This is a genomic window from Bradyrhizobium sp. i1.15.2, assembly GCF_040548425.1.
Lineage (GTDB): Bacteria > Pseudomonadota > Alphaproteobacteria > Rhizobiales > Xanthobacteraceae > Bradyrhizobium > Bradyrhizobium canariense.
Genome location: NZ_JBEPRQ010000033.1, coordinates 1 through 57,671, shown reverse-complemented (window position 1 = coordinate 57,671; position 57,671 = coordinate 1). Strand labels below are relative to the sequence as shown.

Here is a 57,671-nt window from a genome sequence, read left to right as displayed (position 1 = left end):
GCCGCCAAAGCTCGAGATCGAGATCACAGAGTCGGTCGCGATGCGCAATCCTGACGTCGTGCGCGAGAGAATAAGCCTGCTCAGGCAATTGGGCATACGGTTCGCAATGGACGATTTCGGAGCCGGCTATTCGAATCTTTCGACCATGGCGAGGCTCCCCTTCGACGCCGTGAAGCTCGATCGTACGCTCGTAACAGGTGTCGCCGACGACCGCGAAAAGCAGACGATCCTTCGTCTGGCGCTCGGACTTGCGGACGAATTGGGGTTCGAAACGGTCGTCGAAGGCGTTGAAACGGCCGAAGACCTTCAGTTCGCGGCCGAAAACGGCGCGACCATGGCGCAAGGTTATCTTTTTTCTCGGCCCTTACCGCTCGAAGAGTTCGCTGTCCTGCTCCAGCCGCGCCGTTTGGCTTCGGCGTTCGAAGTGGTACCCAGGCGAGACGGAGCGGAGCGGAAGACCATGATCCGCTGAGGCGTCGGCGACGATGCCGGCCCAAACGGCCCGCTCACGAGGTGCCGCGTTGCGTTCACGCGACCGGCTGGAGTAAAGTCCCCGCACGACGAACTTCCAAGTCGGTCGCGACAACCTCCGATCCGCCTACGAAGCCCGACATCGATCCGCGCTAGAGCGCTCAGCGCGATATTCAGCTAGCTTACGCAGGAGTTGCCGGCCGCGAGGTGATCGTCACCGTAACTGCCGCCTTGACGCATCGGCTTAGCGTAGTGTCTCCAACTGATAAGCTTTGCGCCCAAAGCTTATCAGTGCCGACAAAATTACCCCTGCAGCAACCCTGAGGTTGTCGGCAAAGCGCTGGACGCCTCGGCGCGTTCGGGACCAGGGGTGTCTTGTCAACCTTGCTGAAATCGCTCGTTTTTTTTCGTTCCCGTCGCGGGCAATCTACGGTCCTAGCCACGATCAGTTTCGCAGCCTCTCGACCGTAGTTTTCCGCCATCTCGCGCAATGCGCCGGCCTCTCTGGGCACCCTGCTCTCCTCCGCCAAATCCAGGCAGATGCGCTCCATGCGCGCGAGATCGTTGATGTCGTGCTGATGTCGCCCCATGCCGGTGATCAGACTCCGGCCTGCACCAAGCCGTCAAGGGTTGCCACCCGGAAATTTCCCAATATCGATTTCGTCGAGCCAGCCGGATGATCTCGAAATGAAATCATCCAAGCCAAAGCAGTGGACCGAGAGCGAAAGAGGCTTGCCGCGATGGCACGTCGGCGCGCCGCGTCGGAAATTGCGGCAGTCCTCGGGCGGCATACCGGATCGGTGAAGCGGATGGCGCGAGAGATGGGATTGCTCCTAAAAAAATAGAAGCGGCTCCTTTCCTCTACATGCTCAAGAGAAGCGGCACAGAGTTCGGTGCCGGCATCAAGTATGCCGTCGAACGCGGCTGGCTCGACCTGCACGAGAGCGGTACCTACGTGCGGCTGCTGACACCTGGCGATGATTTGCTCGGTCAATAGAGCAGCGTGAAGGACAACCACGCCGCGAGTGACGCGCAAAGACAAATCCCGAGATAAGGCAAAACAAGGCGCATCGGGCTTTCCCTCCGAAACGCAAATATGGATCATCATGTCATGCCTGGACGACGACTGCTAGGAATTTGGGTTGCACCGCGCTCCTTAGAAGCCCCCGCACGGGATGTTGCTTGAAGATTTGCTGGCTCGCCGCCCTGAGCTGGCGGCTCGGCCCCGGCCGACCCAAAAGCCCCCTGAAGCCGGGGCCGTCTCTCGCGCCGTCCCGCAGATAGTCGGCCCCGTGCCTAGGAGATCCGCACCTGAATCCGCAGCACGAGGACCGAGCGTCGGCACTGCCGCCGACCGCCGGCCCATCGTGCATGCGCATCCGTGCGACGCGACAAGCTATATCGGGGGCGGCCTGACCAATGCCGGTTTGAACGACAGCGAGCCCGCTCTGCAGCGAACACCGGACGTATCGCCCCAGGGGGAGCCATTGTCGATGTAGAAGGTCTCCGGCAGGCCGTTGCGGCGAAAGGTATCGGTCAGATGCCCCCGCACGGCGGAACGCTGCTCGTTGACGCATGCCTTCAGACACACAGCATAGCGCGAGTGATCGTCGACCATGGTCAGTGGATGACAACGCCTCCCGCTGGCAAGGGGCATGTGGCCCTTGAACTCCATCTGCCACAGCTGATCGGGCGCGTCCTCTCAGTGAGCCGACTGCATCTGTCGTTATTGGATCCACAGCGAAGGTTGCGGCCGGTTGCCGCCGCTCATAGCGCAGGGCGTCACCTCTCCTGCGGAGTAGGGCGAAGGCGAGACCTTCGGTGCAGCCTTCCTGGCGGGCTACACGGGACGAAATTCGCCTCAAAGCCGCTCTGATGTTGGCTGCCATATCACAATAAATCGGGCTGCTGAGACGGGCCGATGAGCATCTAGAATTTCTCTTCTCGATCTTTTGCCTCTTCATCCGTCGGCAAAAGAGAATCCGCCGGCAGAAAGGCGCAACTGAGGGGCACCTTCCTTATATCTCTCTCTCAATGCTTAGCTGCGAGGAGTCTTGTCTTCTCGGCTGAGCAGGCCAAGCCGTCGCTCCAGCTCTTGCTTCTTGGCCACGAGCCTCACGGCAAGAATGTCATTAACGACTGTGTGGAGTTGCCACAGCTCTTCAACCGACATGCTCTCAAACGGCTTCCGTTCCATGAATCCCCCGACTCACGTGTTCCCATAGCCTGGGCTTACAAGCGGGAGCCGGCAACTCTTTGTCGGTTGAGCGCGGAAGGTTATCTACCGTGACGGCGAGTGTGCGATTTTTCGGAAGCTCGCCGGCTCGACCTTAACCGGTAGCGTCGCAACTCAGCTTGCATTAATCGGTGTCGCAACACGCCCAATTCTGCAATCTGATGTTCTAGAAAGGCGACACGTTGATGCAAGGCGATAGCGGCATAGGGGATACGATCAGAAATACTCATCACGACCTCAAAATAATAAGACCGCAAAAACATCTCGACAATCTGAGCATTACACCAGACGATCGGCACAATTGCAAGGCGAAGCCCTTTCGCGCCATTGCACACAGCCGGCAGAGACGTGAGCCACGGGTTGACGCTTTGAAGGAACAGAAAGGCGCGCGGATATTTAATTCGCGCTAGCTCGCCCAAGCTGGCGGAGCGGCCCCGGCGTACCCAAACTCCCTCAAGCCGGGGCCCTCACTCCGATGACGCGTGGAGACGCCGCGTCACAGCTCAGCAGGTGGCGCACGAGCCATCAGGAAACGGTAGCAGAGGCCATTCGCCCGCGGTGTCATTTGCGGCCTCGGGCTCGGCGTCGATTGGCCCTCTTGCCGAAGGACGCCACGCAGGAGGCGCGCCCGGCTCGCGATCATAGGGGTGCTGGTCGGAAGGCCCTGTGCTGCTGAAGTGCATAGACTCTATCGAGGGCATCGTGCACCCCGCGCTCTTAATATTTCACAATTAAATAGTTAATGCATATATTAAATAAATTAAATATTTGACTTCTTCAATCACGAAATGGTTGAATAGGTTTGTCCTACCGGCGCCCGTGAGCGCTTTTTGAGGCCAGCGACCATGTCCTTGGCATTCCCGCACTGGCTGATGATCGCAGGGGCCCTGCTGCTGGGCGCCGGCTATATTGGTGTCCTCGCCAGCGGAAAGAAAGCGAACAGAGTTGATCGACCTCCAGGCGAGCCGATCGATCTGCCGGCTTTGCCGCTCCTCAACTCTCATGACCCGCAGTAGCTCACGCGCGTTCCCCCAAGAGCGAGGGTTAGCAATGGCTGTCAGAATTGAATGGGGTCCGCTTGAGGCGATAACGAACGTCCGCAACGAAGCGTGCAAGGCCCGAGACTTCATCATCCACTCCCATGATGGACACGTGCAGGGGCAGATTGTCGTGCCTGACGACGCCGATCAGTTCGTCATGGGGGCATGTGAAATCCGGCTTCTCGAACTGCTAAAGGACGCCATCAAGGAACTGGAGCGGTGAAAGCGCCGAAGATCGCAGCACCAAAGCGTGTACTCAATTTCGATACACGTGATCAACGCGCCCGGCCCGCCGGCGCGAACCGGCGGGCCCTGTCCCAGCCACGCCTACAGTCTCAGATTACCTGCGGACTGCTTGCCCCGATCGCTCACGATCTCGTAGCTCACCTTTGCACCTTCTGCCAAACCACTGAAGCCAGCCTTCTACACTGCTGATATGTGGACAAAGACGTCCTTCCCGCCGTCGTCGGGCTGAATGAAGCCATAGCCTTTGGTCGCGTTGAACCACTTCACAATACCTGTTGCCACGCGCGTCTCTCCTGAAAAATGACCGTGGCAACATGACAGAAGCTGATAAAAACGAAAAGCCCGCCAACTTAGGACTTAGTTTAAAAATGACCGCTTATACTGGGACAGGCGTCATGTTGCCCACATGAGGAAGGCAGCCAACGTGAACCGGCGCCTCCCGTGAATTTCCAACGATGGACCAGCAGGGAACGAACACCTCAATAGGGAGCTTGAGAATCTTGCCGGCTCCCCGCGGAGCTGGCGGAGCGGCTCCGGCCACCCAAAAGTCCCCCTTGAAGCCGGGGCAATCTCACTGCTGGGCGCGTACACAGTCGGGACGAACTCGTCGGCTTGGAAATGGCCGTCAGTGTGAACCGGCGAATTTTGTTGCAATCAAATGCGACGCGCTAACGCACTGAGCGCAGATAATGGTCTTGTCGGTTGGCGCGGTTCATCTCAGCGAAGGCCTTCCCCAACTCTTCCGCCGTATGCTTCGCCTTGAAATTCTCCCATGCGACCATGAATCGCCCCTTCGCTTCATCGAGCGAGCCAGCTTCCCCGAACGGCGGACCGGGAAGCGTCACGATGCACGTCCACAACCAGAACCCCGGGGAGCGTTCGTTGGCGTAGCGGATGCGCCCGACTAGCTGCCGGTCCTCGTGAACCGTGTAATCATCCAGGCCGATCATCCGCAGTGTCAGAGGCATTGTGGCTTGCCGCAGGGTAGAAACGAAAATAAAGCGCGGCGGATTACATTGTGCCAATTAAACCTCGCCTGACCTGCGCGGCGAGGAACCCGTGTCCTCACGGCGCCGTTGCTGTCTCGCTAGCTCGCCCAAGCTGGCGGTGCGGCCCCGGCGTACCTCAAGAGCCAACCCTGAAGCCGGGGCCGTCTCTCCGCCATCGGTCTTTTCGGAGCATATGTTGTTGCGCGGCGCACAACGCAGGTCCTGCCGCCGTAACTCCAGCTTGCGTCACGACCGCGTGCACGAAACCGTTTCGAGCCTCACACGGAATGACGCTGAAACAACGCCCTCCAAAACTGAACGGCATTGACGTCCTCTCGAGGAGGGTAATATGCGGAAACTATTTTCGGTGCGGCCTTACTGCCGATCGCATTCGTGAGGTGTTCAACGATTATCTCGGCGGCCCTTTCTGCAGCCCGGGATGGCAAGGCCGCAACATTCTCCGAACGCTTTGCACCCGCGCTGAAGTCCGCCTCGAGCGGCTAAATGCATTCACAGCCCTTGTGAACCTGATCTGGCGACGGCTTGCTTACATGAAACTGGCGGGCATGCGGCCAAAGCTCGTGAGCAATGACGAAAAGGCCGGTGTGACCAGCGGGTCATTTTTCCACTTCCACAACATAAAAACCCGCCGACCGTACGACGGGCGGCGAGCTGACTGAGACGATCATGCGCGATCGCGTGCCGCTTCTCATCTACTTTCAGTTTCTCGCGTCAGTTAAAGCATCACGAGAACAATAAAAATTGCGATTTCAACCAGTAACACCGCTGCTGTCATAGGACGAGAAACAAGTCAGCCATGCGTAGCATGATCCGCCTCAGCATCGGCCAAGAAACGGCCCCTCACACCTCATGGCGTAAGCAGGGGCGGGATGCGGGAGCCGTTTCTCGGTAGCCAGACGCGTTCGTCCGGCGCCAGGCACTCTCACATTATTCAATTTCAAATATTTATCAACATTTAATTTCTTTTTCGTTTCTATATTTTAATTAATAGCGACCCTATGCTTTAAAATCGCCAGCTTGCGTTAGAGCGAGCGCATCCGCCGTTCCCCATCCTTTGCTGCCTCGCAAGAGAGCAGGACGTATCCGCGGACAAACGCGTGCCGGCTGCTATCGCGCATGGCACGGATTGGACCGAGCGTTAGGCTTAATCGCCTCAATGAAAGTCAATTTGGATGTGCCGTCTACGCCACTACTTCTAGTGATCTGCGTCTCTCCGGCCAATGTTTGGCCACCTCTCTGAACCAATTGAACATCTCGTTCAAAATTCCAGCGGTCTGAAGCGCCACGAGCATCCATCGCGGTCCCTTCCGCCTGAGGCCGCGCAAATCCGCTCGCAGCAGCAGCGCCAGCGCGGCTGGAAGCTTTACTCCTTCCATGCCCCGGCATTGGGGCTTAACCCAGTTTGGAGTTTGCCGATCTGGTCTTCGGTCTGTCCGTTGGACCAGGACGTCGGTAATCGCTGCGCTGACGGGGGCCTTGTCCTTGATGACGCCGTTGGCGAAAGACACGACTAGGCTTGCGCATGCTCGTTCCAACGATGATTCAAGCTCTCCGTGAGCCTTCTTGCGGATCATCGCACGGAAACCGGCTATGATTTCTCGAGCTTCCACCAGGAGAGGAATGCCTTGCATAGCGTATCGCGGCCATTGGTCATCAGCGCGCGATAGGTCTCGCGGACGGTACGCGCTGCAGGCTCTGAGCATTGGACATTTCGGCACGCCAACGGCGTGTCCCCATTCGGCAACGATTCGCACCGGGCTAAATCCCTGCGCCTTGAGGCAACCCCACAGGTCGGCGCCATTATAGTGACCAGCGGCCCACTGAACATCGAGCCATGGCAGGCAACGTACGGAGCGTCTTAGGTGGGTCGCGGCCTCTCGCCCCACCAAACTGTGGCGGTCCGTTCAATGTCCTCCTCGTGTCTATAATCAGGGCGAAGACATTCACGCCACTGATTGAATCCCTGCACGTACAGGCGGTGTTGACGCTCGCTTCGCCAGAGAGCTCTAGAACTGATGCCGTTAACGTGGTGCGTTGCAGCGAGCTATCTGCTTGCTGCGCTGCGTCTACGTTCCGCCATGGGTAGTACATCACCTTTCTACATATGAATCGGGGATGTGCCGGAACGTGCGTTATGAGTTTGCATTGTTTCTCTGTTTTGTGATTTGTAGCGAGGTCGATCATGCGTCCGCTTTCTGGAATGATAATGATTGCAGCGGTCTCAACTTGGACGGGGCTTCACGCAACCCCTGCCGTCGGGCAAACATTCAATGACAGATGGTCCATCGTTCCAAAGGCTCACGCGGAGCCCGCTCCTGAAGGACTCGATCAGACAAAGAAGGAGGAGCCGCAAGCGCGGTCTCCGAACGGACAAGAGCCCTTGAAAGATCGTTCAGGGGCTCAATCCTTCAATCGATTCATTTCCGGAAAAGCCTCCTACTATTCCTATTCCAAAGGCAAGACAGCGAGCGGTTCATCGTTTGATCGGAATCTACTAACCGCGGCGCACCGCCGTCTGCCGTTCGGCACGAGAGTCCGCGTCACTGATCTTGAGACGAATAAGTCGGTGGTCGTTCGTATCACCGACCGCGGACCATGGGTCCGTGGCCGCGTCCTCGACCTCTCGCTGGCGGCCGCGCGCAGCTTGGGGATTACAAATCGTGGCGTTGCTCAAGTTCGTGCTGAGGTGTTGTAGCAGACGTGCATTGCCCTGCGAAAGCACGCAACCGCCGCCCACGCGCCCGTACGTCAATAGTCCGGCTTTTGGCCTGAAACGAATTTGCCGTGTCTCTAAAGAACCCTGACGCTATCGCGGCCCTCATATCGGCCCTTAGGCTCGTCCACGGAGACGAAGTCGCGCGAACCATGCTCCAGGAAGGTATGAGCCTCGCCACGCTGATCGACACGATGTTCTCCGCGCCGATAGCACATCGCGATGCCGTTCGATACGTCGCGAGTGCCTTAGATGACTTCGCCATTACACCAGAACTTGGCCCGGTCTGGCATCTTCGTTACCTGCATGATGATCAGCCCGGCTCATTTCGCGTCGTCGATTTGGAGATAGCCACGCCGGCCGGTATGCTGTCTAGCAACGACCTTTGGCTTCGGCTGCCCGTCTAACTAGCTCCCAAGCTCTGCAAGGCCGGACCGTGCTTCTACGATTAGCCGGAACCCCCTGCCCTACGTGCCGGCCTTGTAGGTCTTGATCGTGCCGGCCGGTATGTCACAGCATGAGAGGGCGCCGCTGCAGCTCATCGATGCCCTTTCTCCGCAGGGCTGCGTCTTTACATGCCATGGCCTGAGCCCAGCTGGCCGCGATGATCCAACTGCTCCCCCGCCCGTTCACGTCGGCGAAATTGCGAGATCGGTGACGCCGAGCGAGGCCTGAAATCTTGATTGCACTTGCATCCTGCGTGCAGGATGGCAGCTCTCTTAAATCCGCGAGGGATCGACCTTCCGAGCACGAACGCGACGAAGAGCGACTGCAAGGACGATTTTAGAAGCTAGCAATTGAAACCGGCGTGTGCAGAAAGTATTCGCAGTTGAGCGGCGCGAGGCGTGCGAAAAGGACACTATGCCTGTCGAAGTCGCGAGAGCCCAGCAGGACGAAGAGGTTCACATCCTTGCCGGCGGATGCCCATAGTGGCATCACGTATTGCGATTTGGCCGAGTTACCGTAGTTCATTACCGTAGCTTATTTCTAGAACCGTCCAAGGCTTGCGAAAAGTGAACATCTTCGCGAGGGTTTAGCGCCCACAGTTTGGAGGAGTGGATATCCTCTAACTTCCGAAGTTTGGGGATTATCGACAGAAGCACTCGAGAACGCTCCGCGAGCCTCCTCCTGGGCGCAACAAAGCGTCCGCCACGTCCAGGTTAAATGTGCTCCATGCCGCGAGTTCCTCGAAGTCGCTAATGTGGTGTGCCGCGCGACAAGTTCGTTGCTCGCTTGATGCTTGCATCTGGAGGGAACGTTGGATGTTGCACCCGCATTAAGAGGCGTCGGCACTCTTGCCGGCATACAAGAGGAGATTCCATCAATGAGGAAGATTTATCTAGGAGTGCCGATCAGCGCCGCATTGTTGGCTATCGGTGCATTCGCAAACGCTCAAGGAACTTCGACGGGTGGGTCGAGTGGTCACGATCTCAAACAATGCTGGGACGTGGCTAATAAGGTGGTTCGGGACGTAAGCGGCGCCACCGCAACTGGACCATCCGGAAATACCACTATCGGCTCAACAACATCACCCGGGTCAAGCTCTGGCACTTCTTCCGCTGCTTCTTCCGGTACGAGCGCCAATGCCAATGCTTCCTCGCGCCCAGCAGGAATGCCCGACTGCTAGCGATCCAATCGCGCCGGTAAAAGTGCTGACCTGGTACTCCCCCGCTCAACGGGGGTTTTTTTCGCCGAGGCGGCTCCCCAGCCGCAAGACAGGGTAGACTTCGGTAAGAGGCGCTGACATTCACTAGCCGTGCCGCGTGGGAATTCCATCGTTGCACAAGACGTGATCCCGCGTACTCTGCGAGTGGGTTGGTGCACCAGAGCCAGTGCGGTCAGCGTAGCTACTTGTGAGAAGAGCGAGAGGAAGTGTGCGGCACCTGATATGTGGTGGCGAAGAAGCGCCGCTTTGAACGGCGAAACTCCTCGGAGGCGGCTACTCAGTCCACAAATGTAAAAACGCGGGAGGAACTCTACATGAAGAAGCAGTGGCGTTATTCTTGTTTCCCTGTTGTTGTTATTGGTGTGACGCTCATGGCGTCAGGGGCGTTTGCGCAATCCGTGGACACGGCCCGGATTGAATCCGCCGGTCAGAACGATTGGCTGACCTATCATGGCTCATACAAGTCGTATCACTACAGCCCGCTAGCACAGATCAATCCCAGTAACGTAAGCAATCTGGGCGTTGCCTGGATCCATATTCCGGGACGTTCCACGCGAGGGCTGCAATCGATGCCTCTCGCGGCCGACGGGGTACTCTACTACACTGGGTCCTACAGCCGCACGTTTGCACTGAACGGCGCTACCGGTGAGGTGATCTGGTCTTACTTCCCCGAGTTGGACGAGGCCCTGATCGCGCGGCAGACCCACTCCCCCTATAATCGCGGTGCCGCCATCGGCGAGGGGAAGGTCTATGTCGGAACCATGGATGGCCGCCTCATCGCGCTCGACATGAAGACCGGAAAGGTCATGTGGGACACCAAGCTGATCGATTCCCAAAAGCTGACCGTTGGTTTCACCGGAGCGCCGCTTTACGCCAAGGGCACAGTGGTGATCGGCGCGCAAGGCGGCGAATGGCCGGGCCGGGGTCCGATCTTCGGTGTTGATGCAGCAACCGGCAAGAAGAAATGGGAATTCCTGACGGTTGCCGGCACCGACGACGCCATAAAGACCTGGGGCAATGACTCGTGGCGGACCGGCGGCGGCGGCGGCTGGATGCCTGGCACCTACGACGGCGAGACAAACACAATTCTGTGGGGGACTGCAAACCCGGCTCCGCTCTACGACTGGTCGGGAGCCGATTACAAGACGCAAGGGGCGCGTCCCGGAGACAATCTCTACACCACCTCAGTGCTTGCGCTCGATATCGACACCGGCAAGCTGAAGTCCTATCATCAGGAGCTACCTCACGACGCCTGGGACTTTGATAGCGCGGTCGGCGAGTTTGTGATGCTCGATCGCGATGGCCAGAAGTACATCGTCCATCCGAACAAGAGCGGATATATCTTCGTTTACGACCGCAACCTCGCCGTCAAAAACGTATGGCGGATCACGCAGAACAGCAATTTCGTCAAGGATATCGATCCCAAGACGGGTGAGCTAATCGGTCGCCGCGACTTCTCCGCCGGGAAGGCTTCCGAACCATTGTGCCCTCACATATCTGGTGGGGTGAGCTGGAATTCCGGATCGTATAACCCGAAGACAGGCCTCTATTACAAGCTCGGCCAGGAATGGTGCATGACGCTCGAAGTTCAGAAGACGACTCCGATCGTTGCTCCTCAGGCCCAACTCAACATCGGAGCCGACTTCAAGATCGCTCCGCCGCCCGGCGGTGAGATCTATGGCCATCTGGATGCGCGCGATCCCATCACCGGCGCCAAGAAGTGGGAAGTGCGCTTCCCCGAGCCGCCGCTCGGAAGCGTATTGTCCACTGGAGGCAATCTGGTATTCGTCCCGGACTCGCGCGGCACGGTCCATGCTTACGATGCCGATTCCGGTGCCGAATTGTGGAGCCACGGCGACGGCACCGGCCACCAAGGCGGCATCATCAGCTACGCCGTCAATGGTAAGCAGTACATCGCGGTCGTCGCCGGCTTCGGAGGCATGGCGTCGGATGACTACGCGCCGACCTTCGGCGGCGTCTACAAGAGCATGCCTCGCGACGACGGCGCGCTCATCGTTTACAGTCTGAAATAATGCTCGTGACGCCGGGAGGGAGCGGCGTGACGCCGCTCCCTTTGTCAAAGCGGAGCTAACGAAGCTCGGCGCAAATTGGATCCCTGAGCGGTAGGGTTGGCCGGTATGCGATTGGCTTGGAAGATCATGACGTTGTCGACCTCGACACTGGCCGCGCTCCTTACGATTGCCAGCTTGCCCTCTCGCGCGCAGCAACCTACTCCGGGCGCTCCGGATAACCAACAACTCGATGTCGGGCAGTTGTTCGCGACCACCTGTGGTTGGTGTCACTCCGACGGCGGTCGCGCTGCCGGCAAGGGGCCGCAGCTCATGGATAGCAAGCGAGATGACGACTTCATCCGCAACCGCATCAAGAACGGCAAGGAAGGCGCGATGCCGGCTTTCGGCGTGACGTTCAGCGATGCGCAAATCGACGAAATCATGAAATACATCCGCGCCCTGAAGCCACATGAAGGCTAGGCGACATTGATCTACACAGGGGTTTCATGAAAACTTATTTAGCCCTCGTGGTCGGCGCCCTGCTGGAACTAATCAGTATTGCGCAGGCTCGTTCTCTCGACGCGATCCGCAACTCCGGTGTGCTTGGACTATGCGCCCACCCCAACTCGCTTCCTTTCGCCAACAAGGCCGGTGACCCTCCCGGATTTCAGATCGAGTTGGGCAACGCGTTCGCGCGCGAGCTTGGTGTCTCACTGAGGTCAGACTGGATCATCACTCAATACCAGATGCGGAGCGCGGGCTGCGACATCGTGCTCGACATCATCGCCGACCGCGAGGCGCAGGGCGAGACCAATCTGAGGATATCTAAGGCGTATTATCGCACAGGTGTTGCGCTGGCAGTTCCTCATGGAAGCAAACTCACCTCCTTCAAGAGTCTCGATGAGCACTCGAAAGTTGGTGTCCTGGTCGGATCTATGGCGGCCATGACCCTCGGTCAGCGCCACGTGCCCACGTCGACGTTTGGTTTCGAGGTCGACAGCCTAGAGGCTCTTGCCAATCATGAGATTGATGCGGCAGCGGTCACCCCGACGACGGCCAGCTATTTCAATGTGACGCATCCGGACAAGGCGGTACGCATTCTCGAACTCGATGAGAACGAGGCGAACCTTAACTGGAATGTTGCTGTTGGCATGGTGCGCCCGGATGACCAGTTGCGTGAAGCTATCGACGGAGCCCTGGACCGGCTGCGAACCGACGGTACGATCAATCGGATATACGAGCGCTACGGTGTCGTCCTACAAGCGCCAAGATAGCCCAGTATGCCGGCGGAACTCAGCAGGCGAGCTGTTTTAGGATTCATCGCGGCTGGGGCGATGATGACAATCGATTCGAAATTCGGTGGAGAGGTGCGGAAAATTGGCCTGCAGCTCTACACAGTTCGTGACCTGCTGAAGGTCGATTTTGAGGGGACCCTGAGGAGAGTTGCCATTCTCGGCTACAGCGAGGTGGAGTTTGCCGGCATTCTCGGCTCAGACGTCAGCCACACCCGTAAGCTCCTGCTAGGCCTGGGTCTCACTGCCCCATCACTGCATATCGACTACCCCAGTCTGCGGGACAATGCCCAACCATCGTTCGAGATCGCTCATTTGCTCGGCAGTCGGTTTGTCGTTTGTCCATGGTTGGATCCGTCGGTACGGAAGACCACCGATGATTGGAAGCGGATCTGCGATAATCTGAATACGATTGGTCAATTAGCGTCGCGGTCGAACTTGACCCTCGCCTATCATAATCACGACTTCGAGTTTGCTGCCCTGCCCGGTGGCATCCAGCCGTATGATGTTTTGCTGAGGCGCACGGACGAGCGCTTGGTCAAGTTCGAGCTCGATGTTTATTGGGCAACCAAAGGAAATCTCGATTCTGCGCGCGTCTTGAGGGCAAATCCATCGCGGTTTCCACTGGTTCATCTCAAGGACATGGCAAAAGATGGTTCGACCACCGAACTAGGTCGCGGCACGATCGACTTTGCCAGCATACTCGAAGCTGCGCGCCAGAGCGGCGTGAGACATGTTCTCGTCGAACAGGATGTTTCAACTGATCCGCTGCGGAGCATAGAGACAAGCATCGCATTTCTTCGGAACCAGCCATATCTTTCGCGCGGGTTCATTCGGCCACGCACACCGTAATGCTTGTGATCAACCACACCTGATCGTGACTCCCCTGGAGCCCCTGGAGGAACTAGCATGTCGGTGCCGGCGGTCCCCTTGCCGGCCGAAGCGAGAGGCTAGACCCCAGTTTCCCCGACCCGGGAGCTGGGGCTTTTTTTGAACCCGTTTGGCTCATCTCATCCCTACGCGATCGATCTCGGGGCGGGTGCGCACAGCGAGATGCGCCCCATTCGCCAAGGATTGCCTTCTTCACGCTCAGCGCACTGCTCGACTTCTTGGCCCATCTTTCTCGTGCTACAATTTGCGATGTCCGAACGACAGCACTGCTTGGCAAGCAGTTCGGATCGCCGATCAGCGTCTCGCAAAAATTGTCAATGCAACAGGGAGGTGATGATGAACAGACGCGCGTTTCTCACCACAACAGCAGCCGCGACAATGGCAGCAACCGTGAAAATGGCTTCGGCTGCGAGCGTAGCGCCATTCGGTCAAACGGGCGCTCCAACCAGGTCGACCGAGCCGTTGCCATTGGGGCCGCTATCGGGAAGCCGCTACCCGGATGCTCACCTGGAATCCATGAAGAAGGGCAAGGCCACGTTCGGGCCGGCTGACTTTCCGGCGTTCGCCGGAACGATGGCGGTAGAACGCGTCGCAACGGGATTTCGATGGGCCGAGGGGCCGGTCTACTTCCCGGCTGGCCGCTATGTCCTGTTCAGCGATATTCCAAACAACCGCATCATGCGCCTCTCGGAAGACGACGGTCACGTCAGCGTGTTCCGCCAACCATCCATGAACTCGAACGGTAACACCATCGATCGCGAGGGCCGTTTGATCACCTGCGAGCATTCTGGCCGACGCGTTACCAGGACTGAATTGGACGGTTCGATCACAATCATTGCTGACAAGTACAATGGCAAGAGGTTGAACTCGCCAAACGACGCGGTTGTCACGTCCGATGGTGCGATCTGGTTCACCGATCCGGCCTACGGCATCGGCGGCTTCTATGAGGGCATCAAGGCCGAGCCCGAGCAGGAAAAGCACAACGTGTACCGCGTCAATCCTAAATCAGGGGACATCAAGGTGATCGCCGATGATTTCGTCGAGCCGAACGGGATTACCGTTCGCGCCCGACGAGAAGAAGCTCTATGTGATCGACACCGGTTTCACCGACGGGCCCGACAATCCCTCTCACATCCGGGTGTTCGACCTTGATGTCGCCGCTGGAAAGGCGTCGAACAGCAAGGTCTTTGCGGAAATGCCCAAGCCCAGCATTACCGACGGCTTACGCTGTGACACCGAGGGTCGTGTCTGGTGCTCCGCCGGTTGGGGCGATCCGACCGAGGACGGGGTGCGCTGCTATACGCCAGGGGGCGAACTGCTAGGTAAGATCCACATTCCGGAAACCGTCGCCAATCTTTGCTTCGGCGGCCAGCAACGAAATAGACTTTACATCTGCGGTTCGACGTCTCTGTACGCAGTCTACACAAGCGCGCAGGGCGCAATGAAGCCATGACGGTCCGACGGTCAGCATGACTTGATCCGGTAAAAAGGCGGCCTTTCGGAATCTGACGCGGGCTGCGCCTCACGCGGCCCGCGTGAGTGGACCTGTCTGCGATGTCAGGTTCGGCGCGCTCTTCAACACGCCTCATTGGGCAAGGGATCCTTCAGCGGGCGGATACAAACGTAGCTTACAACCGTGGTTTTGATGTGAGGCAGCCGACGATCATTGGAAAAGCGTTTGAAAAACAATCCTGTAACCATATTGGTTTGGAGGAGCAGGAGGGATCGAAACCTCCGCCTGCCAAGGCAGTAACCTATTGAAAAGACGCGCTGTTCACGTCTCTTGCCTGAGTGAGTGCTACACGCCTGTGATACAACGCGCAAGCGGATCATCAGAGCCTTCGCACCACCTGGCGAGGGGCTATTGGCGGGCGTCGCCGACCAATCGCGAGCCGCGGCGGCGATAACCGCAGGAGCCGCTTTCGCGCCGTCGGCCTTGCCCTTCTCGAAGGCGTCTTCCGTCCGCGCCATAGCATTCCTGGCATATCCTCTGCTCGCAGCGTCTCGCAAGATGCTTACTGCCCACAGCTACGAGTGCTGAAAGCGCCTATTTCAGAATCGTGCCGCCGACGTGATTGTTACCGCGCAAAGGATCGCACTCGTCACGAAGGATCCCACGCCGCGATTTCCGCATTGATTGGCGATCACGAGGCGCTCAAGAAGCACCTAGATTTACTCCGCAGCGATAGCATTACAAACCGCGTTCGTGCCCTGCTGGCAATGGAGCCACGGACACGCGATCCCGTATTCTCGACCGCCGCGCAGGCGCTTCAGTGGTGCGACGATCCGCGGCCACAACGCCTCTCGAACTTAAGCACGTTCAATTTCGAAGATTTCTGCCGTGACCAGGCCAATTATTCCTCTCCTTGCTAACGGAATCACTCGAGACGCTCGCACCTTTTATGCGATGGTTCCTGACAGACCTTTTTGCGACCGTTCGCAGAACAGCGCCGATCGAACGTGCCATAATATTCGTTGATGAGGCTCGCGGCTGGGCCGGTAAATTGGCGCCCAGCCTTCGCAGCTGGACTGACACCGACTAATAAGCGGCCTTCGAAAGAAAAACGGCCCCGCTCTTTGGGCGGAGAAAGCAAGGCCGCGCATTCCTAGGATTGCGGCAGGCGTCCTCGGATTTCCGCTTGATCTCGGTGATGATCCGGACCGCCTTATGAAAGACATCCGCACGCCCCGCTGTGGCTGAACTAGAAGCGGACCGGGGCGGCAGCGTCATGCTGCGCCTCCGATGCTTCCATTTTTGAGTGAAGCTTGCGCGCCCTCGTCGCGCTGTATGCAGGCTATCGTGCAAGTAGTTCAGTCCTGAGACTCCAACGAGAGATAGGGCTCTCGTCGTACAGACCGACCTGATCCCGATCCCAATCCGGACTTTCGGAGAGCCTATCTTCGTCGTACGATGCGTCCCCCCAAAGCTCGGGAGCACGAGACGACGCGAATTCGGGGGCGCAACGTCCCACTGGTTCTGAGGCAATTCGCGGGATTTAACAGCAAGTCGGCCAAATGCTCCATCGCACGCGCCGTCTCTTAGTCCGCCAGCAGACCGCGATGATCAATTCGATCGGAGCGCATCTGCCGTATTGACCTTGTGATCTTTGATCTCCGACCAGCGATCAAAAGTCAGTCTCGATGGACGAGCCAATTGCCTGGTCCAGGCGCCGACAATGTCCGATCCACGATCATTAGCTCTCAGGACAAATTCTAGCCGAGCTATCAGCTACGTCATCGATCTGGTCGCAATTGGAGCCATCTATCTCGTCTTGGCAAAAGGCGGGCTTACTCTCGCCTCCATTCATCCCAGTGCAACGCCAATTTGGCCACCGACGGGTGTCGCGCTAGCGGCGGTGCTGTTGCGGGGATATCGGATCTGGCCAGCAATTTTTGCGGCCGCGATGATCGCTAATGTTACGACGGCAGGCTCCGTTGCCACCGCAATTGCGATTGCGGCCGGTAACTCTCTCGAAGCAGTTACTGGCGCTTATTTTATTAATCGATGGTCGGGTGGGTGTAACACGTTTTCAAAGCCCGACTCTGTCGCAAAGTTTGCTGTGATTTGCGTCGTGATCGCGACACCGATCAGTGCCAGCATTGGACTGACCAGTCTGGCAATGTTCGGGTACATCGAACAGCAGAATTTCGCGGACGCGTGGATCACCTGGTGGCTGGGCGACGTGACTGGCGCGCTGGTCATTGCCCCCGCGGTCGTGCTTTGGACATCAAGCCGCTATCATCCGTTCAATTCCCGTGAACTTCTGGAGACGGCCGGCGTCCTCACGACAGCGTCGGTTGTTGGACTGATTGCATTCAGCCCCCTGATCGAGCAGACGCCCGGCCGAGATCCGCTCGGCTTTCTCGCCATCCTGCCCATGTTATGGGCGGCGCTGCGTCGCGGGCCACGCGATACCGCAACGGTTGCCCTCGTGCTTGCGGGCATCACGATTTGGGGAACGCACACGGGCGGCGGCCCCTTCGCGACGCCAGATCCCAATGCGTCATTCCTGCTCGTGTTGATGTTCTTGATCAGTATTACCGTTCCAAGCTTGCTGCTGAGCGCTGATGTCGAGGTCCGCAAGAAAGCGGAACGAAGCCTGCGCCGCGCGCACGTCGAACTCGAGCAGAAAGTCGCAGAGCGTACGCAGGAACTGGAGCTCGCCAACGCAGCGAAATCGCGCTTTCTCGCCATGGCAAGCCATGATTTGCGGCAGCCCTTACATGCGTTGGGGTTGTTCGTCGCCCAGCTGCGCACGCCGCTCAAACCGGAAGAAAGGACAAAAACGGTCGAGCGAATCGACGCCACCCGCAAGGAAATGGATGAAATGTTCAATTCGCTCCTGGACATTTCCAGGCTGGATGCCGGGATGCTTATCCCCCAAATCACCGAGTTCCCGATCGGGCGCCTGTTGCAAAAAATCGAGACGGCGTTTGACCAGGCGACGCAAAAAAAGGGTCTGCGGCTACGCGTCAGGCCAAGTGACGCATGGGTGCGAAGCGACGCGATGCTGCTCGAACGCATCATGCTGAATCTCGTATCGAATGCGGTGCGCTATACCTTGCGGGGCGGTATCGTGGTCGGATGTCGCCGGCGTGGTGAAATGTTGCGTATCGAAGTATGGGATACCGGTCCTGGCATTCCCGAGGATCAAAAGCACAATATCTTCGGTGAGTTTTTTCAGATTCCCACCGCCGAACAGAACCGGTCCGTCGGACTGGGCCTCGGCCTCGCTATCGTCGACAAGCTTCGCGTGCTTCTCCACCATCAAATCGACCTGGCTTCGACTATGGGCCGAGGTTCGCGATTTGCAATCCTGGTTCCGAAAATCGATCAATGCGTCAGGTCCGCGGCGCCCGCCGACTTACCATACCCCGGTGCCTTCGCAATCGACGGCAAGGCAATTCTCGTTATTGCCGATACTCCGATCGTGCAGGAGGGAACGGGCGGACTGCTTAGCAAATGGGGATACTCGGTTCTTGCCTCCGGATCCGACGAACCTGCACTTGTCCAACTTGCCGAGCGCGAACAGCGCCCAGATCTCATAATCTCGGACTATCATCTCGCAAGCGGGAAGACCGGCATCCGGGCAATTGAACAAATCAATGCGGCGTTTGGCTCGTCAATTCCCGCCATTCTCATCAGCGGCGATACCGCAGCTGAACCTCTGCGGGACGCTAGGGACAGAGGCTACATTTTGCTGCACAAGCCGGTCGACCCGATGCGGCTCCGCGCTGTCATGCATGAGCTCCTCAGAGATCATGATGGTGGAGGAGGCACCCGGGCAGTCTCATGATTCAGACTTCGGCGGCCATTCCCAGCCCATTTTTCCGACTTTTATGATGGCTTCAGTGCGGGTCGCTACCCCGAGCGCCTTGAGAACGACCGTCATGTGATTCTTCACTGTCGGCACTGCCATATTGAGCGTCCTGGCAATGACCTTGTTGCTTTTTCCCTTCATCAGGAGCGCAAGTACGTCGATCTGACGATCGGTCAATCCTCGCCCCTTGAGTGAGTCGCGAGCCAATGGTTTATCCGCAAACCGCGGACCTGCCGTTTCCTCCAGAATCTCCGAGGGAATGTAAACTCCGCCGGAGAACACCAACTCAATAGCATTGAGCATCACTTCACGTTCCGTGGTTTTCGGAATGAAACCCAGCGCGCCAAGTTTGAAAGCGCGCCTGACCGTGTCCTGATCATCGGAGGACGAGAGAATGATGATAGCAATCGCCGTATAGCGATGGCGCAGTTCGCAAAGGACAGAGAAGCCGTCGCGGTCAGGCAAATTGATATCGAGCAAAATGAGGCTGATATCGGGATGCTCCTCGACGATGCGCATGGCCTCTCGACTGCTCGAAGCCTCGAATATCACGGCCTCTCGCTTCAATTGCTTCAGGACGCCGTGCAACGCCTCGCGGATTAATGTGTGATCGTCAACAACAAGAACCTTCATAAAACTGCTCTCCGTCCAATGACCGCCCGGAGATCAATGAAAAAATCATACACCCACCTTGGAAACCGTTCACCTTCTATCTCTGGTCCAGTGGTTCGCCGTCAGGCACTCAAAGTAGGAGCCGAGTGCTGCTGTGCGTTATGGTTGCAACCGGCACACAATCGTAATGAGCAAGGACTACATGAAGCGCGGTCCTCGCCGCCCTACCGTCCACGCGAGCGATGAATTGCTCATCGCGTGGTTGAGGTATCAAATAGATGCCGCCGCCCCGACGGTACCTTCGTCATAGGACCTAGGCACCTCTTCATACCGACCTGCGGCCAATTTACACACTGCGCAACTTAAACGATGATGTCGACGGTCACCCTCTACACCAGCGTTTTACTCAAGCGCGGCCATATGATCATTGTCGCGATTGGTGTCGTGGCCAGGTCGACGTGAAGCAACGCTGGACTGCGGCGCTGTCACGACCGGAGCAGGGCCGCGCTTTTGGTCAAATCGGTCGCTTTCGATCGTTCCTCTTTAAGCGTGCGCGCACGCTAGACGAGGCAAGCCAATGCTAACCGCCACCCCGAAGCCATCAGCGGCCGCACTGCCGGAGCTGAAAGCCAACGGCCGCGACCTGCGGATTGACGCCTGCCGCGGCATCGCGCTCTGGTGCATCTTTCTTGATCATGTCCCCAATAACATTGGAAGCTGGCTGACGCCGCGAAACTACGGCTTCAGCGATGCGGCGGAACTGTTCATGTTCGTCTCGGGCGTCACCTGCGCACTGGCCTACGGTAAGGTATGGAGGTGCGAGGGATGGACCCGCGTGATCCGCCGAACGCTGCGGCGAAGCTGGGACATCTATGTCGCATTTTTGCTGCTCACGCTCGCCTGCGCCCTTCTAGTCCGCATCGCTGGCGTGGAACGCCTCGCTGACGAGAGCAATACGCGCATTCTGTTGGATCAGCCCGGCGCGACGCTCGCGCACGCGGCGATCCTGCAGTATCGTCCGGTCAATACCGACGTATTGCCGATCTTCGTGCTTCTCCACCTCTTGTTCGCGCCGTTGCTGTGGTTGCTGCTGCGACTGCCGAACGTGACGCTTGGCGCTTCGCTGGCGCTTTATACGCTGGTGCATATATTCGGCTGGTCCTTGCCGGCGTGGCCGAACGGCCACTGGGCTTTCAATCCACTGGCCTGGCAACTGCTCGTGGTCCTTGGCGCGTGGGTGATAATCGAGGGCGAAAGAGTACGCCCCTGGCTAACGTCGCGCATGGTGCTTGTGCCTGCCGTTCTTTATCTGGTCTTCAGCCTCGCCATCGTATTGAGCTGGAGAATCAAGCCGCTGGAAGCGTTGATACCGAAGGGGCTGACGAACTTGGCTTACCCGATGGACAAATCGAATCTCGATCCGTTGCGTCTGTTGCATTTCTTCGCTCTTGCGGTTGTAGCGGTATGGTTCGTGCCACCCAATCGACAAGCATTGACGACTGCGGTGATGCGCGGCGCCATCCTCTGTGGCAAGCACTCGTTGCCAATCTTCTGCCTCGGCGTTCTGCTCACGCTCGTCAGCCTCCTGGCGCTGCTCGACATATCTGAGGGGCTTGCGATGCAGATCACGCTCAGCGTTGGTGGCGTCCTAACGATGATCGTGGCGGCGACGCTGCTGAACTTGATCAAGATCAAACCCAGGCCGCAGCCGACCGCTGTCCTGCCTATGGGTGTGCGCGACACCCTTGGCTGGCGCCCCCTGGAAGCGTTTCGACGAGGACCGCGCGAGCTCGCAGGGGCCGCCGGCCAGAATGTCATCATCGATTGCCGGTTCGGGGAGAGGCAATCCCACGGGGTGCTTCGCGTCGCCGACGAATTGGTAGCGCTCAAGGCAGATGTCATCGCAGCGTCGCCGGCGACTGCAACCATGGTGGCCAACAATGCAACGCACGGTTCTATAGTCGTAATATAGCTATTGACACGTCGGTGCGGACACTTCCCAAAGACCAGAGCTGCTCCCGACATGTCGTCGCTTCCAGCTCGGCCAGCCTGTAGCCCTGCGCCAACGGCCGCACCCTTGCACCAGAAGGGACCTCAACAAATCTCACCCTTGCCGAAACCGCATTAGATTCAAAGAAACCGATCGTTCTTCTGCCGCTCATAACGGCCTAGTTGCCAGTCCGATTTCAGGCTGAACTAGCCACCAAATCAATAGCTGGTCAGGGTTCTATTGGTGGCGGTCTCGAAGTCTCGTCCCAAGAGCCGTGCGCTTTGTCACTAGGGAGAAACAGTTGGCGAAGTACGCTTACGTCACCCTCGCAACGTGGCTGGGCCGTTCCGTTGTCGTTAAGGTGGCACACATCTTTGAAAGGACTGGACTGGCCATGGTTGGCGCCGCAGGCGGCCTGTACGTGGGCGTAGGACTGATGCGCATGGAAACCGAGTTGTTTCGAAATGAATGGATGGTCCTCTTGATGGTGCTTTACGGGGCTTTTGGTTTCTATATGGGCATCGATCTGCCAAGCCGTGTTGCACACACAATAAGATTCCAACGGCCGGAAGAATGGAGCTTCGGTGCCGACGCGGCGGCGCTCGCCAGCGCGGCTGGAACTTTCTTTGCGGCGCTCGCTTTTTTTCTGTCCGTCAGCATGATTGTCCTCGATGAGACCGTAGGCGATGGATTCAGAGTTCTGGTGGGATGCTGTTGGGCGACTGGCACTTCGTTTCAAAATTGCTGCCGGTGCGATAGGCCGCAGCACACTCGGAGGACTTGGGCATGAGTAAAGATAAATCAATGTCGCTTTGGACGCCCGAGGATTTAAGCAGAAAGGCCAAAGAAGACGCTGAGAACGACAACTACAATCCACCGCATTCATGGTGGCCCGGCCGATACAGCGTAGGTACCGAAGCCCGCGACAGGTACGATCGAGCTTTTGATCTTCATCACAGCGACGGGAACGAGTACTAGGCGCTTCAGGCGGCCTCTTCTTTCAGCGATCTTTGTTTGCATCAGATTTGCTCGGACCAGAGAACGCAATGACAGCGTCTTCCTTCATTTCGAAATGCTTGTTGCCTGTTGACGCCTGAGTTGACAGCGCACGGCGATCGAGATGTCGGTTTACGGAGGGCGACCCTCGCTGATGGACGTCCTCACCTGAGCTTTTGAACCCTACGGCACATTCGGCGCGACGATCCGCGGCCCGCGCCGGGTGGCCGCTCTTAAAATAGGAACTGAAAGCACCGGCAGCCTTTAGCCAGGGTCATCCTCTGCTGTTATCGGTGACCGAGAGCCCGTGTGCTCCCGCCTCAAGTTGAGCGGGTGAGCCAATGTGCGACGCTTGCAAAGAGCTAGACGAGATAATCTCCCACTACCAACGGCTCTCGGCCTTCCCCTTCGATCCGCTCACCGCAAAGCGTATTATAGGAGTGGTCGCCGACCTACAGCAGAAACGGGACGCGATGCATCCCATTGTTCTGCCCTCGCTAAAGTTAAGCCGCTGATTCGCCGCGTTCGGGCGTGCTTTTTAGGTATCGCTGCGCGTTGTTTAAGCCCAGGGATGTCATCCATCACCGCCCCGATCAGTGGTCGGCGACTGAGAGCATTGCGCTCCCGCCTCCACCTGAAAGAAGGCGGTCAGATGCCCGATCCCGGCAAGTTCGACATTCGTGAGTGGCTCGTATCACCATTATTGGTGCCGATCTTCCTCTACTGGTGATCGCGGTGGCGGCCGTTCGATAGCGGCAGGTCCCCTGATACCTTCTCCGGCCGCAAACCTGGCACCGAAAGCATCTTGAGTACACCCTCGGGAAACTTCTTGCGCAGCTTTTCAAGGCTCGGATGAGAGCCCGTCTTGTGAAGCTTGACGATAATGTCGGCGATCGCCTCGCCGACGCCGGGGATTTCCGTGAGCCGGTCTTCGGCGATGAGCACGTCCAGAGGGACGGCAAGGGCCGCCAGGCTGTCTGCGGCGCGCGCATAGGCTTTCGCCCTGTACGGGTTGCCGCCACGCAACGCCGCTCGCTGTGCGTATTCTCGCAGGAGACTTACTACGGTGCGACCATCGACGGAAGCCACTCAACGAGCCTCCCGTTCCGCGCCCGGCCTCACCGGAGCAAAGGCTCCTTTAGTGGGTGGGCCGTCATCGCGCCGGCCATCGAGAGATTCCTCAATTTTGTGCGCTGCCCGGAAGTCCTCAAGGTGCTGCGTGTTCGGGCTATAAGCGGCCTCCTTCTTGAGGAGATTGTAAATTCGTCCCGCAACCAGCTGCAGATGCTTCATCCTGCCCTGCGGCATGGATCAGGCCTTGCAAAGAGCCCGGACAGCGTAGGCGCGGAAGTAGTCAAAAGCGTCCGACATGATGTCGGTAAACGCCTTAGTTCTGTCGGCATCGTCAGCCCGCAGGTCCGTTATGGGCGACATTTGGCGTGCACCTATAATCGTCAGCAGCCCACAGCTCAGCGCGTGGCGAGAGCAATGAAGGCAGGGGCGATGAAAGCGCCGCTGCGACCTTCGTTTGCGGCAGGGCCTGTTCGAAACGTTCGGACGTTACGTTTTCGGACTTGGCTGCGGAGTGGGGTAGCTTGGGAAGGCTGAGAAGGAGTGGGATTATTCTGCTGCTGAGGTGCTACGGCGTCGCCGCCCGCATGAGGAACGCACGTACCGATGTTGCTGAGCAGGCGTTTGGCCTGGAGGTCGCGGGCCTTAGAGTATTCGCGGCGTCGCTCGATATTGGCCGGAGCCCATCTGTCCCAAGCCTCGAAAGCGTCCGTATAGTGCTTTCGCATCTGCTCCTCGGCGGCGAGGCAATCGGCGAACTTGTCGAAGACCAGGTCGGTGTCCACCGGGGTCATCCTCCTACCAGAGCAACGAGCATCCATTTCATCTTGCCGATCGCCTTTCGCGCGGGGCGAATTCTCCGCAAACGCGAAGGATACCCTTCACGGTGGTTAGATGGCCCGGCGGCTGCGACCGGCCACAAAACCGTAGACGAAAAGCACGATGATGGCGCCTACCACTGCCCCCACTAGCCCCGCGCCTTCTCCTGGCCGGTACCAGCCGAGAGATTGGCCAAGATAGGTCGCAACGAACGCGCCCACTATTCCCAGGATCGTGGTCAGGATGAAACCCGAGGGCTCGTTGTCGCCGGGCATGATGAACTTCGCGATGACGCCTGCGATGAAACCGATGATGATCGTCCAGATGATGCCCATGTCTCTCTCTCTCGATCGCTGTGATTATCCCGCCGATGGAGCCGGAAGACGTCCATCAGGTGTGTATTTGTCCACGGCTGTCGGAAGCTCTCGGGACAAGCGGTCGAGAATCTCCTGCTGCGACAGGCCGGTCTGCTGCTCCAGCTTTTGAAGGACGTCCGGACCGATAGCCTGCTGGAGTTCGGGCGGGGTAACTTCGCGGTTTGGCCCTTGATTGATCCAGGATTGGGCTGCATCGCCCTGCCCGTTCTGCTTGAAGTGCTGGAGCAGTTCGCCGATCCCGCCGTTCAGGAGCGAACCCACGCCGCCGCCTCCCACAAGGCCGCCAAGGTTGCCGAGCATGCCGCTCAGGGAATCCTTGGCACCCGCCGACTGACCGGAGTTAGCATTGCGAAACATGTCCGCCAGCTTGTCACGATTCTGGTAACCGGCGATCGCGAGCATACCCAGGAGGGCGGTCATCGATGGCATTCCACGACTCATATTCGGCTCCTAAGTTCGACGATCGGCAACCAACCTACGCTGGGCTGAGAAGTTCCAGATTTTCCCGGTCGGTGGGTTCGGAACGGAGGATCTAAAAAAGCATCTGCAAGAAAACGGGAGCGGGCTCCGGGCGCGTACTTGAAGCTCCGGAGCGTTCGGAGCTGGCCAACTCGGGCGACGTGCGCCAAAGGGCCGCTGTGCTCATGCGGTGCGACGAAGCCTTCGTGCAGGCGGTCGAGCAAACGAAAATGGAAAGGCCAACAAAGGTGGAGCAGAGATGCTGCCGGCGCTCGTTCGGCTTCGGCCCGCAACAGCTTCTTTGAGGGAACCCCGCGATTCCTTGAAGCGTTGCACTGGCCATCAGTTTCGCAGACGGAGGAGCAGATGGCCGCGAAGAAGAAAACCCCACGGGGACGCAAACAAGATCGCGCCCGCGTGGCTAAAGACCAGGACTACGAAGTGCGATACGAAGCAAAGAAGACTGGCCGCTCGGCCTCGGCAGTGAAGAAGGCCGTGAAGAAGGTCGGCAACAGCCGCAAGCGGGTCGAGAAACGTCTCGGCCGCTGAGGGCCAGGTTCGCCGCGTATTCGGCATGGCGGTTGGCGGCCATCAGATCCTGCAGGAGAAGCGGGTGAAGGCGGTCAGCGTCTGCAGGCGCGGCTCCACGTCGCGCAGGTAGATCTCGGTCCGGAGAAACGCGAGCTCGGTGTCCAGCGCGGACTCGCAGACGTCGACGTACCAGGATTTTGGCCGGCCGTCTGTGCCGTCGCTCCACCGATAGCCGCGCCGCTTCAGCGAATCCTTGAGTTCGAACGGCGACTGTTCGGCCCAGATCCGGATGGTCTTCTGTCGTGCGGTCTCGAGCAGGACGGCGAGCGCGGGCGCGCCGGTCGTTGGTAGGTCGAAGTCCAAGATCTCGAGCAGCGCGTGACAGTCGTCAACCGCGCGGTGCGCCTGGTGGAAATAGCCGGCGCCATTCAGAAGGTAGCCGAGCTTCGCTCCATCGAAGCCGTGCTGCCGCCACTGGACCTCGGTCGCGGAGCATGCCCACGCCTTCCGCTCGAAGATGGGCCAGTAGCGTTCGGAAAACTTCCGATCGAATCCACTGTTATGCGCGATGACCAGGACCACGGAATCATCAACGAAGGCGTTCACGGCGGCCTCGTCGATCCTGTGGCCGGCCACCATTTCGTCGGTGATGCCGGTAAGCGCCGTGATCTCGGCCGGGATCGGCTCGGACGGCTCATTGAAGGCGGAGAACGTGTCCCTGACATCAATGATGCGCCCGTCCGGCGTGTAGCCGAACTTGACCATGCCGAGCTCGATGAGTTCGTCCTTGCGGTGGTCGAGGCCGGTGGTCTCGGTGTCGAGCAGGATGCCGATCCTCAATTCCTGTCCGGAGCCCGCCACCGACCTCGGCCGCGGCACCAGGCGCCGGAGCACCCGGTAGTCACTCGATCGGCCTAGCTCCTCGGCCATCGCGGCCAGATCCGATGCGTTTTGAAACATCTCTTCTCGTCGTGAGCCGGTGACGTAGTCCCGTGAGGCGCCACCATAGCGGGGGTGCCGGTCACGAGAAATCTGAAAGACGAGCAATTCACGGGCTTTTGGGGAGTGTCGGTGCAGTTGGATCCCCTTGCGGGACGCTCGCGCAGGGCCTCGATCGCGAGCGCACCGGAGAGGTCCGCGCCTGTGAATGGGGCGGATCGGGCGGGCATCTCCGGGCGGCTAGGCAGGATCCGCGTATGGTTGTCGACCCCGGATTGCTACGGTCACGCTGGTGCGTGATCGTTTACGATCTGCAACTATATTTGTATCCATGGATCTCGAGTACGACCCCAAGCGCGAGGCCGTCGCGGCGATGAAGCTTGCCGCCCAAGCCAATGGAGCAGAGCGGCATAGATGGATCACCGCCGCGCTGGCGTGGTCGGAGCTCACCCGCCTAGGCGGGGCTGCCGAGGACAACCTGCGGGAAGAGCGCCCTACGCGGCAGTTCGTTACCGGTGTGCAAGGCGCAGCGCCTGCCCCACCGCCTTCCAAGCCGCTAGGATCGCGTTCAGGGGGAAACGCGATGCCGCACCCGCTGACGCGTGATGAGATCCGCCCTTAGCGCTCAACATTACCACACGGCACGGCTTTGTCAGAGGTCCGTCATTGGACAGGAAGGCTGAAGATTCGTGAGCGGCCGAATGGCTCATTTCCACGTTGAGTCATTCGCGTCGATTTGCCCACCTCTTCTCGATGTCCGCTCTGACCCCGACTGCGGACGTGCCGGACACGATGGCGATCTTCGTCTTCGGGTCAAAAACGTAAGTCACCACCTCATTCGATCGTGTTGTTGGCACAGGAGATCAACCCAGGCGGCATTTCGAGACCGAGCGCTTTTGCAGTTCTAAGATTGACGATCAATTCAAATTAAGTCGGCTGCTCAACGGGCACATCAACCACTTTGGCGCCTCGCAAAAGCTTCGCGACCTGATGGGCGCAGTGACGAAAAATGACGCTGAGACGCGACAACCTCCGAACCGAAGGGAAAGTCTGAAATTGGCCACTTCCGGACACCGGCATCACAACAAGACAGCCTATGCGGTCCTCACCGGCGCGGTGAGCGCCAGCGCCGCCACGGCATCCGCTATTCCCGCAGCATCTGCATAGGTAACCATGTGACCGGCATCCTCGACCAGATGTAGCACCGAGCTAGGCAACACCTCGTGCAGGCGGCGCGACTGGTCGGCCTCGATGAGCCGGTCACCCTTTCCATGCAGGATCCTAACGGGAGACCGGATGCCCTGATACTGAAGCTGCAACTGCGCAGCCGCTGGAATAAGGAACGCGCTCTCCTCGGCGGCCGCCCTCAACTGCTTGGGCCGGAGAGCCAACGAGATCGGAAATTCATTCTTGAATTTCGGCGGAATGGCACGCGGCGCGAACAGCGTGCGCATCAGCTTCGGCGTAATAGCCCACGATATGATCGGCGAGATAGTGTAGCGCATCAGATCCCCGAGCAGCGGCAGTGCCGGACCTGACATGAGCCAAAAATCCATCCGAAAGGTTGGAAAATAGTAGCCGGACACAAGCACGAGCCCACTCACGGCATAACCGCTTCGCAGCGCCAGCGCGATTGCCACCAGCGTTCCCCAGGAGTGGCCGAGCACCACGGGATTGCGCACTCCAAGCTGATCAAGAGCCTTCGCGAACAAGGAAGCTTGCGTTGTGGCCGTCCAGATGCGCGTGCGCGGACGGTCGCTGTAGCCAAATCCTGGCCGGTCGAAGCAAACGACGCGATAGTCTTGGGCCAGGCGGTCGACCAAGCCGCTTAGGACGAGATCCTGAATCATGGTGCCGTTCCCGTGAAACAGGACCACGCAAGGGGCGGCGGTATCGCCCCGTTCAATATAGTGAAGGCGCACTCCGTCGCACTCGGTAAAGACGCCGATCGGGGGATTCTTTCGCTCCGCTGCCACCTGAAACGCGATGTTGCCGAGGATCAAAACGACAAGTCCTGCCAAAACGATCATCAGCACGGCTTCTGTTGTGGACATGGTGTCAACCTATATGCGCGATGGCGGGTACCTCGGATTGGGCGCACCGAGGCCGCTTAGGGCCGATGCTGATTCGGCTCCCTCGTTGTGAGCCGCGCGCCCCAGCCGAAAGCAAGCAACCGCGCGTGCGTGATCCGCGTTCGCTTCCATCCTTTGCCGCAGCGGATACGGCTTGCAGTTATCGTCCCGACAGAGCGGTGAGCTCTTGGGGCGGATTGATGCGCCAGACCGGATAAGCCGCCAGTTCTTTCGAATGCTGCCCGACCATATCGAGCCGTCTGTTTGTAAACTCCGTAATGACGCCAAAAAATTCAGTCGGTGACTTGATCGTCGCAAGTCTGAGGCCGAATTCAAAAGCAAATTGCGCGTTGGCCGCGGCTATCTCAAGAAGCTTCGCTTGATACGCCTGCATGTTTGCCGTCGCTAAAGCAACGCCTTTCGTTGGATCGCTATCCGTGATTCTCGGACTGAGGTCATCCGGTAAGGCATCCACCCGAGGCTCAATGAGAGGAACCTCGTGTTTAGAGTCATCATAAAGCCCAAGGGGCGGTTCAATCGAGACTGCCGCAACAGAGCGAAGTAAATCCTGTTTCGGGCTTCGAACAATGGCCTGCTTGTTCTGTTGGGCCCGCGCGGCCATTTTCGGATTGCGGGCGCGCTTCGGCGCTGTCGCCGGCTTGCGTTTGCTCATCTGACACTCCAAGAAAATGGGGGGGCGACCACAACGGTCATTTCTGAAAGGACAACAGGCTTTGTGACGTGGCGTTCCAAGCCCTTGCATTGTTGGAGTCCTGCATGAACTGAGATCAATCGGACGTTCTGCGCTGTCGAGGATGATTTTAGGTAGCAACTCCAACCAACAAACGTCTAGCTGGCGATCTTCCAGACCTATGCTCAACGGCGTCAGTCTGAGAACGATCGGGCCTCCGCACGTGGCGCTCTCCAAAGGACCGCTTTATCGCGGACGTTCTCATCACGGACGTCAAGCCGCCCGGAGACATCGACGGATGGCACATACCGAACGTTGCCGAGAGGATTATCCCAAAGTCCCGGTGATCTATGCGACCTGTTTCTCGCCCGTCGCGCCCAGCGCTGGCGGATAGAGGCCGGCTTCGGCGGCGACGCCAAGCGGTCCGGACGCTCGGCGACGTGCTCGAGGACAACCTGAGCGCCCTGTGAAGCCATACTACCCACCCAGCGAATGCTCGAGGAAGAAGCGCAGCATTTCCCTCGTCGCATCCGGCCCTTGCGGATCAGTGTAGGACCCGGCGGGGCTACCTCCTGACCACGCGTGTCCGGCGCCATCGATGTTCCAGTGTTCGGAAATGGTCCGACCGGCCCCGTCGATCAGGACGGTGCGAGTATAGGCATGGCCGTGGGGTACGCGTCCGCGAAGTACCGTCGTCGTCGGCCTCGTTGCCCTGGCGGACTGCTCGATAATCTGGTCGCCATTCTTTGGATGCACCGTAGTGTCGCGATCGCCATGGAAAACGATGGTCGGCACGGAAATTTTGCTATCCGCAATTGCCTTGAAGCCGCCTCCCTGCCGCATGGCTACGAACGCGGAGGGAAGATCGCTCGCGGCGCCGCACGCGAGGCCTGAATGAATTCCGACGGCCGCGTACAGGTCGCTATACGTTGCGCCCATGATCGCGGCGGCGGCCCCGCCGGCGGACAGCCCCCCGACGTATACGCGTTTCGGATCGATCGCATGGTCGCGCATGATCTCGCGGGTAATGCCGGCGATGATCGAGGGCTCGCCCCCGCTGCGGCGCTGGTCGCCGGTGCGAAACCAGTTCCAGCACTTCGACTGGTTGGCTCCGCTCGGCTGCTCAGGATAGACCACGAAGCAATTCTGCTCTTCCGCCAGGAAGTTCATCCGGGTGCCGGCCGCGAAATCGTCCGGCGACTGGGTGCAGCCGTGAAGCATTACGATCAGGGGAAGCTGTTGTCCCTGACATCGGCTTGGGATGAATAGCTTGTGGGTCCGGCTTCCCGCGGCGTTACTGAAGGTACCGGCGATAAATCGTGTGTTCTCGGGCACGATGTCCGATGGGGACAGAGGAACGCGCGTGATCGGACTTCGCAGGCCGAGCCCGGAAAAATCCCGCATGCCGTCGACCGGTAATGAGCGTCTGCGTCCCTGAGCAGAGCGGGTCGGCGCAATCTGCGGAGCTTCCCGCTCCTCGACAACTTCGGCCGTGGCGTCGATGGTGAGCGGATCGAGCCGCGGGAGCCGAGCCTGAGAGGCGCTGCGAGACTCCGGTCTTGGAGCGCTACCGCCCTGGAGCATGCGCTGCAGCAGCGCGGTGGCCTCGACCAATTGGCCGGCACGCGTGAGGCAGGTTGCTTCGCGGACTATGTCTTGATTCAGCATCGTTCACCTCGTTCTGTCGGCGAGAGCGGCCTTGACCGCGGGAGTGGCGTGAAGGGCACCCAGCACCGAGACCGACGCGATTGTGGCGCGAGCCAACTCGGGAGTGACGTCCTGGGCGATGGTGGCTAAGCCCAGAACATTAATCTGCAGCATTTCGCCGGCGCGCCGCGCCGCTTCGAGATCCTCGCGAGTGTAGTTGCGCAGCCCAAGGTCCAGGTTCTTCCGGGCCGTGGATTGTCTGACGACCTCCACGTGGCGCGCGAGCTGGTTCCGGATTGCTGTCCGGATGAAATCGGTCCGGTTCGAATAGAACCCTTCCTGCACCATAAGATCGACATGACCGAGGTCGACGTAGCCAAGGTTGATCGTGATCTTCTCAGTGTCGGGGGCTTTGGGTCGCAACTCGCGGACATTGTCGGCCATAGCGCTAAACACCTCAATCACCATCCCACTGGATGGCGTGTGGCTGATATTTAGATGTCCCTAGGGGACTTTCAAGGGATGAGCGGATATACCGCGCCCAAGAGCGCGAGATCTGAGAATGGGAGCGTCACCCGTTTGGACTTTGGCGTCCATCCGGCGAGCACGCCGCTTGCGCTCCCCGGCCACTGGGAATGCATCCAATGACCTTCGAACAATTCGCAGGCGCGCCGTCACGTCGAGAGCGGTCGCCGCATCGTCGCGCGCCAGGCAAATTCCTGGCGAAACTCGCCTCGATCATCGCAAGCCCAAGGGCCAGCTCGTTCAAGGGCTTCAAGCGGAAACAGGTTCGGCGTGCTCCCACGCCGGGCGCACACCAAAATCGAGAACACCGTCCGGTACCTGGGAATTGAAGTCGACGATGCACTCGCAATAGCAGGGCAGGTCGACGTCTGAATTGGCTGAGCAGAGCGGACCTGCTCTGCCCCTCATTACCAGCGACGTCGGACATCACGGCGGCTGAACCGCTCTTCGGCTTAGGGCCAGACTCGGTCCTGCAGGGCTGTCCTTGCTGCAGCCCGGTCTTCACTCAGAAGCTGTTGTTCGGTCCGATCAAGGAGCCGCGCCGCCCCGTCATTTTCGAGAGGCGAGGCCCCTTGATCTCACGCAGCGGATGCGAGTCGGCTTCCGTGGCCGAAAGACCCACGTTTCAGTTGCTGCCTCCGCCCGTTTGGGCGCGAAAGCCGGTTACGACGAACTACTCTCGGGTGGGCACTATTTTCCACTCGGCGCGTTCCCCGTTGTAGTCGCCGTGGCCCCCGCTTGCTGCGGCTGCGGCGGCGCTGCCTTAGGAGCCGACGTCAGCATACGAATCTTCCATTGCCCATTCTCACGAACATCAAGAGCAGTCCAAATAGCGTTTATTTCTAGGGCATCGCCTTTCTCACTCTTACCAGTAATGTGAGCTTCGCCAGTTGATAGAGCCATGTTTTCTGACAATGGCTGAACTTCGGTCACCTTCACCTCGAGGCGATCAAGTCCAGCTTTGAAACCGTCCTCGTAAAACTTGGTATTGTCGGGCTCAATTCCATTCTGAGAAACACGCAGGTAGTTCTTCGTATAGAGTGACGTAATCCCGGCAGCATCTTGTTTGTTGAAGTGCTGCTCGTATGCTGAAGCTATCTTCCCAATTTCCTCCTTGAGATCTGCCGCAGTCGCAGGAACAGCCGACAGTAATAGTGAGAAACATACAGCTCCAAATGCGCGCATGATGTTAACTCCCTGCTGTTGATGCCTCCCTAGAATAGAGGATGGAGACGAGGCTTACCTCCGTCCTCCTAAGCAACGTCGATCGCGCGGTCGCCCGGTTTCGAGGAACAGGTCCTGTCAGTACTACGGTTGGTACACCTCGGGCGCACTAGCGCCGACCTGCCACTTTCTTGCTGATTCATCGGATGATCGCGAAGTGACGTTGGCTCCTGCTCCAATATAGCTCAACACCGCGATGTCGGCCATGGGTCAAAGACTGCCTCGGCCAAGCCGAATTGCGCTGTTCGGCTCGCCTTTCGAAAGCTGCCCCCCTCAGTTTTCTGAGCGAAGGGCAGCCACGGGCCAACAGCGGAAGTCGCGATGTTAGCAAGCATATCGCACCACGCCCTTTGGCGTAGCTGCGCGTCACGTTGGAGAACTCCCCTTCGAAGGTTGCGGCCGTCGGCCAGCCGTTGATCCATTTCATTTCGGCGGACCGGTCAGCAACCGTCTGCCGTGCGCCGTTGACCACAAAGCTCGTCCCCCGCAGAGTCTGAAACTGGCGTTTATGAGACGCGGATAGAATAGCGTCTATTCCGCGGTGGGATCAAACGACCGTGTCACCTTTAGTTCACTGCCCGCCTTCCGCCTTGCGGCGCTAAATCCCTGATCAGTGAGCTGCTTAAATCGCCGTTCAGCCTCGGCGAGCCCCTTCGGATCAGTTTGTTCAAAGAAATGTCTGCTGTCGCCCGCGAGGTTTCCTTCCTCATCAGAGGCCTAGCATTGCGGAGTTCTCTTCCATGGGTCCATCACAATCTGGGTACCGCGACGCTCGAACTCCACAAATACCTGATCCGCCGCCACTAACGCCGGCACGGATCGGCGCGGTCGATCCGCCGCGACCCGACCCGCGCCAACGCGTAAGGCGCCGATCTCGACCGTTTCACGACGTCGCGTACCAACCGTCAGGAAATGGAATGAGCGGCCAGTGCGTGTTTTCGGCGTTGTCTTTCGCGGCGGCGGGTTTACTCGCAGTTGTAATATCGGAGGGGCAGTCCTCCACCTCAGCATCCCTCGCCGGGCTGCGCTCGGCGGACCTCAAATCGATTTGCATGAACAAAGCTCCCCACCGGAAGCGCGGTTAAATTTGCAGGGTTCAAAAGTCGATCAAAACTTAATCACCCAGAGAAGATATCGGGTCGCCTTGGTTAGCGATGGGAGCGCGAACCTGACTTAGTTGGTGGGCAGCGCTATCGGGCGTTGCCGCGCGGCCAACACTCATCCCTCGACCGAAAGAGACGGCGCGTCACAGTCGGCATGGTTGAGCAGGCAAACGCCGAAGCCAAGGCGCTGCTCCCTCCGGGGTCTCCATCCGGTGACTTTGTTGGTAGGGCCGTTGGTATCGCGCCGAAAGCGTGTTGGTAGAGCGGACGGGATCGTCACATCGACAACTTTCTTCCGCGCTCGTGAACCCGCTTTGTTACCCTTGGATGAGGGCCTCTACATCCTGAGCATAACGCCCGTGAGTGATGTGTCGGCATTGCCGCCCCCGGCTTGGGCGCCGGTGTTAATGCCGGGGCCGCTCCGCCGGCTCAATCGCTCCTTGGGCTCATCCTCGGCATATTGCTGGGCATCGTGCTCCGCGAGCTTTGGGCGCGGTGTCTCCACAGGAAAAACTGGAGCGCGTAAAGTAAGCGGATGCGATGACGGCGCAATCGATCTAATATTCTGTTGTTGCACTGGCCGCGGGGTGCTGGAGCAAAGAAAGCATGTGTTACCAGTAACCCTCGACGACCTCTCGAGGCTCGTCGGGATTATTGGCTCGTTGGTCGCACTCGCCATCGCCATTCGCGGCGAAATGCGAGCCTCCCGAAGAGGCAAGCGACCGGCCAAGCCGAAGCCGCAGAGCCGAAGACACAAGAATTGAAAGAAGGCCGCCGCACGGGCGGCCTTCTCTTTTCCACACCCACGACACTCAGTAGCTCTCGCGGGCGTGGAGCTACTAGGAATCGATATTTTGCGCGCTACTTACGATGCCGTTTTGATGGCGGCATGCGCACTCGCCGATTTATGAAATGGGCCGGTCATTATCCGCCCCGCAGCCCCGCTGAATGGCTGGCTGAGGGCCACGTGACCTGCAACATCCAATGCCTGAACGGCCGCTGCCATCGTAGGGTCGACGTGCGGCTCGATACACTCCCGCAGGATCAACCGTGGTCGCGCGTCGGGTTGCGCCTGGTCTGTTCAGCATGCGGCGCCGCAGGATCTGTGCATATCGTTCCGAACTGGCATGACAGTCGCGGGCAAGTCAGGCCAAGCATGGACGCTTGAGGTTTTGATTCCAGCGATGAAGCACGTCACCGAACGCCCTTTTGCCGATCCGGAAGTCGCCGCGCGTCAGCTCGTTCAGCTGGCTTCGGGCATCGAGGCAGTACAGGACGGCAGAATCCATATCGAGAAGATCAACTACCCCTTCCTTTACACGCTCAAGGCAAGCGGCGCAGAGTTCGGTGCCGGCATTAGGTGCGCTGTCGAAAAGGGCTGGCTGGAGCTACATGAGAGCGGCACCTATGTGCGGCTGGTGACAGCCGTAGGAACCTAGCATCACTGCCCGGCTTGCTGTCTTGCTAGCTCCTCTCCTGAGCTGGCGGAGCGGCCCCGGCCCATCCTTCCAGCCCCCCTGAAGCCGGGGCCGTCTCTAAGCCGCGCGGCCTTGCCTTACTCGGCGGGGCTTCCTTGGGGAACATAAAGCTGCGTCCAGAGTCTGCCCACGTAGTGGCGAGACGTTCCTATGACATCAAGACAAGATTCCGTCCGATGTCCCAAGTGCGGCCGACCGACACGGGTGATAGAGCGCATTTGGAATTCAAGGCCACCCGGCTTCCTCCGGATCTTCGAATGCGAATGCGGCGAGTTGGTCTGGGAAGAACAGCCACATGAGGACGTGGAGGCAGGCCTTGAACAGGGCGCCCGCCCTACGCACGCCGATGGCCGGCAGATTTGAACCGCAGTTTATCTGCCAAGGCTGCGGTAGTCGCGGCGCTGACGTTCGGCCTGTCTTTGCCACTCCAAAGATGGGAACCAACGTATAAGGCCCGCCAGCGTGAACCCGGCGCATACGGACCATGCCGCCAACTGAGACGACCTTACTTCTGGGCGTTCCGCTTATAAATACACGCGGTGCGAACAAACGAAGATTATAATTATCACAATCTGTTCTCGCCCGGAGAACAGCGGGGCCGCCAGCGTGACCGGTGGGCCTCGATCTTCAATGCGAACTGAACCTTCACACTCCACCCCCATACTCAACAGTATCCGGGATTTTTGCTGATCCCCATCTCGGGGCTGGACTGAAACAAGCGCCGCCGGGATGCACATTTCGAGTCCGGCGGCGTGATTTGCGACGCGCTCCCTAGCTTGAACCCGCGGGCCAGTTTGGCGAAGGCGGGTAAGGTGGACACTAAGCGATTTACGGCGCGAGTTGGCGCTTGGAGCCCCATGAACATCCGTTCTGGTCTATTGCTGGCCGCGATTTGCTGCGCATCCGGAAATGCTTGCATTGCCCAGCAGGGGGCGGCGGGGCCAGACGGGCTATATCCACCACCGCCCGAGACTTCCCTGCCCAACCAACGGACCCGCAAGCGTGCCAACACAATGGGGCAAAAACCTTCGTTGGTGTCTAAGCCGATGACCTGGGAAGAAGAAAACGCCCGACAGCAAGCGGATGAAGATCAGCTGAAACGGAGAATGAATATTTGCCAGCGCTGCTGAGAGACAACATCCCAGAGCTTCCCCACGACGCCTGGTAGCTCGCGCGCTTTCGCCTCCTTCTCGTAGTTGTGAAGCCGGTGCAGCTTGTGGGGAAACAGTCAGAGCATCAGATAGGGCAGTTGCGGGATTGGAACTGATGCTATGCGCTCTGCTTTGGCGGTGAGTTTCGTGGTGCTCCTGTGCACGTCGGCCGACGCTGCAAAGGTGCGTCACTCTCGGGCACGTCAACCCGCGGCGGAACGTCCGAGCCTGGATGTCAATTCTCGGGCGCGCTTCGCAGTCCCCGGATGGAGTGACGATGCAACGCGGCGATGGCTGGATAATGCCTCCTCCAATGTCGGCCGCGGTGGCTAACGACCGAAATCGCTTGCGGACACTACGGCCGCGCCAGACATTCGTAGCGCGTTCGAATGGAAAGGGAGCCAAATGCGTAGCTCTCATAATCGCCGGCGTCGCCCTCGCTTCGCTAGTTTCAGCCGGGGCGGCCGATGATGGTCCCGCAGACAAAACAAAGAAAATAGACAGCTGCAGCTACATGCTTATGGATGGGCAGTTGGTCGATCTACCCGTTGGCGCAAACGTCTGCGTCCGCTCACCCGCGCCATATACAAACGAATACGCGCTGCTTCACTGTTATCCGCCCCTTCAAGAGATTGACCTCGTAAAGCGCGGCGATTCCCGGTGTAGGGAAAAGTACGAAGATCGCGAGCGGAAAAGGTAGCCTGATCGGCTCAAGGTCGGGAGGTGCAGATGTCTCATTTCATGATGGATTGTTATTTTCCTGACGTGACGAAGCCGGATGGGGTGACCTGCGATTCTTTTCCGATCAAGGCTCTAAATGACGATGACGCAATCGCAGAGGCGAAACGGGTGGCGATCTGGAAAAAACCCCTACGGTATGGCGTTCTCATTGTCAGCAAAGCCGGGGATAAGACTATCTTTCACTCGTAACCCGGCCGAAGGCTGCGGTCTAACGCCCCCTTTTGCTCAAATGAAAACCCGCCGGCTCCGGTAGCCGACGAGTTCTCTATGCCCATGCGTACCGCGGTACTCGTCACCAATCCGCGATGCTGCATCGTAAGGCGGTACCTATTGACGTCAGGTTACCGCCTCAACCGCAGGCGATGTGGCATCAGCCGCTGCCGGTCGCGCTTCCTGTGCCGCCAGCACGGACCGGCGGTCGAGGAAGGCGCTGTCATCAACCTGTGGCATAATCATTGCAGAGTTGAACAGGAGTGGGATTTCAGTGCCCAGTCTGAGACAAGAGCGCCGCCGGGGGGACTGGCATTTCGAGCCCGGCAGCGCTCTCCCTTACTGTTCTGGCTCGCCTGCGGAGGGCCCCGCCCAAGCTTTGCGGCTGGAGCGGGCCGAATGGCAAATCAGGGCTATTTGGCCGCCTGCAGAACCGCCGCCGACCGTCTGGCGGCTACCTCCGCACGCTGATCATCCGATAGCTCCTCCGCATGCGCAGAACAAACACCCGCCTCGGGGCGCTTCCGCCTTCGTCCACAGGCCTGCATATTTTTCCCAAGTTGCGGCATTTTACGCGCGCAACCTATTGATTTCGCGCATTGGTTGAGGTTCAGTGCGCCCTGTTGTTTTTAGCCGGGGGGCTTTTCACATGCGTAGATTTGGCGTCGCGGCGCTTTGCGTCGCGCTGGGCGGCTGCGGACTTGCCGCGCGCCGAAGCGTGAGCAGCAACAAGCAGCAGCTGCTGCGGCCATGCAGCAGGCCTTTGAAAACTGCAAGGTGCAATTCCCCGAAGGCACCAAAAACATGATCGAGAAGAACAAGTGCAACGCCACCGCCGCGCTGGCGATCAGGCCTTTCACGACCTACACCGACTTGTTCGATAAATACTGCGCCACGCGAGCTGTCATAGCCGAACGCGTGCAGGCGGGAAAAATGACGGTGGCCGAAGCTAACCAAGAGGCGACCCAAGCTCAGTCAGACATCGCAGCAGAGGAGCAGCGCCGCAATCTCGCAAATCGATCGGTAGGTGCTCAAGAGTCGGCCTGCGCGTTGGCTTTGCTGAAGACTCTCCTGACGGGACCACGCTACTTCCGCTGATTAGGGGTCCGGTCTCTCGCTTCAACGCGGATGGGAAATGGCAACCGGACAAGAACAAAACCGAAGGAGTCTCGATACATTCGGACAGTTCGCTGGAAGTGGAAACAGTGGTCAGGAAGGGGACAAAGCAAAGAGAAGGAAGATTTCAGGGATATTCACCAAGAGTGTTATCCGCGCATCGTCACGCCCCCACCTTCTGTAGAGGTCACGGTCAGACGCTACGATTCTCGTGTCCTCATCGTTTCTCCGACTGTTAATGTCGACGACGCAGAAGACCTAAAACACGTCATCAATTTATTTCTTGAGCTGATCGGTTACTGCGAAATCACAGCGACCGACCTGAAGTCGCTCGTTCCCCCACACATAAAACAGATCAACTGGAATCTCTTGCCTCCAGGCGAGTACCCATGGAGTAGAATGAAGAGCCACCTTACCTTCGCGTCGCGCAGGGCATCTGAAGGTGTGGCGGCTGTCATTCAGGATCGCCAGGAAACCTTAGGCCCTTGGACCGAACACCATATACGTCGGAGTCAATGGATTTAGCGATGCATTGCATACGAATTCAAAACACAAGATCTAGTGGTCCTCGAAAGCATCCGTCGCGACAACGCGATTTACGTATTCGGACATGATTGGGAGGCGGCTTCTCGGCTGTCGAAGAAGCAAATTTTGGATGCGTCTCTCCAAACGGCGCGCATCGTGCATTCGACTGGCTGGAAGGAAACACTTAGGGCTCTCGTGGCATAAGCAATGCTAGAAACGCCACGCTTAACCAGGGCAACAGGCCCGGCCGATATGGCGCAACATGACCGAAATCCCGCGGTGATTAGAAAATTCAAACAGGCCTTCAAGCGTCGGCAACAGAGGTTAGCAGGCCATGCAGTACGTGAAGTTCGCGTTTAAGGTACTTGTGATCTGCCTATTAGTGACGATCGTGGGTGGCTATTTTTATCTGGTATATTCGGGGGAGCTGCCACGACCTGACATCAAGGCATTAGGCGAGCAGATCGCGCCTTCTCTCGCCTCCGGCGGGTCCTCCATCGGGATATTGGCGATCGGTTTGTCCTTCCTTTTGACCGCGATCGCGCCGTTAATCTACGCAGCCAGATCTGGAGACGTCTTCACGGTAGTGGTCAGCGTCGTTTCACTTGTCGTCTGCTTCGCCATCCTAGCGTCCAGCAGGACGGTGATCGACATGGTTTTGGCAGCGATCGTGTATTTTACCAGCGCTCTGATTTCTGTGGTCATGTATTCGTCCAGCTGCGTCGCTGCGGCCGTCGAGAAGAGATTTCAGCTGCCGGATGGCGGGACGTGATGGTGGCCCAGTTGAGAGAGATTGGACCAATAGCCCCGCCGAGACCTCCGCTCACAGCGGGGGCTCGGTTTATTCGCGGCTTCCAGCGCGTGGGTCTTGCCCTTGCTGGGCTCATTGGAATAGCAGGCATCGTGACGACCATTGTCATCGCTCTGGACCAACAATCCTCGGCTGAGCGCAGGTACACGCAAGCAAAGTGCGTCTACGACTAGCTAACCACCGGCCAGCCTGTCAAAATGCTGGAATACAGCAAGGGAAAGATCGACTACGACGGATCTGGATGCTACGGGCCGGGGTATCGCATGGTCGATTCGAGATTGTTGGTGTGCAGCGGCATCATACCCTCCCGCTTCGGGCCGCACGCGTATATGAGCGCGCAAGGAAAGGCGCAGCCCAATTCTGACTCTCCCTTGCGCCGTTGGCCTCAGCGTCGCGCGGCACAATGCATTGCGCGACGCCGTAGCGATTACTTACGCTCCGCGTCAGCCTCCTGCTCAAGCCGCAAAATATGTGCGCGCAGCGTGTCAAACCGCTCCTCGGCAACGTCGCTGAATAGCGGGTCATTGTGACTCGTCGCGGCTGAAGCGATCTCAGTCCAATCTTGAGGCTCGAGAACCTTAACTGCCACGGGAAAAAAATCGCGATCTTCCATCCTCATGTGACGGCGCTCTATGATCATGGCAGAGCTCCATAAACGGGTCTCAATATAGTCTTTGGTCGAGTGTCAGCATTTGCGACAGATCAATCCGAGACAATACGATTTTCAGATCGCGGACCATGCTCGCGATTGCCCTAGCCGCAATTTAGACCCATATTCTGAATTGCAGATGCGTGTAAAACGGGAAAGCCGCGGTGAGCAAGCACGGATCGTGGCTGAAAAGTGCCATTCCCCTCCCCCTTGCAACGTCGCTAACCCGCATGGACCTTCGCGGCGCCATGCGCCGTTGCGGACGCGCGTGGGATGATTCCACCGGTAAGCTGACGCACAAGTAATACAAAATTATGTGGCACATCTTTCGCTTGGAGATGCTCGACAAATGCCGATGTCTCCAAGGACCCGGATGGGGGCGAATGACGGTAGCCTCAGTGTCGGCCAGAAGACGGCCATAGCAAAGGCTCCCGGAACCTGAGTTCTTGTCAGGTTTCCTGGTGTTGATGAGGTTCACCACCGATGCCCTACCAGCACCTCGCCCGTGTTGTGATGCGCCTCCGACTTCTTCATGGCATCCCGCTTACTCAAACATGGCGTCGATCTTGGCCAACATCGAGTAAAGGCTTTCAGCCGAGGCCTACCCGTAAGCGAGAAGGCGCCCGGCCGCCCGGCGAGGACCCGCCGGCAAGCCGCCGCGTCGAAGGTCGGCTCCGAAGCAGGATGAACCGCTCGAGGCGCAGGTTTACTCTACGCTGCTCCGACTGAACATTTCCGCCTCCAGAACCGGAGCTGAACGATCACGCGGCACCTGATACGATCCAAGCGCAGGGCAGAACGTCCGGTGTGGAAAGAAAAGGAACCAGATGCGCGCACTTATAATCGCAGGCCTGGCGTTCGCCTCACTGGGCGCAGCCAGGGCCGATGACACTACGGCGGACAAGACAAAGCAAAAGACAATTGCAGCTACATGCTGATGGATGGCCAGTTGGTCGATCTACCGGTTGGCGCGAACGTTTGCGTCCGCTCACCTGCGCCATATACCAACCAATACGCCCTGCTTCACTGTTATGCGCCCCTTCAAGAGGTCGACCTCGTAAAGCGCGGTGATTTCCGGTGTAGTGAAAAGTACCAAGATCGCGAGTGAAAAAAATAGAGGGGCGTGAACCCGAGCTGTTCGCTCTGGTCCGAGTCACGGCTCGACGAAAAAGCCCTAGCGCTGCTTGGATGCGCTAGGGCCCATTCTGTACCGGCCCACTCGCAGTTAAGACCGGTGCGCGTACCATGGCCCATAAACGTTTCAGAGTGGTTAGTTGGAGGCTTCCGCTGTTCTAAAATAGTTCGGCCAGTTGCAGAAACTCGCAGGCGGCGCAAACAATCATTCCCCACAGCGCAAAGTTTATCTGCAGAGCTGCAACCATGCTTCCCTCCTTGTCGGCCGTGCTTGGTGCTACGGTTGATGGTGGACTTGCATTTTCACCATTTCCCCGAATTTACACCGATTCCAACGTCTCAACCGCCCGCAAGAATACTGGGTGGGACTCTCGATGAAACACGGCAGAACGTCGGGCTATGCGTCCGCCCTCTTCCGCATCAGGGCAAGACGTGGCGCAGGCGCAACAGCCTCCCATGTTCCGCTTCGGAACACATGTTTTGGACTCAACCCGCAAACCAGGTTCTGCAATCATCGCCAACAGCCGGGGCTGGAAGTGTCCATTACGTAAGCACTCAATTTTCCCGGGACAATAAAGGCCGCAGGAGATGAGCTGATCCTGCGGTCTTTTTCATCTCAGCGGCGGATGTGGCAATCTCAGGAGCGGAGGGCGCGGAGAGTGTTGCGTGCTTGAAAGGAAAAGCTCCCCGAGCAACTTGGAGCTACCAAAGACGCCGATCAGCGAGGCGATATCGATCAGCTTGGCCGATGTTTCGCCTTGGAGTTCTCCCAGGCGACCTTGAAGCGGCGCGCTTGGCTTCATCGAGCGAGCCAGCTTCCCCGAACGGCGGACCGGGAAACGTCACGATGGAGGCCAGTGCGGTAGCGCACGACGTCCTTATTCGCCCCGTACAGAAGAGCTGGCGAATGCATTTGAGGAAGCCGATCGCCTTCCCAAAGCTGCACGTCGTGCTCGCCATACATTTGCTAGGCTCGACGTCTCGCCGCTTGCTCGTCAATACAGTCAAGCTTTGCTGCGCAGATCACTTGCCGCAGTCCACCACGAACACTTTGTACCCGCATGATGGCAGTCCCATCCAAAAAGGGGATCGTCAGGTTAATCGAATGTCCGTCTAAGGCAGCGCCGAACTGAGTGCAGGCGCGCGGAACCTTTGTACGTGTGGCAATTCGGCTATAACGGCGTGAACTCATCGATCGCGGGGCTGCGTCAACTAACCCGCTCAGTGTACGCGCATCGGTGGCGTAGCTTTACCGTCTGCCGAACCGTGCGGTTCGAGCTTAAAATCGAAAAGCCCCCCAGCGTCATCAGCAGCACACCTAACGAGGTTACCGTCCAGCTGCGCGGCTCGTCGCGCACCTCTTCATTGTGCGCGGCCATCGGGATAGCTGGAGGTGAGTCGGCTCGCGCGGCCGCGGCAAGCTTCTCCACGTCAACTTGGGGCGGCACGGAGTGCTCGGGCGTGAGCTGGGTGATAGGAAGATCCGCGGCGGGTCGCGCCGGCATGGGGGCCGGCGTGCCCGCATCGAAAACAGAAGCGGCATCGGCCACCTTGAGTTCGTGTGCCGGCGGCGTCTGCTGAGCCCCCTCGGCCGCCGATGAGCTTGGCAACTCCGCGCGCGCATCGATCACGGGGCTCGCCCTTTGCTGCTCGGCCTCGTTCTCGACGGAGCTGGCGGCGCGGTTGGCCACACGACCATGAGCCGGTTGTCGCACTGTCGCGGTGCCTTCGGCTAGGAACCAGCATTTGCGGTGGCCGTCCCGCCGATAGACCCAGTGCTGACGTGGGCCATGCGAGTTGCCGGGCCGCGGCAGGCATTCCGGCTGCACCGATGAGGTTGCAGCGGGCTCGCGCGGAGCAATATTGAACAAGTTAGTAAAAGGGTCGGAGCACGCTGGTGTCGCCGGAAGACCTCCGACAAGGACTAAACCGGCGAAGTAAAATCGCAAATGACGGGACATCGAAAACTCCCGGTGCTGCGCCCCCTACTCGGCACGAGCCTTCGCGGCGACATGGGCTCCGATGCGGCTTAAATCTGGCAACGTGATGGATTAATTGTGCTCCTGGCCATCCGAGTTAACAGGCCATCCAACACTCTTCGGTTGCAAAACGGGGCAGCGCGTTCAATTAAGTCGAGCCACATGCGTTACGTGGGGCGTCGATCCCGCTCGCGATCCGCGACGCGGCCGCCCGGTTGATCACTCGCTGCAGTGTTTGCGCTCACCTTCGCAATGGCAATGTGGAAGCGCAACTGGTCGAGCGGTAGGTTGTGGATAATACGATGCCGGTGTGCGGGCCGGGGTGAGGATTCGCCTGGCACCAAATTAAATGCTCCGTCACGATATTACCGCCATCGCGCCTTTCTCCCGTTTACCTCCTCATTTAAATGTGGATTGTACGACGACTATATAACTGATGGCTTGTCTGCTCCTTCATTCCCGACTTGTCTGCCTGGGCCTTCCCCCAAGAGTTGGATCGAGCGATGAACACCGAGCATTTCAATTCGCTTTCCCTTGACGAACTTTGGATACTTCACCAACAGGTCGCCGCCACCCTCAGTCAGAAAATTTTGGTGCAAAAAGCACGGTTGGAGGAGCGGCTCCACAAAATTGGACTGGCCGAGAAAGCTGTACGGTTCGATCGTAAGCGCCGTCCATACCCGCCCGTTCGCCCCAAATATGGCAACCCAAAGAACCCGGCGGAGACATGGTCCGGCCGCGGCAGACTGCCTCGATGGCTGCGGCCGCAGCTTCGAGGTGGCCGGAAGTTGGACGATTTCCTAATCGACCAGGCTTCGGTTCAAAAGCGGCAGACAAATTGAGCGCCGCGATCACATTGGGAAGAAGGCCCACTGCAATGATTACGACGGATGTCCAAGATCAGGCCATAGCCGCGAAGATGACCGGATAATTGACTTCGAGAGGCAATCGGCCAGACTGCACGTCAATAGCGAGCAAAGCAGATTGCACCGCATCGCTGGTGCCGGACACATGATCCATCAGTCCGCGACCGCCGAGGTGATGGCAGCGTCGACGAGGCCGCTGCATTCATGAATAGCGATCAGCCAAAGAATGCCGCCCCCGGGCGATCCATAGCAGACTAAGCAAAGCCGCGCGGCGACGGAGCTTACGGGCCACCGGCAGCCACTCTTCTGCAACTGGCCTCCCGTCCCCGCCAGGCAGCTTCGGAGACTCGATCGTGTCCAATCTCTACTCCATGAAGAGAAACGTGCACGCGACTCGTCGCCTGTTCGCCCCGCTCAACAGCAGCGTTGGCAACTTGCCCAGGATGCCGGGCATCTTCCCGGACTGCCCCGCCCCCTCGTCCGCAATGTGCCTGCGGCGGTGGCCCACAAGGGGAAGCGGGATTGGGTCAGCGACGATCTGGACGTACGCGGAGGGGCACGACTTTATCCATGTCGCTGTGACCGGAGCGCCGGCTTTGCAGCTGCACCACCTGCTCGAGTTCGAGAGCCTCTATGGCGAGCTCATCTGCCAAGCGTTCGAAAAGTGCGCGCTTTTGCGGGTCGCTCGATCGCCTGCTCATAAGGGCCAAATCCGCGGCATCGGCACGGAGTTTGTCCAATTTTTCCCTTAGGTCCGCCATGGTATCGGCCCCGTCCTAGACCCACCTCGCCGTGCGTCACGGGATGCAGGTCAGCGGCGGAACACGCTATGGGTTCTTCGTTAATTGATTGTTAGGCCGATATTCGTGAGGGCCGAGATGTGTGAACCAGCGCCCGCTGGCCTTGCCGAACGCGTCTGCGGCTATCCGATCAATGCTTCAGTGCGCACACGTGGTCACGAGCAGCATGGTCCGGCTGCATTGCCAATCGGACCCCAACATTGGTTCATGGACTCCACGAGGAGTACCGACGGCCATAGTAGTACCAGCCGCCACCAGAACAGCGGCGGTCAGCGCGAGCATTCGACAGGTTGCCAAGTTCCACTTCATTGCGCTTCCCTCCAGTGGAAGCACGCACGCTAGGCTCAGGAATACCTCCCGCTTGTGAACTACTTCACACGGCCTTTCCTAACAGTCATCACAGTCGCGTACAGCAAGCACGCTGCGTCAACCGGCGGCCCTCGAGGCGCTAGGCCCCCGAGGCGCAGTCATACGTGATGCTGCAGTCCCCAGAAGGCGATCAGCAGAAGGGCTGCGGCCCCAATTTCCAGCAATAGGAGAATGGCTTCCAGCATGACGAATCAAGCCCCGCCCAAGGGAATCATACACATGGGTGAAACTTAGTCATCGTGGACTGGCCTGCCCCGGGCCCGATCTGATCAAAGAAAAACCCGCCGGCCTAGGTCCGCCGGGCTCTCAATTCCCATTCCTATCCCAGTGCTCGTCACCAGTCCGCGATAGGACCTGTTCTAGCGCTGGGCGATTGACGGTGTGTTACTTGCGCATCGCGCACCACCGGGCAAACCTGAGCCGCTGGAGCGCCTATACGGCACGGATCAGGCGCATTCCGACTTCAGGTGGTGCCCGGGAAGCTCCTGCCTCCTCAGGCCACCTGCCCTTCGTTGAGGATGGGACGGACCAGTCTGCTGCGTTTTTCAGGTAGGCCGCGGCGAGGCATCCAGCGCCAACTCGCGCTATGTGTTCGCCGCCAACGAGACACCACGTCGCAGTCAACGTCTTCGATAGATCACGCCTTCGGACTGTCCCATACTCCAGGCGATTCCGACCATGATTTGGATCAAACAGAGCGAGAGCTTCAATTGGTTGAACTCTCTTATGAGCAAGAGCAGCTGTAGCGATCGAGCTCGAGCTGGCATTGGCAGATTTAACTCGTAGCAAGTCGCCGTAGAAATTCATGCCGACTCCCAGGCAGTCAACTGAAATCTGTCCCATTCCAACTACTTGCCGTGGAGAGTCTAGAGGAGTGGATATCCTCTGGCTTTCTATGATTGAACTTCAAAAGCCTTAACGGCGGCGAGCTTCCCCAATCTGCCGGTTGAGCGGTCGACCAATTCGGGCTCCTGATCAACATGGAGACTGCGGAGCGCTCGACATCACCGTGCCACCCTCGTCGCTCACCATGGGATCTCCTCATGAGCGATGTAGGGACAGAAACGACAGCCACAGCCGTCGGACGGAACACTTACCATGCTTCAAGAGGTATTTAGGTGCGACGAATTGCGAGGCTGTTCACATATACAGGCCAGACAGCATGCTATTGTCGGTGCGATAAGACCGAACTGCTTTGAATGGATATTCGAATGCGATGAAGTAGCCGAACCAAGGTTTGGCTCTGACATGCTGAAACTTTCGTACACACCAGGGTCCGGCCATGGAAATCAAGACTTGGCTGAGAAGGCTAGGGCTGGGACAGCATGAGTCCCTATTCATCGCGAATGCCATCGATTGCGATGTGTTGCCGCAATTGACAGAAGGCGACTTCGAAAAGATCGGCATCCCACTTGGCGACCGCAAGCGCCTGATGAATGCGATCAGTGCGCTTCCCTCCAGCCCTCCCTCGGCTGATGCGAATACTGCAGTTGCGCAGTACGCGGAACGCCGCCACCTCACGGTGATGATCTGTGACTTAGTCGGTTCGACCGCTTTGACGGCACGGCTTGATCCGGAAGATATGGGCGCCGTCATAGATGCCTATCACGCTGCTTGTGCTCGCATCACGCGCTCCTATGACGGCTTTCTCGCCGACTTTCGCGGAGACGGCATCCTTGCGTATTTCGGCTATCCCATTGCGCACGAGGACGATCCCGAACGAACGGTGCGAGCTGCACTGGATATCATTGCTGCCGTCGCACGGCTCGAAACCCGCGCAGGAGAACCTCTCGCCGTGCGTATCGGCATCGCCACCGGCATGGTGGTAGTCGGCGACCTGGGTGGCGAGGGTAAGCTTCGGGAGCATTCCGTCGTTGGGGGCGCTCCTAATATCGCGGCTCGCGTGCAAGCCTTGGTAGAGCCGAATACAGTGGTCGTCGCTGATTCGACGCGCCGTCTCCTTGGCGATATCTTTAATCTTCGCGATCTTGGGGCCCACCAGCTCAAGGGCATCAGCGCGCCCGTCTGCGCGTGGGCCGTTCAGGGCCTCTCCGCTTCCGAGAGCCGCTTTGAAGCGGTGCGTCCGGCAGAGCGCGCCCATCTCATCGGCCGCGATTCCGAGTTGGAGTTCCTGTTGGAACGTCAGCGTTTGGCTCGCACCGGCGAAGGCCAGATTGTTCTCCTCTCCGGCGAGCCGGGTATCGGGAAATCGCGCCTAGCAGCCGCTCTGGCTGAGCGTGCAGCTAAGCATCAACCACAGATGCAATTTCGTTATCAGTGCTCGCCTTATCACGCCAACAGCGCACTTCATCCCGTGGTCGAGCAGTTGGAAAGGAGCGCCGGGTTTAAGGCGGACGATTCGGCCGAGATGCGGCTTGACAAGCTGGAGGCGCTGCTCGCGCTGAGAGCGACGCAAGTTCAGACGGTGGTACCCCTTTTTGCCGCGCTGCTATCGATTCCGTGCGAGGATCGTTATCCGAAACTGCAGCTAAGCCCCGCCCAGCAGCGTCGCCGAACGCTTGCCGCGCTCCTCGATCAATTCGAGAGCCGTTCGCGCAAACAGCCGATCTTCTTGCTCCTCGAAGATGTTCAGTGGGCCGACGACACCACCCTCGAATTGCTCGACCTCGTCGTAGAGCGAGCCCGACAGTTGCCTATTCTTGCGCTGGTTACCTTTCGACCAGAGTTCGAGCCTCCCTGGACTGGTCTTGCAAATGTCGGAAGCCTGATCCTCGGACGGCTCAACCCAGATGATGTCAAAGGTGTGGCCACGCAGGTGGCTAACGGTCGCGCGCTTCCGATCGACGTGATGAAGGAGATCGTCACAAAGACTGACGGAAACCCGCTCTTTGTGGAGGAACTCACAAAGGCTGTCATCGAAGCAGGCATCCTGGTTGAATATCAGGATCGCTATCAGCTCAGGGGGCCGTTACCGCCTTTCGCCATCCCGGAAACCCTCCATGACTCCCTGATGGCGCGGCTCGACCGCCTGCACTCGGTGAAGGAGATCGCCCAGATCGGCGCCACCATCGGTCGCGAATTCTCCTATTCCTTGATGCTGGCTGTGGTAGCTCGAGAGGACCCATGGTTGCAGCATTCCCTCGCCGAACTCGAGGAGGCCGGACTTATTTTCCGCCAAGGTGAGCTGCCGGATGCAATGTACAGCTTCAAGCACGCATTGGTCAGGGATGCGGCTTACCAAAGCCTGCTGAAGAGACGGCGACGGCAACTTCATGCTCAGATAGCGCGCGCCCTAGAGAACGGATTCAAGGATGCCGTCGTGAACGACCCTGAAATCCTTGCGCACCATTTCACTGAAGCCGGCATGCTCGAGCAAGCGACGGACTATTGGCTCAAGGCTGGAAAGCGCGCGCTCGGCCGCTCTTCCAATGCCGAGGCCGTAAAACATCTCACGCGAGGAATGGAGCTAACCCAGCAACTGCCGAGCTCGCCACAACGGGACCGCAAAGAATTAGATTTTTATCTGGCCCTTGGGCCTGCAGTTGCCGCGACTGAGGGTGATGCCGCGCCTGAAACGTCGCGGGTCTTCTCACGGGCTCGCGCGCTGCTTGGCGAAAGCGCCAGCCTAGAAGAACGGATGACGATCCTGTGGGGCAACTACCTAGCCCACTTCATGCGCGCGGAGTATGGCTCAGCGCTGGAGGACGCCCGGCACTGCCTCGCGTTGGCCACAGAGTATGAGCATCCCGGCGTGTCCGTCCTAGCCACACGGTTCATTGGGCAGTCGTTGCATTTCACGGGTGCCTTCGCCGATGCACGCCAACACCTCGATCGCGCCCTCGCACTATGCGCAACCAATCCAGCCACGATCTCGACCTATCGCCGCTTCGGAGTCGATGACGCGGTGAATAGCCTGGCGTGGCTCTCGACGACGCTATTGGTCCTTGGCTATCCTAAACAGTCTACAACAATCGTCGAGCGCACAGAGACTCTTGCCCGAACGAGAGAACAAAGCTTTACGACAGCCCTGGCTCTGGGGAACATAGCCGTTTTGGGCACAATCGGCGGCGACGCAAAGCGCGCCTTGGCTCACGCCGATGAGGCGATATCGCTCAGCATCGAGCATGAATTTGCGGCAATCGAACGAAGAGCACGTTTTTTCCGTGGAGCACTGTTAGCCCAAGCAGGAGACCTTCAAGTCGGGATTGAACTGATGCGCAGCGCCTTGGCGGCAACTTACCGCAACTCTGAGCGATGCCGCCGCACTGTGTACTTGGGCCATCTCGCCTTCGCCCATGCCCAGCTCGGAGAACCTGAAGTCGGACTCCGTCTGCTGGACGAAGGCGTTCAGCTGGCCGAAGCAACAGGTGAGAGGTTCTTTGAGGCCGAGCTGTACCGTCTTAGGGGCAGCATCAACCTAATACTCGGGAGGCGTGACCAGGCAGAGGTCGAACTGAAGCGAGCAGTGGCCATTGCGCGGCAACAGCAAGCCCGCTGGTGGGAGTTGCGTGCCTCGATCTGCCTCGCGCGGCATTGGTGTAACGAAGGCAGATATTTCGAAGCTACATCCCTCGCAAAACCAATATACTCTTGGTTTACCGACGGTCGGGATATGCCCGATCTGGAAGATGCCAGGAATCTCGTGGACGAATTAAGCTCAATTTCAGCACCGAAAGAGAAGCCAGATCACGGCAAATGCTAGCCAACGCCGCCCAACATCATGGCCGGCGCAAATTGATTAGCGCCCGATCAACGCCTGCCCTTCGACTGCTTTCGAGACTTCCGACCCGTTCGTTCAAGCTTGCTAAGGGCGCTCTCGACATCCTTGATCGCCTTTTTGAGCTGATCCTCACGCTTCCCGAGAATGGTTTTGAGTTCTCTCCGCTGCTTGGCGGTCAATGTAGTAAAATCGATCACTTTCGTAAATGCGATGAAGGCCATTGCTAACCTCACGATGATGGTGGTCGTCAGGCGGTGATCACTACGTGCAAGGCAACAAACTACAATATTCTCCAATACGACCTTTAGTCAAACGGCATTTCCACAATACTCAATTGGCTTTCTGTCCACCGAGCATCCGTCGAGCGTAGAATAGATCGTCGCGTCGCACCTCGCGAGCATAAAGTCGCTATGTCACCTCCCCTTTTTCTTCTTGAGCTGCGTCGTTCGCGGCGGGCGCTTCGTTGGGGCAGGTCGGGCGGACTTTGCAGCCGGAGATTCGTGCTGTGGCGTTGATCGTAGCAACAAGCCACGCAGCGTGGCAAACTGGTGCTGATCCAGCTGATTGGCGAAGCTGTCGAAATTCGCAGCGTCACTGCCAAGCTGGCTCAGCCAAACAAACGCATTGTCCAAGGTCCGCAGCTCAGGCGTCTGATATGACAGCAGATCGCGGTAATAATTGGCCGAGTCGTCGCAAAACAGATCACGCGCGATTCCGTTTACCAGCCGCCGCACTCCATACTTTATACCCGTGATGGCCGCTCCTGATATGCCGTGGCTCAGAAACGCTCCGAACGTGAAGTTGTGTATTCCTCTAAGGAACGGAGCGGCGCCGCGGTGCCGCTCCGTGAATTCAAAGGTGTCACCCAAATAGGGATAGCGTGCGAGTGACTCGCTTTCCTCGCCCGATGGAGGCGTGAAGCGGTCGCGCCAAAGGGCTATTTGTTCAAAAAATAGGGCGAGCTCGGGACGCGCTGAGAGATCCGGTTCGACACCGCTCGCAAAAATCATGAAGTCGAATTCGAATCTGCGATTCCTGCTTCGAACCCTTGCAGTACCGCAAGCTTCGTCGATGGAAGTCCATGCGCAGTCGGGGTGCCAGGCGAAATTCTCAAACTCGCGGCATCGCCAATAAGCGTCTTGTGTGGGGGGGACCGGAAGCTCGTCAAGAATGTGGCGCATGAACCGCCAGCGGTCCAGGTCCGTCAGCTCACCGAAGTGGCCCAACATACCGGCAAAATTCATCCAAGTGAGTGGGTTGACCCGCGGCATCTCCGAACGGCGGAAGCAAAGGTCTACTCGCGCCGCGCCCGCCTCAAGCGCGAGAGCTGCGTTGTCAAAGGCCGATGCCCCGGCACCAAGGACGCCAATGCGTTTTCCCGTAAGCTTGCGAAAATCGATATCATCGGCCGAATGTGCATAAAGATCTTCCGACAAATCAGCGACCAGAAACTTAGGAGCGGCCCACCTGCCACTTCCCTCAAAGCCTGTCGCAAGAATGATCTTTCTTGCATATACCCGCTCAATCCCTTCGGAACGACGAAGATGGGCAAGGAAGATACCATCCGCCGGTTCAATCAAGATTAGTTCGACCTCGTTCTCAACCGGGAGATCCAGAACGTCTCGGTACCAATCCAGATAAGAACGCCATACCTCCTGAGGGAGGGTATCTATGCGACCCCATGCTCGCCGCCCAAATTTTTCCTCGTACCAGGCCCGTACCGTTAGACTCGGGACGCCGAAATCAATTCCAGTCACCTCCTTCGGCGTGCGCAACCGTTCCATCCGAGCGAAACTGCGCCAAGGTCCTTCGAAACCGCGTGGGCGGCGATCGATGATCCTGAAGTTTGTTATGCGCTCAAGCCTCAAACCGAACGCGATTCCCAGTCCGCTCTGTCCAGCGCCGACAATCAGCACGTCCAGAACCGGTACTCCGTCTACAAATCGCGGGACTGTCCACTCCCGAGCCGGATAGTCCAAATAAGTCAGCTCGCGTCGAACGCGCTTCGTGAGTTGGGACACGCTCATGGGACGTTCCTGCCGATGCGCTCTTGTAGACGTGATGTTTGCATGCTTGCAGTTCGGCTTAGTTCTGTCCCTTTATAACAGGTCCGAGTGCAGAAAATCGACCGCCCGACTGCCATTGGGTTTTGCACGCACCGATTTTGGCCCGCTACACAGCGGACTACTTCTTCTGCGGTCACTCAATGCTGGTCCACGTGACATCGAGCCATCATTTGCCTCCGATCGTGAGACACGCAACATCGACATTCACCGCGCGTATCCGTGACGATCCGATCGTTAACGGACCGAAAGACTCAGGCTAGCTCGCCAGCAGGTAGCCCCCGAGCGGCGAGCTTAGTTGCGGTCCTGACGAGGTCCCTGCCCGCCAATCGACATAGTGCCGAATTGCACGGGTCCATTCATAGCTCGTCACCGTAGCTTTTTGCGCGAGCTCCGCCCGGATCGTCAAAACTTGCAATGAGTTCAACGTTTTGGCTAGCGTTGAGCTCCGGGAACGGACATCATCGGCGCCGGTCAGGATGTCCAAGATGGGCCCAGAAGCCGAAGTGCATGGAAATAAGACCGCCTCCGATCAGCCTTGAGTGAGACGTGGAATATTCCTGCATAGGCTCGAGCAGAATTCATCTGCTAAGCGCGACATCCTTGAAAGAGGCGACTAGCGCCCTCTCCAGCTTTCCCCTGATGCCGCAGAGAATCTCGTACGCCGCCGCGCGTGGCATTGTCGGTTTGTACGGCCGGTGTTCGATCAGCGCCGCAAAGATATCCGAAATGGTCAGAATGCGCACGATGTCGGTGATGTTCTCGGCGCAGAGGCCGTCAGGATAGCCGCTGCCATCGAGATATTCGTGATGATGCCGGACCGCATCGAGGACTTCGGGTGAGATGTCCACGTGCCCTTTCAGCACATCGTAACCCACCGCCGGGTGGGTTTCGACCAACGTTCGCTCCTCGTCGTCGAGGCGTCCTGGCTTGTCCAGGATCGCCAAGGGCACCCTCGCCTTTCCTATGTCGTGGAACATGGCAGCAGTGGAGAGCCGTTCAAGGTCACTTTTACGGAAACCGAGGCTGAGGCCGAAATCGACCGCGACGCCGGTCACGAGCAGGCAGTGCTGGAACGTTCCCTCGTGATGGCGCCGCACCGTGGCCAGCCATTCGGATAGCCCATGCTCGGAAATCCGGTTGGTGATCTTGCGTCCGGCCTCTTTGGGACCGGCGACGTCGACCCGCTCCCCGAGGGTGATGGAGGTGAACATCGACGCAATCGCGGTTGCTGCGGCCTCAACCGCATTGTCAGGCTGCGAGATGCCGCTCGTCGACCCAGTCTCTCCGCCGGCTGGATCGGCCAAAGCGGCCAGGAGCTTGGCCGGCTCGATCTTGCCAGACAACACCAACGTTGCGCCGAGCGCATAAGCTTGCGAGATGCAAACGTGCGAGGTTTGCTCGACGAGGAAGATGCGCTTCTTTGCTATGGCGAACCGGGCAGCTCTCTTTTTCAGCGCGGCAATGTTTGCGACCGCCCGCAGGTCGGCACGGACGACGACCGCGGCAGCAGCGTGCGGAAGCTTTGCTTCTACATCGAGCCGCTCGCCGGCAACGGTGAACTGCCCTCCAAAAAGCGAGCAGAGCCCGAAGAGCTTCTCGGAAGTGTCGGCCAATACGTGCACGAGCATGACTGGTGCCTTCGTTCGTGGGGTGCCCGGCTGAATGGGCCTCGTCGGTGGTCCAAGGTCATTGGCTCACTTGGATAACACCGCTCGCTCAAGTTGGTTTGTGCGCGCCTCTGTCGCTCGCGGTCGTTTGGGCCTTCTTGCCGTTTGCTTGGACAAAGTGGACGCCAGCCGTGGTTCCGTCGATCCAGACCAGCTCGCAACGTCGATAGGCCAGTCCCGTCGACGACAGCAGCATGAAGAACTCCTTGGCCGAGAGAACATCGAGCGACCCTTCGACTTCGATCTTGGCGCCGGTGTTCGAGATATCGAGCAAGACGCAGCTTCGGCGCCAGGTGCCGTCGGAGCCCATCAGGTTCACGGGCTGTCTGTTGTCCATGCGCACCCGAGACGCCTTGCGACCGTCGAATTTCATTGGTTTCCTGCCGATCTTGCAGTGCGACCGTGGGCGCCCGCGGAGATTTCTCCCCAACGAACGGACCATTGGCTGGTCGAGAGATGAAGCGTTTCAAACAGCAACTGAGCTCGTGCGCATTCGCCTAGTGAAAGCCCCGCGCCGCGAGTGTTGAGGACCGCCAGCGTGGTCTGCCAATTCAAGCGCGATGCCCGGCACGCCATAACCGGGCCTTCGTAACCGGACTCTGCCATAACCTGCTCGATGGCCTCAATCGGTGCTCCCGACAGCACCGACAAGGCCGTGAACAGGTTCGCTGTCTCACGCCGGATCGCGAACCGATTGACAGTCGAGTCGTTCAGCTTTCCGCTCCGATTGAGCGATATAATCTCCGGCCTCGCAGCGGCGTACTCAGTGTCGCAAGGTCCCTTCGCTGTCGCTAATACTTGCGAGCAAGCGTTTGCGTTGGAAGCCTTAGGCGCCGGCCGTGGCGATGCCGACAGCAGCTCCCGAACCACCATGTCCGGGGTGTCTGGCCTCAGCGTCAGCGCTTTCGTGATCTCGTCGTCCTCCACAGCCCTACGGATCAAGTTGGCATAGGCCGCGCCCGAGAATTCAGCGCCCGGATTGCCGATGATGGCCAGACAAGTCTTGCTGCTGCCGCGCTGCAATATTGCCTCAGTCACTGGGCTTTCGATTCTGCGCCGGCCAGCAATGGCGAGACGGTGATCCTCGCTGCCGGACGTCGCGATCGCCACGAGATCGGCCGGCGACAGGGCGGGAGATTTCATAAGGATCGGGACTGCGACCGCCGGATCGTTGCACGAGGCGAGACGTCGCAGGGTCTTCATCGGAGCAGTACCCAGCTCGGCGAGCGTCGTGCTGAGCTCGGCGAGCGTCCCCGGCGCAATCCACGGTGCTAAGCGAATTAGAACGTCGTCAAGCAGGCCGACCTGCGGCTCTTGCAATCGGTTATTACCGTCGAACGAGCAGCTCGGTGGTGCGCCAGAGCATGCGCGCACAACGTTCGGATGAGCTCCTCGCGATGGTGGCATCCAACTCAGTAATGAGATCGGCCGCAGAAACTGCCCTCATTGGCTGGCCCCAAATTCATTTTAATATCGCCACGTCAAATCAAACGTATTACGCGCGGAAGTTGTTAAGATTCCTTTATATGCCAAATCGTTACATACGAGAGGCTGTTATTATTCAACTGAACGGCGGTCATGACAAAACAAAGCCCGGCCGGAGATCGAGTCCCGGCCGGGCCTTGTTGAAGACTGAGCTGTTGGAGAAGGACGGCCCAGTGTCAATACAATGGACAGGCTCGCCCGCGCCTACCTTGATCTACGTCAAGGCACCCCTATCAGAAGGCGCGCTCGATTCCACCGCATGAAGAAGCCAGACCTGGCATTGTGCGCCACGGTCCAACGCAAGGAGCAAGCCATGATAAATCTGAAAGTTCTTGGCGCGTTCGTTATTGCGGCATCCGCCCTGTCCAGCTCTGCTGCACTGGCCCAGGCGGCTCTCTCCAATCCGGACGAATGCCAAGCTGAATTCGCCAACTGCACGGGTCTTGGAACCGGGACTACCCCCATCTATCGATATCGGCGAACGGCGCATCGCCATCCGGTGGCGGCGGCTGCAACCGTCGGCGGCTGGAGCAATTCCTACGCCATGTCCGGCGGGATGGGGTACGGCGGCGGGATGGGGTACGGCCAGAACGGCTGGTACGGCAACTGGAGTTCGTATGCTACCCGCAACGGCATCACCTGCAGGCCCGGCACCAATTTCAAGGGTGCTGACGGTCTCCAGCATCTCTGCCAATAGGTGATCCGCTAGAGGCTAAATCAGGCGGGCCCAAGTGGCCGTGTGACTCTTGGCCCCAAACCCGACACGCATCCTGTCGGGTTTGGCGTCCTAGGGCAAAGCGGACGCTATTGAGTACACATGTTAAGCCGCAGCCTGCTCATCCCCGCCTATGGCCGCGTTCAGCGCAGCGACCGCCGCACGAACCTCCTTGCCCGCCATCCTTGCCGCATATTGGCCTGCAAAGCCGAGATCGCCTATCTCGCTTAAGGTGCTGTCGGACGACGACGCCATGTCGAGTATCGCGCACACCTTGTGGCGCAGCTGGCCGCGCAAGGTCTCGGTATCCAGCGCGCGAGCCAACTCCCCTTGGGCATCCGGCATCTCAGCATCCCAGCTCCCGGTGTCGGCCTTGTCGCTTGCCCGATGTCGAACCTCGCCGAACCGTTCTTCGGGGCCAACCCAGGCATGGCCGTCCCAGATCTTAACGAGCTTGTTGCCAATCCAGCGCGCCCGTTTGTTTTCGACCGCCCAAATCAGTTGCTTCGCGCTGACGTCCACCATCTCGCGGTCCATATTCGGAAGTACAGGCTGCTCGCCGCTCTCGCCTTCATCATCCCGCACCTCATTGTCGTTGGCGGCGATACGGGGCGGAGCGTTCAAGTCTCGCCAGAGCCGGAGGCCCACGAATGTGGCCTCATCACCCTGGCGCTTGCACCACGTGATGCAGCCAGCAACAGAAATTGCTTTTTCGAGCGAGCTAAGCCTGAAGTCTACCGTCCCAACTGGGCTGGTATCGATGACTACAACCTTGTCTTTATGCGCATCAACAGTACTCCGCTCCTCACCGTCTATTACGATCTCAAGCAGGTCGCGGGCAATCAGGCCTGTCTGACAGTATGAACCGCCCCGGGTTTGCCGGAGGCTATTTGGTTTAAGTTATGCCGCCATGGCCGGTTGTTCCAGCGTTGCTCGGCTTCGGCTGGCGGGATGTTGCCGATGGGCTCCAGGAGCCGTCGGTTGTTGAACCAGTCCACCCATTCCAGGGTCGCGAACTCGACGGCCTCGAAGCTGAGCCATGGCCCGCGCCGATGGATCACCTCGGCCTTGTAGAGGCCGTTGATGGTTTCGGTGAGAGCGTTGTCATAGGAATCTCCGACACTACCAACGGAAGGCTCGACGCCAGCTTCAGCCAAGCGCTCGGTGTACTTGATAGAGACGTATTGGGCGGATTCAAACGGTCGTCGCAACACCAGGAGTTTGGAGGTTGCGATGAACGTTGTAAGGCGCAGATCGGCGCGGTCAGGACGAGC

The 57,671-nt window shown here is 58.6% G+C and carries 44 protein-coding genes and 5 pseudogenes (1 of these 49 running past the window's edge); 24 read left to right on the top strand and 25 right to left on the bottom strand.

The features are described from left to right. Nucleotides 1-472 carry the 3' end of a bifunctional diguanylate cyclase/phosphodiesterase gene (locus tag ABIB80_RS34705; RefSeq protein WP_007601719.1) on the top strand. 2,018 nt of this gene lie to the left of the window's left edge, so the window shows 472 of its 2,490 coding nt (coding positions 2,019-2,490); the start codon falls outside the window, past its left edge; the stop codon is at nucleotides 470-472. 597 nt (nucleotides 473-1,069) lie between these two features. Here the strand turns inward: ABIB80_RS34705 and ABIB80_RS34700 are convergent. After that, nucleotides 1,070-1,579 (bottom strand): hypothetical protein, encoded by a 510-nt coding sequence (locus ABIB80_RS34700; RefSeq protein ID WP_219681331.1) that lies wholly within the window; start codon nucleotides 1,577-1,579, stop codon nucleotides 1,070-1,072. A 357-nt stretch (nucleotides 1,580-1,936) separates the two neighbouring features. After that, nucleotides 1,937-2,173: pseudogene (locus ABIB80_RS34695) on the bottom strand (DDE-type integrase/transposase/recombinase); the annotation flags it as partial. A gap of 1,379 nt (nucleotides 2,174-3,552) precedes the next feature. On the opposite strand from ABIB80_RS34695, the gene ABIB80_RS34690 reads away from it, so the two are divergent. Further along, complete coding sequence (locus ABIB80_RS34690; protein ID WP_354129116.1) at nucleotides 3,553-3,723, top strand: hypothetical protein; 171 nt, start codon at nucleotides 3,553-3,555, stop codon at nucleotides 3,721-3,723. A gap of 34 nt (nucleotides 3,724-3,757) precedes the next feature. Beyond that, nucleotides 3,758-3,970, top strand: coding sequence for a hypothetical protein (locus ABIB80_RS34685; RefSeq protein WP_009859263.1), 213 nt, complete (start codon nucleotides 3,758-3,760; stop codon nucleotides 3,968-3,970). A 104-nt stretch (nucleotides 3,971-4,074) separates the two neighbouring features. On the opposite strand, the pseudogene ABIB80_RS34680 reads toward ABIB80_RS34685, so the two are convergent. Continuing rightward, nucleotides 4,075-4,275 (bottom strand): annotated as a pseudogene (locus ABIB80_RS34680) (cold-shock protein). A 386-nt stretch (nucleotides 4,276-4,661) separates the two neighbouring features. Further along, complete coding sequence (locus ABIB80_RS34675; protein WP_219681330.1) at nucleotides 4,662-4,961, bottom strand: hypothetical protein; 300 nt, start codon at nucleotides 4,959-4,961, stop codon at nucleotides 4,662-4,664. A gap of 308 nt (nucleotides 4,962-5,269) precedes the next feature. Between ABIB80_RS34675 and ABIB80_RS34670 the strand changes: the two genes are divergently transcribed. From ABIB80_RS34670 to ABIB80_RS34630, 9 genes and pseudogenes are all read left to right on the top strand, one after another. After that, nucleotides 5,270-5,662, top strand: a complete 393-nt coding sequence (locus ABIB80_RS34670; RefSeq protein ID WP_354129115.1) for a hypothetical protein — start codon at nucleotides 5,270-5,272, stop codon at nucleotides 5,660-5,662. 1,721 nt (nucleotides 5,663-7,383) lie between these two features. Then, nucleotides 7,384-7,698: a septal ring lytic transglycosylase RlpA family protein gene (locus ABIB80_RS34665; protein ID WP_311985810.1), complete on the top strand. Its 315-nt coding sequence runs from the start codon at nucleotides 7,384-7,386 to the stop codon at nucleotides 7,696-7,698. A 170-nt stretch (nucleotides 7,699-7,868) separates the two neighbouring features. Then, entirely contained in the window at nucleotides 7,869-8,123 is a 255-nt protein-coding gene (locus ABIB80_RS34660) for a hypothetical protein (protein ID WP_354129114.1), read from the top strand. A 1,573-nt stretch (nucleotides 8,124-9,696) separates the two neighbouring features. Beyond that, nucleotides 9,697-11,415, top strand: coding sequence for a pyrroloquinoline quinone-dependent dehydrogenase (locus ABIB80_RS34655; RefSeq protein ID WP_219681323.1), 1,719 nt, complete (start codon nucleotides 9,697-9,699; stop codon nucleotides 11,413-11,415). Between the two features lie 126 nt (nucleotides 11,416-11,541). Then, a complete protein-coding gene (locus ABIB80_RS34650) occupies nucleotides 11,542-11,874 on the top strand; it encodes a c-type cytochrome (protein WP_009859258.1) in 333 nt (110 codons plus the stop codon). 26 nt (nucleotides 11,875-11,900) lie between these two features. Then, entirely contained in the window at nucleotides 11,901-12,668 is a 768-nt protein-coding gene (locus ABIB80_RS34645; protein ID WP_354129113.1) for a substrate-binding periplasmic protein, read from the top strand. 6 nt (nucleotides 12,669-12,674) lie between these two features. Continuing rightward, on the top strand, nucleotides 12,675-13,538 hold the full coding sequence (locus ABIB80_RS34640) for a sugar phosphate isomerase/epimerase family protein (protein WP_354129112.1): 864 nt from the start codon (nucleotides 12,675-12,677) through the stop codon (nucleotides 13,536-13,538). A gap of 555 nt (nucleotides 13,539-14,093) precedes the next feature. After that, nucleotides 14,094-15,030: pseudogene (locus ABIB80_RS34635) on the top strand (SMP-30/gluconolactonase/LRE family protein). Nucleotides 15,031-16,753: 1,723 nt separating this feature from the next. Next, entirely contained in the window at nucleotides 16,754-18,874 is a 2,121-nt protein-coding gene (locus ABIB80_RS34630) for an MASE1 domain-containing protein (protein WP_354129111.1), read from the top strand. On the opposite strand, the gene ABIB80_RS34625 is transcribed toward ABIB80_RS34630, so the two are convergent. Next, the gene (locus ABIB80_RS34625; RefSeq protein WP_219681317.1) at nucleotides 18,869-19,531 is read right to left on the bottom strand and encodes a response regulator; all 663 of its coding nucleotides are present in this window, start codon (nucleotides 19,529-19,531) and stop codon (nucleotides 18,869-18,871) included. The genes ABIB80_RS34630 and ABIB80_RS34625 overlap by 6 nt on opposite strands. Nucleotides 19,532-20,087: 556 nt before the next feature. Here ABIB80_RS34625 and ABIB80_RS34620 point away from each other — a divergent pair. Both ABIB80_RS34620 and ABIB80_RS34615 read left to right on the top strand, forming a co-directional pair. Continuing rightward, nucleotides 20,088-21,482 carry an OpgC domain-containing protein gene (locus tag ABIB80_RS34620; RefSeq protein ID WP_354129110.1) on the top strand — a complete coding sequence of 465 codons (1,395 nt, stop codon included), beginning with the start codon at nucleotides 20,088-20,090 and terminating at the stop codon, nucleotides 21,480-21,482. A 319-nt stretch (nucleotides 21,483-21,801) separates the two neighbouring features. After that, nucleotides 21,802-22,290 carry a hypothetical protein gene (locus tag ABIB80_RS34615; protein ID WP_246648707.1) on the top strand — a complete coding sequence of 163 codons (489 nt, stop codon included), beginning with the start codon at nucleotides 21,802-21,804 and terminating at the stop codon, nucleotides 22,288-22,290. A 974-nt stretch (nucleotides 22,291-23,264) separates the two neighbouring features. Here the strand turns inward: ABIB80_RS34615 and ABIB80_RS34610 are convergent. From ABIB80_RS34610 to ABIB80_RS34595, 4 genes and pseudogenes are all read right to left on the bottom strand, one after another. Then, a pseudogene (locus ABIB80_RS34610) lies at nucleotides 23,265-23,585 on the bottom strand (DNA polymerase/3'-5' exonuclease PolX); the annotation flags it as partial. Between the two features lie 380 nt (nucleotides 23,586-23,965). Then, a complete protein-coding gene (locus ABIB80_RS34605) occupies nucleotides 23,966-24,352 on the bottom strand; it encodes a hypothetical protein (protein ID WP_246648706.1) in 387 nt (128 codons plus the stop codon). Nucleotides 24,353-24,457: 105 nt separating this feature from the next. Further along, the gene (locus ABIB80_RS34600) at nucleotides 24,458-24,721 is read right to left on the bottom strand and encodes a GlsB/YeaQ/YmgE family stress response membrane protein (RefSeq protein ID WP_219681314.1); all 264 of its coding nucleotides are present in this window, start codon (nucleotides 24,719-24,721) and stop codon (nucleotides 24,458-24,460) included. 24 nt (nucleotides 24,722-24,745) lie between these two features. After that, complete coding sequence (locus ABIB80_RS34595; protein ID WP_219681312.1) at nucleotides 24,746-25,204, bottom strand: YidB family protein; 459 nt, start codon at nucleotides 25,202-25,204, stop codon at nucleotides 24,746-24,748. A 384-nt stretch (nucleotides 25,205-25,588) separates the two neighbouring features. On the opposite strand from ABIB80_RS34595, the gene ABIB80_RS34590 reads away from it, so the two are divergent. Continuing rightward, nucleotides 25,589-25,771, top strand: coding sequence for a DUF3606 domain-containing protein (locus ABIB80_RS34590; RefSeq protein WP_354129109.1), 183 nt, complete (start codon nucleotides 25,589-25,591; stop codon nucleotides 25,769-25,771). Between the two features lie 42 nt (nucleotides 25,772-25,813). Here ABIB80_RS34590 and ABIB80_RS34585 read toward each other — a convergent pair whose 3' ends face one another. The 7 genes and pseudogenes from ABIB80_RS34585 to ABIB80_RS39490 all read right to left on the bottom strand — a co-directional run. Then, entirely contained in the window at nucleotides 25,814-26,713 is a 900-nt protein-coding gene (locus tag ABIB80_RS34585; protein ID WP_219681396.1) for a 3'-5' exonuclease, read from the bottom strand. Nucleotides 26,714-27,786: 1,073 nt separating this feature from the next. Next, nucleotides 27,787-28,746 carry an alpha/beta fold hydrolase gene (locus tag ABIB80_RS34580; RefSeq protein ID WP_219681308.1) on the bottom strand — a complete coding sequence of 320 codons (960 nt, stop codon included), beginning with the start codon at nucleotides 28,744-28,746 and terminating at the stop codon, nucleotides 27,787-27,789. Nucleotides 28,747-28,924: 178 nt separating this feature from the next. Further along, nucleotides 28,925-29,437: a phasin family protein gene (locus ABIB80_RS34575; protein ID WP_009859254.1), complete on the bottom strand. Its 513-nt coding sequence runs from the start codon at nucleotides 29,435-29,437 to the stop codon at nucleotides 28,925-28,927. 495 nt (nucleotides 29,438-29,932) lie between these two features. Next, the gene (locus ABIB80_RS34570; protein WP_354129108.1) at nucleotides 29,933-31,123 is read right to left on the bottom strand and encodes an extracellular catalytic domain type 1 short-chain-length polyhydroxyalkanoate depolymerase; all 1,191 of its coding nucleotides are present in this window, start codon (nucleotides 31,121-31,123) and stop codon (nucleotides 29,933-29,935) included. 3 nt (nucleotides 31,124-31,126) lie between these two features. Then, entirely contained in the window at nucleotides 31,127-31,546 is a 420-nt protein-coding gene (locus ABIB80_RS34565; RefSeq protein ID WP_354129107.1) for a ribbon-helix-helix domain-containing protein, read from the bottom strand. A gap of 771 nt (nucleotides 31,547-32,317) precedes the next feature. Next, the gene (locus ABIB80_RS34560; RefSeq protein ID WP_354129106.1) at nucleotides 32,318-32,812 is read right to left on the bottom strand and encodes a YybH family protein; all 495 of its coding nucleotides are present in this window, start codon (nucleotides 32,810-32,812) and stop codon (nucleotides 32,318-32,320) included. Nucleotides 32,813-33,175: 363 nt separating this feature from the next. Continuing rightward, nucleotides 33,176-33,350, bottom strand: a pseudogene (locus ABIB80_RS39490) (autotransporter outer membrane beta-barrel domain-containing protein); the annotation flags it as partial. Between the two features lie 1,788 nt (nucleotides 33,351-35,138). On the opposite strand from ABIB80_RS39490, the gene ABIB80_RS34555 reads away from it, so the two are divergent. The 5 genes from ABIB80_RS34555 (at nucleotide 35,139) to ABIB80_RS34535 (ending at nucleotide 39,947) form a co-directional block, all read left to right on the top strand. Next, nucleotides 35,139-35,393 (top strand): hypothetical protein, encoded by a 255-nt coding sequence (locus ABIB80_RS34555; RefSeq protein ID WP_354129121.1) that lies wholly within the window; start codon nucleotides 35,139-35,141, stop codon nucleotides 35,391-35,393. Nucleotides 35,394-36,289: 896 nt separating this feature from the next. Further along, on the top strand, nucleotides 36,290-36,562 hold the full coding sequence (locus tag ABIB80_RS34550; protein ID WP_354129105.1) for a hypothetical protein: 273 nt from the start codon (nucleotides 36,290-36,292) through the stop codon (nucleotides 36,560-36,562). Nucleotides 36,563-37,312: 750 nt separating this feature from the next. Then, nucleotides 37,313-37,513 (top strand): hypothetical protein, encoded by a 201-nt coding sequence (locus ABIB80_RS34545; RefSeq protein WP_354129104.1) that lies wholly within the window; start codon nucleotides 37,313-37,315, stop codon nucleotides 37,511-37,513. Between the two features lie 771 nt (nucleotides 37,514-38,284). After that, nucleotides 38,285-38,632 (top strand): hypothetical protein, encoded by a 348-nt coding sequence (locus ABIB80_RS34540; protein ID WP_354129103.1) that lies wholly within the window; start codon nucleotides 38,285-38,287, stop codon nucleotides 38,630-38,632. Between the two features lie 877 nt (nucleotides 38,633-39,509). Then, nucleotides 39,510-39,947, top strand: coding sequence for a hypothetical protein (locus tag ABIB80_RS34535; RefSeq protein WP_354129102.1), 438 nt, complete (start codon nucleotides 39,510-39,512; stop codon nucleotides 39,945-39,947). A gap of 466 nt (nucleotides 39,948-40,413) precedes the next feature. On the opposite strand, the gene ABIB80_RS34530 is transcribed toward ABIB80_RS34535, so the two are convergent. Continuing rightward, a complete protein-coding gene (locus tag ABIB80_RS34530; protein WP_354129101.1) occupies nucleotides 40,414-40,626 on the bottom strand; it encodes a hypothetical protein in 213 nt (70 codons plus the stop codon). A gap of 2,351 nt (nucleotides 40,627-42,977) precedes the next feature. Then, nucleotides 42,978-43,730 (bottom strand): hypothetical protein, encoded by a 753-nt coding sequence (locus ABIB80_RS34525; RefSeq protein WP_354129100.1) that lies wholly within the window; start codon nucleotides 43,728-43,730, stop codon nucleotides 42,978-42,980. Nucleotides 43,731-44,251: 521 nt separating this feature from the next. On the opposite strand from ABIB80_RS34525, the gene ABIB80_RS34520 reads away from it, so the two are divergent. The 3 genes from ABIB80_RS34520 to ABIB80_RS34510 all read left to right on the top strand — a co-directional run bounded on the left by ABIB80_RS34520 (nucleotide 44,252) and on the right by ABIB80_RS34510 (nucleotide 50,446). After that, nucleotides 44,252-44,590 carry an H-NS histone family protein gene (locus tag ABIB80_RS34520; protein ID WP_354129099.1) on the top strand — a complete coding sequence of 113 codons (339 nt, stop codon included), beginning with the start codon at nucleotides 44,252-44,254 and terminating at the stop codon, nucleotides 44,588-44,590. A 377-nt stretch (nucleotides 44,591-44,967) separates the two neighbouring features. Next, the gene (locus ABIB80_RS34515) at nucleotides 44,968-45,366 is read left to right on the top strand and encodes a hypothetical protein (protein WP_354129098.1); all 399 of its coding nucleotides are present in this window, start codon (nucleotides 44,968-44,970) and stop codon (nucleotides 45,364-45,366) included. A gap of 1,699 nt (nucleotides 45,367-47,065) precedes the next feature. Beyond that, nucleotides 47,066-50,446: an AAA family ATPase gene (locus tag ABIB80_RS34510; protein ID WP_354129097.1), complete on the top strand. Its 3,381-nt coding sequence runs from the start codon at nucleotides 47,066-47,068 to the stop codon at nucleotides 50,444-50,446. A gap of 47 nt (nucleotides 50,447-50,493) precedes the next feature. Here ABIB80_RS34510 and ABIB80_RS34505 read toward each other — a convergent pair whose 3' ends face one another. The 5 genes from ABIB80_RS34505 to ABIB80_RS34485 form a co-directional block, all read right to left on the bottom strand. After that, entirely contained in the window at nucleotides 50,494-50,685 is a 192-nt protein-coding gene (locus ABIB80_RS34505; RefSeq protein ID WP_009859246.1) for a hypothetical protein, read from the bottom strand. Between the two features lie 192 nt (nucleotides 50,686-50,877). Next, a complete protein-coding gene (locus tag ABIB80_RS34500) occupies nucleotides 50,878-52,491 on the bottom strand; it encodes an NAD(P)-binding domain-containing protein (RefSeq protein WP_009859245.1) in 1,614 nt (537 codons plus the stop codon). Between the two features lie 617 nt (nucleotides 52,492-53,108). Further along, nucleotides 53,109-54,158, bottom strand: coding sequence for an HD-GYP domain-containing protein (locus ABIB80_RS34495; RefSeq protein WP_354129096.1), 1,050 nt, complete (start codon nucleotides 54,156-54,158; stop codon nucleotides 53,109-53,111). A gap of 88 nt (nucleotides 54,159-54,246) precedes the next feature. Further along, nucleotides 54,247-54,570 (bottom strand): PilZ domain-containing protein, encoded by a 324-nt coding sequence (locus ABIB80_RS34490; protein WP_354129095.1) that lies wholly within the window; start codon nucleotides 54,568-54,570, stop codon nucleotides 54,247-54,249. Next, nucleotides 54,567-55,517, bottom strand: coding sequence for a DUF2336 domain-containing protein (locus ABIB80_RS34485; RefSeq protein WP_354129094.1), 951 nt, complete (start codon nucleotides 55,515-55,517; stop codon nucleotides 54,567-54,569). The genes ABIB80_RS34490 and ABIB80_RS34485 overlap by 4 nt, the downstream gene beginning before the upstream one ends. Nucleotides 55,518-55,995: 478 nt before the next feature. On the opposite strand from ABIB80_RS34485, the gene ABIB80_RS34480 reads away from it, so the two are divergent. Continuing rightward, entirely contained in the window at nucleotides 55,996-56,379 is a 384-nt protein-coding gene (locus ABIB80_RS34480; protein WP_354129120.1) for a hypothetical protein, read from the top strand. Between the two features lie 123 nt (nucleotides 56,380-56,502). Here ABIB80_RS34480 and ABIB80_RS34475 read toward each other — a convergent pair whose 3' ends face one another. Then, entirely contained in the window at nucleotides 56,503-57,021 is a 519-nt protein-coding gene (locus ABIB80_RS34475; protein ID WP_354129093.1) for a hypothetical protein, read from the bottom strand. Nucleotides 57,022-57,239: 218 nt separating this feature from the next. Beyond that, on the bottom strand, nucleotides 57,240-57,671 hold a 432-nt coding region (locus tag ABIB80_RS34470; RefSeq protein ID WP_354129092.1), incomplete at its 5' end, for an integrase core domain-containing protein.

Coding starts and splice junctions, on each gene's coding strand:
- ABIB80_RS34570 (WP_354129108.1), bottom strand. CDS start 31,123: ATGCTGAATCAAGACATAGTCCGCGAAGCAACCTGCCTCACGCGTGCC.
- ABIB80_RS34685 (WP_009859263.1), top strand. CDS start 3,758: ATGGCTGTCAGAATTGAATGGGGTCCGCTTGAGGCGATAACGAACGTC.
- ABIB80_RS34650 (WP_009859258.1), top strand. CDS start 11,542: ATGACGTTGTCGACCTCGACACTGGCCGCGCTCCTTACGATTGCCAGC.
- ABIB80_RS34525 (WP_354129100.1), bottom strand. CDS start 43,730: ATGTCCCGTCATTTGCGATTTTACTTCGCCGGTTTAGTCCTTGTCGGA.
- ABIB80_RS34535 (WP_354129102.1), top strand. CDS start 39,510: ATGCAGTACGTGAAGTTCGCGTTTAAGGTACTTGTGATCTGCCTATTA.
- ABIB80_RS34510 (WP_354129097.1), top strand. CDS start 47,066: ATGGAAATCAAGACTTGGCTGAGAAGGCTAGGGCTGGGACAGCATGAG.
- ABIB80_RS34640 (WP_354129112.1), top strand. CDS start 12,675: ATGCCGGCGGAACTCAGCAGGCGAGCTGTTTTAGGATTCATCGCGGCT.
- ABIB80_RS34500 (WP_009859245.1), bottom strand. CDS start 52,491: ATGAGCGTGTCCCAACTCACGAAGCGCGTTCGACGCGAGCTGACTTAT.
- ABIB80_RS34580 (WP_219681308.1), bottom strand. CDS start 28,746: ATGTCCACAACAGAAGCCGTGCTGATGATCGTTTTGGCAGGACTTGTC.
- ABIB80_RS34620 (WP_354129110.1), top strand. CDS start 20,088: ATGCTAACCGCCACCCCGAAGCCATCAGCGGCCGCACTGCCGGAGCTG.
- ABIB80_RS34625 (WP_219681317.1), bottom strand. CDS start 19,531: ATGAAGGTTCTTGTTGTTGACGATCACACATTAATCCGCGAGGCGTTG.
- ABIB80_RS34600 (WP_219681314.1), bottom strand. CDS start 24,721: ATGGGCATCATCTGGACGATCATCATCGGTTTCATCGCAGGCGTCATC.
- ABIB80_RS34540 (WP_354129103.1), top strand. CDS start 38,285: ATGCAGCAGGCCTTTGAAAACTGCAAGGTGCAATTCCCCGAAGGCACC.
- ABIB80_RS34555 (WP_354129121.1), top strand. CDS start 35,139: ATGAAGCACGTCACCGAACGCCCTTTTGCCGATCCGGAAGTCGCCGCG.
- ABIB80_RS34560 (WP_354129106.1), bottom strand. CDS start 32,812: ATGCGCGCATTTGGAGCTGTATGTTTCTCACTATTACTGTCGGCTGTT.
- ABIB80_RS34505 (WP_009859246.1), bottom strand. CDS start 50,685: ATGGCCTTCATCGCATTTACGAAAGTGATCGATTTTACTACATTGACC.
- ABIB80_RS34550 (WP_354129105.1), top strand. CDS start 36,290: ATGAACATCCGTTCTGGTCTATTGCTGGCCGCGATTTGCTGCGCATCC.
- ABIB80_RS34585 (WP_219681396.1), bottom strand. CDS start 26,713: ATGTTTCAAAACGCATCGGATCTGGCCGCGATGGCCGAGGAGCTAGGC.
- ABIB80_RS34660 (WP_354129114.1), top strand. CDS start 7,869: ATGCTCCAGGAAGGTATGAGCCTCGCCACGCTGATCGACACGATGTTC.
- ABIB80_RS34590 (WP_354129109.1), top strand. CDS start 25,589: ATGGCCGCGAAGAAGAAAACCCCACGGGGACGCAAACAAGATCGCGCC.
- ABIB80_RS34480 (WP_354129120.1), top strand. CDS start 55,996: ATGATAAATCTGAAAGTTCTTGGCGCGTTCGTTATTGCGGCATCCGCC.
- ABIB80_RS34565 (WP_354129107.1), bottom strand. CDS start 31,546: ATGGCCGACAATGTCCGCGAGTTGCGACCCAAAGCCCCCGACACTGAG.
- ABIB80_RS34575 (WP_009859254.1), bottom strand. CDS start 29,437: ATGAGCAAACGCAAGCCGGCGACAGCGCCGAAGCGCGCCCGCAATCCG.
- ABIB80_RS34645 (WP_354129113.1), top strand. CDS start 11,901: ATGAAAACTTATTTAGCCCTCGTGGTCGGCGCCCTGCTGGAACTAATC.
- ABIB80_RS34595 (WP_219681312.1), bottom strand. CDS start 25,204: ATGAGTCGTGGAATGCCATCGATGACCGCCCTCCTGGGTATGCTCGCG.
- ABIB80_RS34530 (WP_354129101.1), bottom strand. CDS start 40,626: ATGATCATAGAGCGCCGTCACATGAGGATGGAAGATCGCGATTTTTTT.
- ABIB80_RS34700 (WP_219681331.1), bottom strand. CDS start 1,579: ATGATGATCCATATTTGCGTTTCGGAGGGAAAGCCCGATGCGCCTTGT.
- ABIB80_RS34670 (WP_354129115.1), top strand. CDS start 5,270: ATGACGCTGAAACAACGCCCTCCAAAACTGAACGGCATTGACGTCCTC.
- ABIB80_RS34655 (WP_219681323.1), top strand. CDS start 9,697: ATGAAGAAGCAGTGGCGTTATTCTTGTTTCCCTGTTGTTGTTATTGGT.
- ABIB80_RS34490 (WP_354129095.1), bottom strand. CDS start 54,570: ATGAAATTCGACGGTCGCAAGGCGTCTCGGGTGCGCATGGACAACAGA.
- ABIB80_RS34630 (WP_354129111.1), top strand. CDS start 16,754: ATGTCCGATCCACGATCATTAGCTCTCAGGACAAATTCTAGCCGAGCT.
- ABIB80_RS34545 (WP_354129104.1), top strand. CDS start 37,313: ATGTCTCATTTCATGATGGATTGTTATTTTCCTGACGTGACGAAGCCG.
- ABIB80_RS34520 (WP_354129099.1), top strand. CDS start 44,252: ATGAACACCGAGCATTTCAATTCGCTTTCCCTTGACGAACTTTGGATA.
- ABIB80_RS34495 (WP_354129096.1), bottom strand. CDS start 54,158: ATGCTCGTGCACGTATTGGCCGACACTTCCGAGAAGCTCTTCGGGCTC.
- ABIB80_RS34675 (WP_219681330.1), bottom strand. CDS start 4,961: ATGCCTCTGACACTGCGGATGATCGGCCTGGATGATTACACGGTTCAC.
- ABIB80_RS34690 (WP_354129116.1), top strand. CDS start 3,553: ATGTCCTTGGCATTCCCGCACTGGCTGATGATCGCAGGGGCCCTGCTG.